Source organism: Herbaspirillum sp. Sphag64 (genome assembly GCF_014192645.1).
In the GTDB taxonomy this organism is placed as follows: domain Bacteria; phylum Pseudomonadota; class Gammaproteobacteria; order Burkholderiales; family Burkholderiaceae_D; genus Herbaspirillum.
Window position 1 is genome coordinate 653,723 of the sequence record NZ_JACHYE010000001.1, and the last position, 57,478, is coordinate 711,200.

Below are 57,478 nucleotides of genomic sequence, written 5' to 3' on the forward strand. Positions count from 1 at the left end.
TGGTGATTATTGTTGCTTCACTGGCAAATATTTTCCTGCAACTGCCCGCATTGCAGCTGACCGTTTCAGTCGTCGCCATTGCTATTTTTTCAGCATACATCCTGTTTGACGTACAGCAAGTCATCAACGGCGGTGAGACAAATTATATTTCTGCCACCCTCAGAATTTACCTCGACGTCTATAACGTATTCGTCAATTTGCTGTCGATTCTTGGCATCTTCGGTGGCAACCGTAACTAAGCAATGGCTTCGCTCAGCGAAGTAAGTACAAAAAAGCCGACACAAAGTCGGCTTTTTCTTTTTGGCAATACAATCGTAGGCTCTACAGCAAATCAAATACGGCAATCGACTCCACGTGCGCCGTGTGCGGAAACATGTTCACCACTCCTGCCATCGTCAGACGGTAACCACCCTGGGTCACCAATTCACCGGCATCTCTTGCCAACGTTGCTGGATTACAGGAAACGTAGACGATCCTGCGGGGCTTCAACTGAGCATGCTCACCAATCAAGCCAGCAATCGCCTTGCACACCTCGAGCGCACCTTCACGCGGAGGATCAATCAACATACGATTAAATTGGCCCAAGGCAACAAAATCTCCCGCAGTCGCCTCAAATAAATTACGACAATAAAAAACAGTTTTATCGCTGACGCCATTGACGGCGGCGTTTTCGGCGGCGCGCTCTGTCAGCGCAGTACTACCTTCGATACCCACCACTTCGCGTGCCATTGTCGCAATAGGCAGCGTAAAATTTCCGAGGCCACAGAACAAATCCGCCACCCGGTCGCCTTCCTGAACATCCAGCAAACGCAATGCGCGTGCGACCAGTACACGATTGATCTGGTGGTTGACCTGAGTAAAATCGGTCGGTTTGAACGGCATGCGAACACCGAACTCCGGTAACGTGTAATGCAGTTCGGATTGCGCCGGATAGAAAGGCTTGGCCGTATCCGGCCCTTTGGTTTGCAACCACCATTCGACGCCATATTGATCAGCAAATGCCTTCAGCTTTGCCTCATCATCCTGAGTCGGCGTGTCCATCACGCGCAACACCATGGCAGTCACCTGCTTGCCACCATCACCCTCTCCGATTGCCAACTCTATCTGCGGCACCTTATCAATCAACGACAAGGATGCAATCAAGCCTCGCAGCGGCACTAGCATGGCCGAGACATGCGGTGGAAGAATTTCACACGTCTTCATGTCACTGACAAAGGGAGATTTCTTTTCGTGAAATCCCACCAGTACGGTGCCCTTTTTTACGACATTTTTGACTGAAATACGCGCCCGATAACGATATCCCCAAGTCGGCCCATAGATCGGACGCAGCATCGTCCCTGCCTTGAGTTTGCTGAGATGCCAAAGATTGTCTTCAAGCACCCGCTGCTTCATTGCCACCTGCGCTGCAGGCTCTAAATGCTGCATTGCGCAGCCACCACAAATACCGAAATAAGCACATTGCGGCTTCACCCGCAATGACGACTCACGGTGCAACGCTGTCATGGTCGCCGCCTCCCATTTGGGCTTCTTGCGATATGACTGGAAGCTGACCTGCTCGCCAGGTAACGCGCCCTCGACAAAAATCACCTTGCCTTGGGTACCGTCTTCATTGGCCAGATGACCAACGCCTCGCCCGTCCATATCGAGGGCTTTGATATCAATGGTATTTTGCTGCATAGAAACAAATAAAAGAGGCCACCGTAGCAGCCTGAAAATACAAAAGCACTATTGTCCGCGATCGCGGCACCGGTGGGAAGTTAAAACAACGCGTCCCTGCTGACGCCACGCGCAACGAGCGTACGCTTGAGCTTGATCAAGGCTTCTTGTTGCACCTGACGCACGCGCTCGCGGGTAATCCCCATTTCGAGCGCCAATTGTTCCAGTGTAGAAGGGTCGTCATTATCCAAGCCAAAGCGCCGAGTGATCACAATACGCTGCTTGTCCGGTAAATTTCTGAGCCAATCACGAATCAACACCGACATTTCGTGACATTCAGCCTGTGCGTCCGGGTTTTCATCAACCGAGCCCGGCAGCAAGTCAATCAGACTTGCTTGCGGATCATTGTCCAGCGGCGTATCGAGAGAGGCTGCATGCTCCGACAAGGTCAGAACGTCCTGCACATCCTCCACCGATCGATCTACCAGATGGGCAATGTCTTCCGCTGTGGCATCACGTCCATCGCGTTGTTGCGCCTCTAGATGATATTTGGCCCGCAGGATTTGATTCAATTCCCGCACCATATGTACGGGAAGGCGCACAGTCCGCGCCTGATTCATGATGGCCCGCTCAATGCTCTGACGGATCCACCATGTCGCATAGGTCGAAAAACGGAATCCTCGCTCAGGTTCAAACTTGTCGATGGCCCGCATCAAACCTAGATTACCTTCTTCAATCAGGTCCAGCAAAGCGACACCACGGTTGATGTAGTGCTTGGCAATCGACACAACCAGACGCAGGTTGTGCTCGATCATGGTCTGACGGGCAGCAAACTCGCCTTGCTTGGCCAAGGTCGCAAAGTGCAATTCTTCGGCGGCAGTCAGCAGTGGCCGCGCCCCGATCTGGTTCAGGTAATGCTGTGTCGTATCCGTCGAGAGCTCTGCGGCCAACACTTTCTTGAGCTCTTCCACCCCCTCGGCAACGACAACAACCTCCGCAGCTCCCTCTCCGGGCTCGCCCTCTTCAATCACTTCCAAACCATCCTCCTGCTCCAGCGACTCCATTGCATCGTCTGGATGGGATTCATCATCGGGCAATTGATTGCGAGGACTTTGGCTCATACGCTAACGTGGCGGCAAATATTTCGATGGATCGACCGGCTTGCCTTGCAGACGGACTTCGAAGTGCAGCTTCACGCTGTCGGTATCCGAATTACCCATTTCTGCAATTTTCTGCCCCTTGGTAACCACTTGCCCTTCTTTGACCAATATTGTCTTGTTGTGCGCATACGCCGACAACAGGTTGTTCGTATGCTTGACGATGACCAAATTACCATAACCGCGAATTCCGCTACCAGCATACATGACTTTACCACCCGCGGCAGCCAGTACTGGCTGACCAGCCTTGCCTGCAATATCAACGCCCTTCTTGGCACCATCAAAGGTGGCGATGACCTTGCCATCAGCCGGCCAGCCCCAGGAAACTGCATCATCTTCCGAGACGGCGGCCACAGGAACTGATTTTTCCGGCTCAGCCCTTGGCGTCGAAGGTGCAGCAGCAGGTTGCGCAGTGACTCCTCCATTATCAGGTTTCTGGAGTTCTGCGAGATTACTGTCTGAATACGCTCGCTTGTCACCACGCGGCCCCGTCTTATTGCTGCCCAGACCCTGCTGCGTAGCACCAGCGGGCGCCAATGGCTTCACTTCAAGACCAGCCGAACCAGTCACAACCGCCGCGGTTTGCGCACCTTCGGGCGGGGCCACACGCAATACCTGATCAACTTTGATGTCGTTGGGATTGGTCAGATTGTTCCAGGCCACGATATCCCGGTAACTTTGCCCTGACTCAAGCGCAATCCGGTATAGCGTATCGCCTTTCTTGACTGTGTAATACCCCTTACCCTCAGGTTTGGGAACAACAGCAGTGCTCCTGGAAGCATCGATGGCAGGTTTGGAAGAAACACTTGAACTACGGTCAATGACCGGGGCCGATGTCTGTGTTGTAGAACACGCAGCCAGCAAGCTGACGACCATTCCCAGGAAAACCAAACGATTTTTATTCATGCTCATTACATTAATTTCTACAACGGTAGCGTTGACTCGCACGTAGCGAGAGAAGTTCATCAGAACAGGCCAGGCAGGATCCTTGGCGCTGTCAGTTGGTGTTGCGTTGCTTTTCTGATTACACAGTGCCGGGCCGCAATGGAACAAAATGGCATTGCTCCAGCGTTTCACTGAGCCATTCGTACTGGCTGACACGCACAATAAGTTGCAACATCTGCTGGCGAGCTCCAACCGGTGCCACCAGGCGACCGCCGATGGCAAGCTGCTCCAGCAGTGCTTGCGGCACTTCCAAGCCTGCTGCCGCCAGAATGATGCCATCGAAAGGTGCTACCTGCGGCAGGCCGAGCATACCATCTCCGTAATGCAGGCGAATATTGGCAATCCGCAACGGCCGCAAGTTGTTTTTGGCAAGTTCATGCAATGGTTTGATACGCTCGATTGAATAGACCTCTTTGGCGACCAGCGACAAGACAGCCGCCTGATAACCGCAACCCGTACCGATCTCTAGCACGCGATCCAGCGTCTTGCCTTTTTGATTATCACGCATGATTTCGATCATGCGCGCCACAATATAGGGCTGCGAAATGGTCTGATGGTGCCCAATCGGCAAGGACGCATCAATGTAAGCCTGACTAGACAAGGCTGGCTCCATGAACAGATGACGCGGTACCGCCTCCATCGCAGCCAGCACTTGTGAATCTCTCACACCCTGCTTGGCGACCCGCGCTACCATTGCCTTGCGTACCGCATCCGAAACCAGTGGTGCTGTGCGTACCGATGCTGCGACAGCCGGATTTGATGCCACAGGACGCGATGCAGTCCGGTTACCTGTCAAGCCCGAAGTCGCACCTGACTGCCCCGGCACAATACTTCCTTTGCTGGCCTGACGACTCTGATTCTGGGCAGCATTGCGGGTGGCGGTCTGCGGTGTGACCACACTACGAGCAGACACATCATTCCGCGTCGACGAGACCGCAGTCCGAGTCGTCGTTGAGCCCGTCTTCTTCTCCACCACCGAAGAAAGGGTCAACGGAAAGCGACTCTGCTTGGCGCTCATGCCAATGCCTTCCTCAATTGCTCAAGTTGGGCAAAGTGCGTCAGGTCAATGCGTAATGGCGTAATGGAGACATGCCCCAGAGCGGTTGCATGAAAGTCAGTGCCGTCTCCGGCATCCCTGACACTGCCAGCCGGTCCGATCCAGAACATGTCTTTGCCGTACGGATCCTGCATCTTGTAGACAGGCTCCGACTGGTGACGCTTACCGAGCCGGGTCGCCACACAGGATCTGATCTCCGAATACGGCAGATTGGGAATATTAACATTCAGCAAAAACGGCTTTTCAAGGGTATCGAACTTGCGCTCCACGACTTCTCGTGCAATCCGGGCAGCGCTATCAAGATGCTGCCATCCCTTGTGCAGCTGGGAAAATGCAATTGCTGGGATGCCAAACAGGAACCCTTCAGTCGCAGCCGCAACCGTCCCCGAATAAAGAGTATCGTCTCCCATGTTTTGCCCTTGATTGATCCCCGACACAATCAGATCAGGACGCTCAGGCAACAAGCCAGTCAAAGCAACGTGCACACAATCTGACGGCGTACCGTTGAGGTAGTAAAAGCCATTGGAAGCGCGCTCGACCCATAGTGGACGATCCAGCGTCAGAGAATTGGAGCTGCCTGAACGATTGCTGTCCGGCGCCACCACCGTTATCTCTGCAATTGCAGACAAAGCATCGGCCAGAGCAGAAATCCCCGGTGCCAGATAGCCGTCGTCGTTACTGATGAGTATTTTCATTTCGCCATTTTAACCGAAGGCCCAAAGCAAATTCGCGGGAAATTCACTCCAGAAAAAGAAGGGCTGACAAGCGCACGGTTGCAGCCCCCCCCACCCGCATACATAGAACGCCATCCAGGTATGTCCGCATCAGCCCGACTGCTTGGATTCGGCCTGCGCCGCCCTTTGCACAAAAAAATCCTCCACCACCGCAATTTCCCTGGTGCGCTTGAATGGCGGCAAACTTTGCCAGATGCGACGACCATACGCTTTGGAAATAAGACGCGGATCACAAATCATCAGTACGCCACGGTCGCTTTCATCCCGAATCAGTCGCCCAGCTCCCTGTTTCAGGTTTATGATTGCCGCCGGCAATTGATGATGGACGAAGCCATTGAGGCCCTTTTTCTCCAATTCAGCAATACGGGCCGACAAGACGGGATCATCCGGCGGAGAAAATGGCAACTTGTCAATAATTACCAAGGACAGCGCCTCGCCACGCACATCCACTCCTTCCCAGAAGCTTTGACTGCCAATGAGCACGCCATTACCCGCTGCGCGAAAGCGATCAAGCAACTCGGTTCGCCCGGCCTCACCTTGTACCATCAAGGGGAATGGCAAGCCTTGCCTCTCAAACTCTTCACGCAAACGTTCGGCCGCCCGATTGACAGCGCGAATGGTAGTACAAAGCAAAAAGGTTTTGCCGCCAGCGGCGATCATTGCCGGTAATGCCGCATCGATGACAGCATCCGTGTATTCAAACGCATTCGGCTGCGGCAGGCTTTGTGGCACATACAACAAACCTTGCTGCTCATAATCGAACGGACTGGGCCAGGATTGAGCGGGCTCATTCCACAGCCCCATCTGCGAGGTGTAGTGATGAAAATCATTTTTCACCGCCAGCGTGGCCGAAGTGAAAATCCATGCGCGCGGTACGCCTTCGCGTTGCTTGTTGAAAATCGGTGCAATCGACAGTGGCGTGCGATGGAGCTGCAGCGAAGAAGTGAAGGCCTCTACCCACAAAACGTAGTTCTGCGCCTTGTCATCTGCGACCTGATCCTCAGGGCCATTCCAACTATCGAGCTGCTGCGATAATTCGAGCGCGCGGGTACGGCACTGCTCAATCGTTTCGGCGCGCTCGGCTTGTTTTTCAAGCACTGCAATCATGTCGTCCATACAGTCACGCAGGGTCTCCAGTGCGGGGAAAAAGACACTGGAAGGTGCAATCTGATTGAGGGCGAGGCGCACGATATCCTCAGGAAATGCCAGGCGCAAATCCCGTGCAGCGCGCTCAACCGGAGCAACTACACGGGCCCAGTCAGCGCCATCACGCGCGTGCGACAAGCCTTCGGCCAACACGTCACGACATAACTCCAGTATCTGAGAAGTCGAGATGGTATCGCCGAAGAACATCGTGGCGGTTTCCGGTAACTGGTGGGCCTCATCGAAGATAACCGTATTGGCGGTTGGGAGCAGCTCGGCAACTCCCGTATCTTTTAGCGCGACATCGGCAAAGAACAGATGATGATTGACCACTACCACATCGGCTTGCTGCGCCTCTTTACGTGCTTTCATCACGAAGCAATCCTGATAGTACTGACATTCAGCACCAAAGCAGGTATCACGCGTAGAAGTTACCAGATTCCAGATCGGCGCAGTCTCCGGCACCTTCGTCAATTCAGCCTTGTCACCGGTGGAAGTGGTCTTGATGAAGCGGGATATCTCCCGCAGGTAACCGACGTCTTCGCGCGACGTCATTCTGCCATTCTGCAAGGTCCGCTCAAAGTGAAAATGGCAAACATAGTTGGCTCGCCCTTTGAGCAGCGCCACCGACACCGGCGCGCCAAGTGCCTTGCGCACGGTGGGAATATCGCGCGAGTAAAGCTGATCCTGCAGGTTCTTGGTACCAGTAGAGACAATGACCTTGCCGCCCCAGAGCAATGCTGGAACCAGGTACGCGAAGGTCTTTCCGGTCCCTGTGCCTGCTTCTGCAATGAGCGTACGTTGACTGGCAATCGCATCAGCAATGGCCTTTGCCATTTCGATCTGCGAGTGGCGCGGACGATAACTACCAACCTGACCACCAAGCGGGCCACCCGCACCAAACAGCTTCTCGACATCAGCGTCATGAATACCATGCGGTGCAGAAGTGACGCTATCTTCGATGGAACTCACTGAGTCATGCCTGTAAAAAAAGAAAACGGAAAATGATTAGCAAACCAGCCAAGATGCCAGCCCAGCCTGCCAGAAGCAAGCAGCCGTATTATGCCTGAAGCCGCTGAAGAGCCCTTCTGATCAGCGCTCTGATTGCTGCTGATCAGACAGGCAGAGAGATAGATAATGACAGAGAAATTTCAGGCGGGAATATCGGGTGTAAGTTGCATTTTCAGCAACACTATATGATCTTTCAATTGCAACTTTCGCTTCTTCAGCCGACGCAGTTGCAGTTCCTCATGACGCGATCCCTGAACCAGAAGATCAATCACGGCGTCCAGATCACGATGCTCGACTTCCAATTCGATAATGCGGCGCTGTATTTCTTCTCGGTGCGTCATGGTCATATTGGCTTCTATTGCAAAATAGTGACTGGTGGCCGCTGAGCCTCTTCCAGGAAAATTCGAGAGACAATGCTGGCGACAGTGTAATCCACCTTCAGCGAGGCAACAATCGCAGCACCCTGCCACCGACCTGGTTACTTCGCCTGACCGCCTGTCAGCGGGGCCGTCTCTGTCGCGTTTTGTGCTGATCCCTGTGCTGCCGCTTGCTGTTTCTTTTCAGCACGCTCTTTATCCTTGGCAGCCTTCTTGGCCTCAACATCCCGACGATGCGCCTCAGCCGCCTTCACTTTATCCTTATAGGCTTGCTCGTTGGCGGCGCGCTGTGGCGCCTTGGCAGCCTCATCTGCCGCTTCTGCCTTCAATTTCGCCTGGTGTGCCCTGACTCGGTCATTTTCATGACCGACGGCCGAGTCTTCACGTGCATCAACTGTTTGCTGCTTGGCAGCACTATCCTTTACCTGGCGTGCAGTCGCGGCGCTCTTGTTTTGCTGATCCCGCAAACGGCGCGCTGCATCCTGATCATCCTTGATACGCTGCTCTTCGAGCGATTTATCACGATCGTCTGCCTTGGACTGACGCTTGTAGCTGTTGGCAACCGCTTCAATTTCACGAATCTGCTTGATCAGAACGCGATGATGCTCCTTGGCGTTTTCCAGACAATAAGCGACAAAAAAATGCTTGTAACAGGCGCGTTGATCATCAATGTACTGATAGTCAAGTGAGGCTCGCTCTTTGGCGGCAACATCCAGTACCTGATCGGCACGCTCGATGGAATTGATGGAGTTTGCCGGATAGCGCTGACTAAAGGGGATCTCCGTCACCGCCAGCTTGTCGGCCTCCTGAGCTATCGCGGGCGTGCAGGTAGCGAGCACCATGAGCGGCAAACCAAGCAGCCCGAGGGCATGTTTCAATATCTTTTTCGAAGCAAAAAGTGAATGCATGTAAGGGTTTTCCATTTCAATCCAGCGTATCAGCTACCAGCCGTCGCTCGGCGTCCATATATTCGCGCGACTGCATTTCAATGATACGTGAAACCGTGCGATGAAACTCATTTGACAAGGTACCTTCGGTATAAAGCTCCTCCGGAGGTACTTCGGCAGACATGATCAGTTTCACCTTGTGATCGTAAAACACATCAATGAGCCACGTAAAGCGACGTGCTTCCGACGACATGGCTACCGACATGCGTGGTATGTCAGACAAAATGACGGTCTGAAAACGACTGGCTATTTCAAGGTAGTCATTTTGCGAGCGCGGTCCGCCACAAAGCGTGGCGAAATCAAACCAGATCGCGCTACCAGCGCGCCGTAGCGCACGGATTTCACGTGCTTCAATATGCAGTTGTGTATCTTCATCTGCGGTTTCTGCCACAGCAGCGAACGCATCGCGCAAGGCACTGTTCGTCTTTGCATTGAGCGGTGTATGGTAAATCTCGACCTGCTCCAGAGCGCGCTTGCGGTAGTCGACACCAGCGTCAATATTCATCACATCCAGACGATCCTTGAGCAACTGGATGGTCGGCAGCATGCGATCGCGGTGCAACCCCTCGGGATAAAGCGTATCAGGAAGGTAATTGGAGGTCATCACGAACGAGACACCATGATCAAACAAGCCCTTGAGCAGATTATAAAGAATCATGGCATCGGCGATATCGGAGACATGAAACTCATCGAAGCAGATCAATCGATACTTCTTGGCAATACGCAGTGCGACTTCATCGAGCGGATTGGCAATCCCCTTCAACTGATCCAGTTGACGATGAACGTCTCGCATGAATTCATGAAAATGAATGCGCGTCTTGCGCACCACCGGCACTACCGAATAAAAACTATCCATGAGAAACGATTTGCCGCGTCCGACACCACCCCACATGTAGACCCCGCGCGGGACATCCGGACGATTGATCAGCCGCTTGAAGGTACTTGAGCGCTGCGACTTGTACGCGACCCACTCATCGTAAGAGCGCTGCAGACGGTCAATGGCACGCCGCTGCGCCTCGTCAGCCTGATAGCCACGTTCGGCCAGCGCGTGATCGTAGAATTCGCAAACATTCATGGTCAATCAATACTTTCAGTAGTGCCATCGGATGGCGTCGGTGACTAGCAATGGCCACCAATGGCCATCCAACAAACGAAACACGATAAAACAAAATGGGCGAGCCAGGCTCGCCCATTGATGATGGTTGCAGTTTACCAGTAACGGCAAACTGCCAGCATCAGAAGTTCAGCGCACGCTTGTCAACTGCCAGCGCGGCTTCCTTGGTCGCTTCCGACAAGGAAGGGTGAGCATGGCAAATACGTGCAATGTCTTCTGCCGAAGCACGGAATTCCATCGCCACCACTGCTTCTGAAATCAGCTCAGAGGCAACCGGTCCGACAATATGGACTCCCAGGATTTCGTCAGTCTTGACATCCGCCAGGAACTTGACCATGCCCGAAGTATCACCCAAGGCACGCGCACGACCATTGGCCAGGAACGGGAAGGTACCAACCTTGTAGGCAACGCCATCGGCCTTCAATTGTTGCTCTGTCTTGCCAACCCAAGCGATTTCCGGCGACGTGTAAATCACCCATGGAATCGTGTTGAAATTGACATGACCGTGTTGACCAGCGATACGCTCAGCCACGGCAACGCCTTCTTCTTCAGCCTTGTGTGCGAGCATCGGGCCGCGCACCACGTCACCGACCGCCCACACGTTCGGCAGATTAGTCTTGCAATCACCGTCAACGGCAACGAAACCACGTTCATCGAGTGCCAGACCAATACCTTCAGCGTTCAGGCCGATGGTGTTAGGCGTACGGCCGATTGAGACGATCAGCTTATCGAAAACAGCCTTTTGGGCGACACCCTTGTCGTCGGTGTATTCCACGCTGACGTCGTTCTTGCCAGCCTTGATCTCGCCAATCTTGACACCCAGATTGATCGACAAACCTTGCTTTGCCAGCAGCTTGTGCGCTTCCTTGGCAATCTGTTCATCGACTGCACCCAGGAAAGTCGGCAAGGCTTCCAGCACGGTCACTTCCGCACCGAGACGACGCCATACCGAACCCATTTCCAGACCGATCACGCCAGCACCGATCACACCAAGCTTCTTCGGCACTTCGGTAATCGCCAGCGCGCCGGTGTTGGACAAAATCAGTTGTTCATCAAACGGTGTGCCTGGCAATGCTCGGGCATTGGAGCCAGTTGCAATGATGACGTGCTTGGCGGTAATCGATTCTTCAGCAGCACCGGCAACCTTGATTTCATAGCCGCTGGCATCGCCCTTGACGAAGCTGCCACGACCATGGAAGAAGCTGACCTTGTTCTTCTTGAACAAGTATAGGATACCGTCGTTGTTTTGCTTCACAACGGTATTCTTGCGACCCAGCATCTGTGCCAGATTCAGACCCAGACCCTTGACTTCGATGCCGTGCTCGGCAAAGCCATGCGCCGCGTGCTCATAATGCTCGGACGATTGCAACAATGCCTTGGAAGGGATGCAACCGACGTTGGTGCAGGTACCGCCCGGTGCCGGACCGCCCTTTTCATTTTTCCACTCATCGATGCAGGCGGTGTTAAAACCCAACTGCGCTGCGCGGATTGCTGCGATATAACCACCAGGGCCGCCACCGATGACGACCACATCAAAATTCTTGCTCATGATTTTTCCTAATTCGTTTTTTCTGCGAACCGCGTCCGCATTCAACATGCAAAAGGCGCAGGACAGTCTGAAGCCATGCTGGCATTCTCGCTGATCCTGCGCCCTTTCAGTCCACTGATCCGTTGGCTATCAGAGATCGAGCAACAGACGTGCAGGATCTTCCAGCGCTTCCTTGATTGCCACCAGGCTCAAGACAGCTTCGCGGCCGTCGATGATACGGTGGTCATAAGACATGGCGAAGTAGTTCATCGGACGAATCACGATCTGACCGTTTTCAACGACAGCACGATCCTTGGTCGCGTGGATACCCAGAATGGCCGATTGCGGTGGGTTGATGATCGGTGTCGACAACATGGAGCCGAAAGTACCACCATTGGACACAGTGAAGGTACCGCCGGTCAGTTCTTCGATCGACAGCTTGCCGTCCTTGGCTTTTTGACCAAATTCACCAATCTTCTTTTCGATGTCAGCGATCGACATCTGATCTGCATCACGCAGCACAGGAACAACCAGACCACGTGGCGAACCGACGGCGACGCCGATGTCGAAATAGCCGTGGTAGACAATATCGTTGCCGTCAACGGAAGCATTGACGATTGGATACTTCTTCAGTGCATGAACCACTGCCTTGACGAAGAAGGACATGAAGCCCAGCTTGACGCCGTGCTCTTTTTCAAACTTGTCCTTGTACTTCGCACGCAGATCCAGCACTGGCTGCATGTTGATTTCGTTGAAAGTGGTCAGAATCGCGTTGGTTGCTTGCGATTGCAACAGACGCTCAGCTACACGCGCACGCAGACGGCTCATTGGTACGCGCTCTTCCGGACGATTTTCCAGGCTGGCCTTGACCGGTGCCGCAACTTGTTGCAATGCAGGCTTGGCAGCCGCTGCTGGTGCAGCAGGTGTTGCCAGGGAAGCCAGCACGTCGCCCTTGGTGACGCGACCATCTTTACCGGTACCAGCAACTTGCGAGGTCGACAGATTGTTGTCAGCCAGCAGCTTGGCTGCGGCAGGCATCGCAACGTCAGCCTTGGAGACCGATGCTGGTGCAGCTGCTGCAACTGGTGCAGCTGCCGCAGCGGCTGGAGCTGGCGCTGCCTTGACTTCAGCAACACCGGCGGCCGACGCATCCGTATCCAGAATAGCGATGACTTCACCAGCAACAACAGTAGAACCATCACCCTTGATGATTTCCGCGATCACACCTGAGTCTGGTGCCGGCAATTCCAGCACAACCTTGTCAGTTTCGACGTCGATCAGGTTTTCGTCGCGTGTGACAGCCTCACCCACTTTTTTATGCCATTGCAGCAGCGTTGCTTCTGCAACAGACTCTGATAATTGTGGGACTTTTACTTCGATTCGTGCCATGTAACTCTCCAATTCGGGTTATTCAATAAACATCAGCGCGCTTCACCTCAGGTGAAGCGCGCTATGTGGATCTGATTTATTTGGTCAGGACAAAGCCCTTGAGCTTCGAAAACGCGGTGTCGATCAATGCCTTTTGTTGCGCATAGTGCTTGTCGTAGTAACCGACAGCTGGGGATGCGCTGGCTGGACGACCTGCGTAAGCAAGCTTTTGACCCTCAGTCAGATTCTCAAAGATGTTGTGCTGGATTTGCAGCCATGCACCTTGGTTTTGCGGTTCATCCTGAGCCCAGACCAATTCCTGGAAGTTCGGGAATTGCTTGAGTTCAGCAGCAAATGCCTTGTGCGGGAATGGATACAACTGCTCCACACGGATGATGGCAGTATCAGTCTGCGCACGCTCCTTACGTGCATTGACCAGGTCGTAGTAAACCTTGCCGGAACAAGCGATAACACGCTTGACCTTTTTGGCATCGATCTTTTCATCCAGCTCGCCAATCACAGTCTGGAAGGAGCCTTTGGCCAACTCGGACAGTGGCGAACCAGCATCCTTGTTACGCAGCAGCGACTTCGGCGTCATGATGATCAGCGGCTTGCGGAACAGACGGATCATCTGACGACGCAGCAGGTGGAAAATCTGTGCAGCAGTCGTTGGCTGCACCACTTGCATATTGTTGTCAGCGCACAGTTGCAGATAGCGCTCCAGGCGTGCTGACGAGTGCTCAGGACCTTGACCTTCGTAGCCGTGTGGCAGCATCAGTACCAGACCGGAGGCACGACCCCACTTGACTTCACCAGAGCTGATGAACTGGTCAATGACAACCTGTGCACCGTTGGCGAAGTCACCGAATTGCGCTTCCCAGATGGTCAGCGTGTTCGGTTCTGCAGTCGAATAGCCGTATTCAAAACCCAGCACTGCTTCTTCCGACAGGACCGAGTCAATTACGGTGTAAGGAGCCTGGTTTTCTGCAACGTTTTGCAGAGGGATATATGTACCAGCATCCCAACGCTCGCGGTTTTGATCATGCAACACTGCGTGACGGTGCACGAAAGTACCGCGACCAGCATCCTGACCGGTCAGACGGATGGAATAACCGGAGGCAACCAGCGAAGCATAGGCCAGATGTTCGCCCATACCCCAGTCCAGATTGAGTTCGCCACGCCCCATGGTTGCACGGTCGTTGATAACCTTTTCAACCAGCGCGTGTGGTTTGAAGCCTTCTGGAATCGTGGTGATGCGTGTTGCCAGACGCTTCAGTTCAGCCAGCGGTACAGCTGTATCGGCAGCGTCAGTCCATTTGCGATTCAGGAATGGCAGCCAGTCAACAGCGTACTTGCTCTTGAAGTTAGTGATGACTGGATCAACGGTGTGCTTGCCGGCATCCATTGCCGCGCGGTAAGCCTTGACCATCTCATCGCCACCATCAGCAGGGATCGTGCCTTGTGCAGCCAGCTTGTCTGCGTACAGCTTACGTGTACCAGGGTGTTGCGCGATCTTCTTGTACATCAGCGGCTGTGTCAGCGCTGGCGTATCTTGCTCGTTATGACCCAGTTTGCGGAAGCAGATGATATCGACCACGATATCCTTCTTGAACTGCATACGGTAGTCAACCGCGATCTGGGTCGCGAAGACAACTGCTTCAGGATCATCACCGTTGACGTGCAACACCGGTGCTTCGATCATCTTGACGACGTCCGAGCAATACAGTGTGGAGCGCGAGTCACGTGGATCGGAGGTAGTGAAGCCGATCTGGTTGTTGATCACGATGTGCACGGTGCCGCCTGTACCGTAGCCACGTGTTTGCGCCAGGTTCAGGGTTTCCATGACCACGCCTTGACCAGCAAATGCGGCGTCACCGTGGACCAGGATTGGCAATACTTGCGAGCCATCCTTGTCGCCACGACGTTCCATACGCGCCTTGACCGAACCTTCAACCACAGGGTTGACGATTTCCAAATGCGATGGGTTGAACGCCAGTGACAGGTGGACCGGACCGCCTGGGGTGCTGATGTCGGAAGAGAAGCCTTGGTGATACTTGACGTCGCCAGCTGGCAGATCATCAGCGTGATGACCTTCAAACTCGGAAAACAGTTCTTGTGGAGTTTTGCCCAGGGTATTGACCAGAACATTGAGACGACCGCGGTGGGCCATACCGATCACGATTTCCTGGACGCCCTTCTCACCGGCGCGCTGAATAGTCTCATCCAAGGAAGCGATGAAGCTTTCGCCACCTTCCAGCGAGAACCGCTTTTGACCAACATACTTGGTGTGGAGATAGCGCTCCAGACCTTCGGCAGCAGTCAGGCGATCAAGAATGTGCTTTTTCTTTTCTGCAGTAAATTTCGGCAGCGCACGGGTTGGTTCCAGACGTTCCTGGATCCAGCGCACTTCAGCCGGGTCACTGATATAGGTGAATTCTGCACCAATCGAACGGGTGTAGGTTTCGCGCAATGCGTTCAACAAATCACGCAACGACGCTGTTTCACCGCCAAAATAGGTGTTGCTGATATTAAAGACGATATCCATGTCCGAGTCGGAGAAGCCGTAAAAGCTTGGCTCTAGCTCGGGGATCGTCGGACGTTCCTGACGTTGCAGCGGATCCAGATTGGCGTAACGCGAACCGAGGTCACGGTAACCGGCAATAAGTTGGGTAGCGGCAACGCGCTTACGACCCATCTCGGCATCGGCGGATGCGACAACAGTGCGAATCGGGCCTTGCTTGGCACGCTCAGCGAACGATGCGATCACTGGTGCATGGGCGACGTCGGGACGATTGGAACCGTCAACTGCAGGTACGTGTTGCACCGCGTCGAAATAGGCACGCCAATTATCTGGTACGGATCCGGGGTTATTGAGGTACGCCTCGTACAATTCTTCCAAGTACGGCGCATTTCCACCAAAGAGGTAGGAGTTGAGGTTGTACTGCTCGTAGAGCTGCGTCATTCTTGCTCACCTTTCTTCGCGTTTCGCGAGATTAGCGGGTTAATCTAACCTTCCGCGACACGGCCTGACCGGTTAGCGGATTGCACATCAAGTTGTGGGGGAAGGACCATGTCTACCTGAACTTTTTTGAGTTATCCAGCCAGCATGGCTCGAATTATATCCGCTTCTTTCCAATAAAAAAGCGAATCCTGAAGATTCGCTTTTTTATTTGTTGCTATTTGTAGCCAAGGCCTCTGGACCGGCTTCTGCTTGACTCTGCCAACATTGCTTAATGACAAAATGATGACATTGACCGTATCATCAGCCTCAGAATGTTTTAGCCACGCTTGTCGATAGTTGGCACGTCGCGCTTGACGGAACCAACAAACAACTGACGTGGGCGACCGATTTTTTGCTCAGGGTCGGAAATCATTTCGTTCCATTGAGCAATCCAGCCCACTGTACGTGCCATTGCAAAGATGCAAGTAAACATCGAAGTCGGGATACCCAGTGCGCGTTGAACGATACCAGAGTAGAAGTCGACGTTCGGATACAGCTTGCGAGAAACAAAGTAGTCGTCTTCCAGAGCGATCTTTTCCAGCTCCATTGCCAGCTTGAACAATGGGTCATCATGCAGACCCAGTTCATTGAGCACTTCGTAGCAGGTTTCACGCATCAGCTTGGCGCGTGGATCGTAGTTCTTGTAGACGCGATGACCGAAGCCCATCAGCTTGACGCCGGAGTTCTTGTCCTTGACCTGCTTGATGAACTCAGGAATCTTGTCGACCGAACCGATTTCTTCGAGCATGCTCAATGCAGCTTCATTGGCACCGCCGTGGGCAGGACCCCACAGGCAAGCGATACCTGCTGCGATACATGCAAAAGGATTGGCACCGGAAGAACCAGCCAGACGAACAGTCGAAGTCGATGCGTTTTGCTCATGATCTGCATGCAGAATCAGGATACGGTCGAGTGCACGAACCAACACTTCGTTGACCTTGTACTCTTCGCACGGATTGGCAAACATCATACGCATGAAGTTGGCGCTGTACGACAGGTCATTACGTGGATACACGAATGGCTGACCAATGCTGTACTTGTAAGCCATGGCGACCAGCGTTGGCAACTTGGCGATCATGCGAATTGCAGAAACGTCACGGTGCACTGGATTGCTGATATCCAGAGAATCATGGTAGAACGCCGACAAGGCACCGACCGAACCAGTCAGCACTGCCATCGGGTGAGCATCGCGACGGAAACCGCGGAAGAAGAAATTCATCTGCTCGTGCACCATTGTGTGCTCAGTGACAGTGCCGACGAATTTTGTCTTTTGCTCTGCAGTCGGCAGCTCGCCGTGCAACAGCAAGTAGCATGTTTCCAGGAAGTCGCAATTGACAGCCAATTGCTCAATCGGGTAACCACGGTACAGCAGCTCGCCCTTGTCGCCATCGATATAGGTGATCGAGGAGTTGCAAGCTGCTGTCGACATGAAGCCCGGATCGTAAGTGAACTTGCCGGTGGCACCGTAGAGTTTGCGGATGTCGATGACGTCCGGACCAATAGTGCCCTTATAGACAGGAAAATCCAGGGATGGCGTACCGTCGGAGAACGACAGGGTCGCTTTGATATCTGAGGTGGGCATAGTTCTTCCTTCAGCTGTGGTAATGAATCGTTAATCAAAAATCGCAAACCAACCGCTCAGAGTCGACAACAAAATGAGGCTGGATAAACGGCGCCCGAAATAAGCACCCTACACGTATCCCAACAAATTCATTGAGTGGCCGCCTCCGCTAGTATCTCGGCTGCTTCTTAAGCAATACAGCCCGAACCTCTCAACAGCGCTCAGGCACTACGCAACTTTTTGAGCAAGGCATGGACATGCGGCAAATCCACAGCTGCTTCCGGCTCCTTGCGTATCAGGAGCAAATCCATCAGATCGTTGTCACTCAAATCCATCAGCCGCGAGAACGCATCAACCTCGTCGTCACTCATTGCTTCCTCGTTAGCATCCAAAAAACGAGTAAGGATCAGATCATTTTCCAGCAAGCCACGGCGAGCGCGCCAACGCAAGCGTGCACGTTTAGCAGGATCGTCTTGATGGTTAAGGGACATGAATACCGTTCACTTCAAATTAATACCGATGAGGATTCTTCCGTCACACAGTCGAACCAACGGAAAAATGACTCAGATGGGAACAACCAGAGCGGGAATTTCCCGCTCTGTAGTGCAAACAACAACTACACGGCGCGACGCACCATCAACTCCTTGATCTTGCCGATTGCCTTGTTGGGGTTGAGCCCCTTAGGGCAAACATCAACGCAGTTCATAATGGAACGGCAACGGAACAGGCGATAAGGATCTTCCAGATCGTCCAAACGTTGCCCTGTCGCCTGATCGCGGCTATCAGCAATGAAGCGATACGCTTGCAACAGGCCGGCAGGACCAACAAACTTGTCTGGATTCCACCAGAACGACGGGCAAGATGTCGAGCAGCATGCGCACAGAATGCACTCATAAACACCATCCAGCTCTTCGCGCTGTTCAGGCGATTGCAGACGCTCTTTCTCAGGCGGAATGCTGTCATTGATCAGGTAAGGCTTGATCGAGTCGTATTGCTTGAAGAAGTTGGTCATATCGACGATCAAATCGCGAATCACCGGCAAACCTGGCAACGGCTTCAACACGATAGGCTCGGTCAGCTCATTAAGATTGGTGGTGCAGGCCAGACCGTTCTTGCCGTTGATGTTCATCGCATCCGAACCACAGACGCCTTCACGACACGAGCGGCGCAGTGCCAGCGAATCATCCACGTCTGCCTTGATACGTTGCAGCGCGTCGAGCAACATCTTGTCAGTTGGCTTGAGTTCGACTGTCAGATCTTGCATGTACGGCTTTTCATCCTTGTCAGGATCGTAGCGGTAAATTTTGAATTTCAGGGTACGTGTCATTTTCTGACCTCTTAGAAAGTACGTGCTTTAGGTTTAAACGTTTCGACGGTCAACGGTTGCAGGTTGACGGGCTTGTAGTCGAGACGATTCCCCTCGGAGAACCACAGCGTATGCTTGAGCCATTCAACGTCATCGCGATGTTCATAATCACGATGTGCGTGAGCACCGCGGGATTCCTTGCGGGCTGCTGCTGAAGTAATGGTTGCCTTGGCGGTTTCGATCAGATTGTCCAGCTCCAGCGCCTCAACACGGGCAGTGTTGAACACCTTGGACTTGTCCTTGAACGAAACATGCTTGCGGCGCTCGTCCAGCTCCATGATCTTGCGAGCACCTTCTTGCAGCAATTCGTCGGTACGGAACACGCCGCAGTAGTGCTGCATAGTCGCACGAATGCTATTGGCGACATCCTGCACGCGCTCGGAACCCTTACTGTTTTCAATCCGTGCCAAACGTTCCAGCGCGTGATCAGCCGCATCAGCCGGCAGATCTTTGTGACTGCGATCCTGCAGCTTGCTGTCAACGATATGGTTACCAGCAGCACGACCAAACACCACCAGATCAAGCAACGAGTTAGTGCCGAGACGATTGGCACCGTGTACGGATACGCAGGCGCATTCGCCGATAGCGTACATACCCTGCACCACTTCCTTGTAGTTGCCATTTTTTGGCACCACAACTTGACCATAGACGTTCGTCGGAATACCACCCATTTGATAGTGGATGGTTGGCACAACAGGGATGGGCTCCTTGGTTGCATCGACGTTGGCGAACTTGTGTGCGATTTCCAGAATCGATGGCAAACGCTTCTGGATTGTTTCCGCGCCGATATGACGCAGGTCCAGCAACACGTGATCCTTGTTTGGACCAACGCCACGGCCTTCCTTGATTTCCTGATCCATCGAACGCGACACGAAGTCACGTGGTGCCAGATCCTTCAAGGTTGGAGCATAACGTTCCATGAAACGCTCGCCATTGCTGTTGATCAGAATGCCGCCTTCGCCGCGCACGCCTTCGGTAATCAACACACCAGCACCAGCAACACCAGTCGGGTGGAACTGCCAGAATTCCATATCCTGCAGTGGCAGGCCAGCACGCGCCGCCATACCCATGCCATCACCGGTATTGATAAATGCATTGGTCGAAGCAGCCCAGATACGACCTGCACCGCCAGTGGCGAACAAGGTGGTCTTGGCTTGCAACATCATGACTTCGCCGGTTTCCATTTCCAGCGCAACGACACCGAGAACAGTACCTTCCTGATCACGGATGATGTCGATCGCCATCCACTCAACAAAAAAATGTGTCTTGGCGCGTACATTGCGCTGATACAGCGTGTGCAACAGCGCATGACCGGTACGGTCAGCGGCAGCACAGGCGCGCTGCACAGGCTTTTCACCCAGATTGGCTGTATGACCGCCGAATGGGCGCTGATAAATCGTGCCGTCCGGATTACGGTCAAACGGCATACCGAAGTGTTCCAGCTCATAAACCGCCTTAGGCGCTTCACGGCACATGAACTCAATGGCATCCTGGTCACCCAGGTAATCCGAACCTTTGACGGTATCGAACATGTGCCAGTACCAATTATCTTCAGACATGTTACCCAACGACGCACCGATACCGCCTTGTGCGGCAACGGTGTGCGAACGCGTTGGAAATACTTTGGACAACACCGCCACGTTCAGACCGGCTTCAGCCAGCTGCAACGAAGCACGCATGCCGGAGCCGCCGGCGCCGACGATTACCGCATCAAAGCGGCGGGTTGGAATTGTGGATTTAATAGCAGCCACGATTACACTCTCCACAGAATCTGCGCCGCCCATCCGGCGCAACCGATCAGCCACAGGATAGTGGCAACTTGCAGTACCAGACGCACTGCGACTGGCTTCACATAGTCCATCCAGATATCACGCACGCCAATCCAGGCGTGAAAAAACAGACAGGCAAGTGCAGCGAAAGTCGCGATCTTGAACCACTGATGCGCAAACAGGCCTGCCCAGCCTTCGTACGTGAAATTGGTCGCGGTCAGGAAAGAGACCAGCAAAATGACCGTGTAAATAGCCATGACAACAGCCGTTGCGCGCTGGGCCAGCCAGTCACGCATACCATAGTGAGCGCCGACAACTAGGCGTTTTGGTCCGATATTATTATTTGCCATTTTTAGAATGCTCCGAACAGTTTCAATGCAACCAAGGCAGCCAGCGCCAGACTAACCACCAGTACACTGGCAGCCGATTTGCGTGCGCTCACTTTGTCCAAACCAATATGATTGTCCATGATCAAGTGGCGAATGCCGGCACAGAAGTGATGCAGATAACCCCAGGACAGGGCCAGAATGACGAGCTTGACGAACCAGTTGGAAGCGAAGCCTTTGAAATATTCGAATGAAATTTCGGAAAGCAGACTGTGATCCAGCAGATACAACACAAAAGGCAATAACAAAAACATCAACAGACCACTGATGCGATGCAAGATGGATACAACACCCGCTAGTGGCAAGCGGTAGCCAACAATTTGGGTAATTTGTATGTTACGAAATTGTGGCCGTGGTGGCTTAGCGGCTTCAGACATAACAAGGTTCTCCTCAGATTTAAAACAATTCTGCAATTTTCGCCTATTTCACGAACCTTCACCAATACTTATTCTGCTTTGCAGCAAATTAAGAGCACCCAACGCCGAGGCAAAATCAGACGGGCACGAGCTGAAGATAACTCAGCTCATCAGCATAATTAACTCAGTTCGCTCTGGTAGTGGTAATTCAACGTCAAATACAAGCCCCGTCGCATCTCCACTGGCTTATCACCATAAGTGAATGACGCTCGCTCAACACTGAGCAGAGGTGTTTGAGGCGCAACCCCTAAAAAAACCGCAGATTCCGGATCTGCTGCAACCGCACGTATTTGTTCTGCTGCGCGAATCATGCGGGTACCAAACTCGGTCTCAAAAAGACCATACAGAGGCCCTTTGTATTCCATCAGGCGCTCAGCTGTAAGGCCTTTGAAAATCAGTCCGGGCAACCAAATATCCTCGAGAATGATTGGCACGCCGTTGAAGGATTTTACCCGTTTAATAAAAATCACGGAGTCCCCCGACTTGATGTCGAGTTGACGCGCCACCTCAGCAGGCGCTCTCACACGTTTGACTTCGATGATTTTATTTTCTGCACGTTGCGGCAATTCAACATCCGGCGTCAAGCGCAGAAAACGAAATTGCGCCTGCGTTTCGTGATGGGTCGCCACGAAAGTCCCCTTACCCTGCCGCCGCACAACCAGATTCTCGGCAGCCAGCTCATCAATCGCCTTACGCACCGTCCCCTGGCTAACCTTGAAACGGCTACCGAGCTCGACTTCACTGGGAATAAGTTCGCCAGGCTTCCACTCACCAGACTCCAGACGCTGGGTGATCAAGGCCTTGATTTGTTGGTACAGAGGACTAAAAGTAGGAGAAGCTCCGGCAACACTAGTGCCCACGCTTGGCGCGTCGCTGTTATTCAGATTGGGCAGGCTGGAGCTCATAGACGCAAATTTGACCACAAAACGCCTGCACCCGTCCAGAAGAAACTACCCAAAAAAGATGTCTTATATAAGATATAAGATAGTGATTGACAGCTCACAAAGGCAAGCCTACACTCGCGAGCATGTTTGGCTAATGATCAATCTAGCTGGCGTGCCGAGCCCATCGAAACACCACCAACTTCATCATCAAGACACCGAACTGAGACACACCCTGCCATCCCAGAGCAGCGCCAGTACGCAAAACAAACTGACGCTAGTCGCTTTCGACGGTATGATTACGGTCTCATGAGAATACGAAGTTACTGTCGAAAAATTACGAATTTCGGCAAGAAGCGAGAAATTGTTGCGTGTATGCGCCCCTTTGTTTATGCAAAGCGCGACGACGACGGACTTCACCGCAGTACTTGATGCTTTCTATCACCACTTTGGAGATTCAACATGGCTAAAGCCCCTAAGCGTGTTGCCGTTACCGGCGCCGCAGGTCAAATCGGTTACTCCCTCCTGTTCCGCATTGCCAACGGCGATCTGCTCGGCAAGGACCAGCCAGTGATTTTGCAGTTGCTGGAAATCCCTGACGAAAAAGCGCAAAAAGCGCTCAAGGGCGTCATCATGGAAATTGATGACTGCGCATTCCCTCTGCTGGCTGGCGTTACCGCTCACAGCGACCCATTGACCGCATTCAAGGATGCTGACGTCGCGTTGCTGGTTGGCGCACGCCCACGTGGTCCAGGCATGGAGCGTAAGGACTTGCTGGAAGCCAACGCCCAGATTTTCACCGTGCAGGGCAAGGCGCTGGACGCTGTTGCTTCGCGTGACGTCAAGGTGCTGGTGGTGGGCAACCCTGCCAATACCAACGCCTACATCGCGATGAAGTCGGCACCGAATCTGCCAGCCAAGAATTTCACAGCGATGCTGCGTCTGGACCACAACCGTGCGCTGTCACAAGTCGCCGCCAAGATTGGTCAACCGGTATCGGCAATCGAAAAGCTGTGCGTCTGGGGCAACCACTCGCCGACCATGTACGCCGACTACCGCTTTGCCACTGCTGATGGCAAGCCAGTCAAGGACCTGATCAATGATCAAGTCTGGAACAAGGATACTTTCCTGCCAACAGTCGGCAAGCGCGGCGCAGCAATCATCGAAGCGCGTGGTCTTTCGTCGGCCGCATCGGCAGCCAATGCGGCGATTGATCACGTCCATGACTGGCTGCTCGGCACCAACGGCAAGTGGACCACAATGGGCATCCCATCGGACGGCTCCTACGGGATCCCTGAAGGCACCATTTTTGGTTTCCCAGTGACCACCGAGAACGGCGAATACAAAATCGTTCAAGGCCTAGAAATTGATGCGTTCTCGCAAGAGCGTATCAACATTACGCTCAAGGAATTGCTGGAAGAGCGCGAAGGCGTCAAGCATCTGGTCGGCTAATTGACCATTGCGCGGCGCGCCAACCCGGTTGGTGCGCCGCGCTTGTAAAACCATTTGGAATTCAGCAGCAATGCATCCCACCCAGGTCTTGTTCCCAGGCACCCGTGAACCGGTATCATTACCGGTGTGCGATCATTACGCCGGCTCAGAAAAGCTGATGCGCAAGTCGATCGCCCTGCAACAAGAGCTCGGCCCGATATTTGATATCACACTGGACTGCGAAGACGGTGCCAGTGCCGGCAATGAAGTCGCACACGCACAGCTAGTGGCAAGCCTGATCGCCAGCGATGACAACCGTTTCGCGCGTATTGGCGCACGCATCCACGATTTGAGCAACGCTCACTTTGCCAGCGATATCGAGATTATTTGTCAGCCAGCCACAGCGACGCGACTGGCGTACCTGATGCTGCCAAAGGTCAACAGCCTGGCTGACGTACAGCGTGCTATCAAGATAGTCAGCAGCCATACCCGCGAACGCGGCGTGCGCATGCCGCCATTACATGTCTTGATTGAAACGCATGGCGCGCTGGCAGAGGTCCATCAAATCGCTGCGCTGCCTGAAATCGAGTCACTATCCTTTGGCGTTATGGATTTTGTATCCGCCCATCATGGCGCCATCCCCGGTTCTGCAATGCGTTCCCCCGGCCAATTCAGCCACCCATTGGTAGCCCGGGCAAAATTGGAAATTTCAGCGGCCTGTCATGCGCACGGCAAAGTACCGTCGCACAATGTCACAACTGAAATTCAGGACACTACTGTTGTAACCGCCGATGCGCAACGCGCCGCAATGGAATTTGGCTACACACGTATGTGGAGCATTCACCCTCTGCAGATACAGGCAATCGTACACAGCATGCGTCCAGCCGATGACGAAGTCGCATTGGCGGCACAAATCCTGCTTAAGGCCCAGCAGGCACAATGGGGCCCAATCCAGCATGAGGGACGCTTGCATGATCGTGCAAGTTATCGCTATTTCTGGAGTATATTGCAGCGCGCGCACGCAGGCGGTGTACAGTTACCATCCCTGACCGAGAGCTGGTTCAAACCCAGCGGAACGTTTTCAACAACCAGTAAATACTGAATCACTGAACTAAGCACGATGAAAAAAATTCTCACCGCCCTGACTCTGGCCAGCGCCCTCCTCGCCACCGTAGCCACACAGGCATTTGCCCAAACCTCGGATGCCTCGGCGACACAGGCAAAAACTGCAAAGAGCAAGAAAACTGCCACAGGCAAGGCACACGCAAAGAGCAAGAAATCTGCAAAAACCAAAGCCCACGGCAAGAAAACCGTCAAGGCCAAGCCACACAGCAATAGCAAGAAAAATGTGAAGAGTACAGCGAAAGCCAAGCCAGCGGCCAACGAAAAGGCACAGGCTGCCGCGCAAAAAAATCTGCGCGACAGACAGGCAAAGGCCGTCCAGACACCACAAAAGATGCCCTTCTCGTCGGCTTCAGACGATGATGATCGTGAGCCGGAACTGAGTGGTACCAAATCAGCAGAATTCAGCTGCGAAATGGGTAACAAGCTGACCATCTATCAAAACGACCAGGACGACAAACACATCGCCATCCGCTGGAACCAGCATGTAAGCCGCCTGACCCGTGTCGCCACCACCACCGGTGCTAATCGCTTTGAAAATCACAAAAACGGTCTGGTCTGGATTGGCATCCCTGCCAAGGGGATTCTGCTTGACTCCAGGAAAGGGCAGCAACTGGCCAACGAATGCAAGAACGCAGCACAGGCAACTGCTGCTGCAGGCGTTCTGGCAGCGCCAAACAGCTGAAGCAACGCTGAGTGATACAGAATAATTGGCAACACAGAGCAGTCTCGTATTTGCAACGAAATTGAATCTTCGTAGCGTTAAAAAACCACTTATACCATTTGCAATCTAAGGAGAAGAGGCCATGTCCCGCAATACATTGAACACCTTGAAGGAATTCAAGATTTCCGGCACCAAGAAGGGCAAGTTCTACTCGCTGCCCGCACTGGAAAAGAAGCTCGGGATCAACATCTCCCGCCTGCCAGTATCGATTCGTGTCGTTCTGGAATCCGTATTGCGTAACTGCGACGGTCAAAAAGTGACCGAAGAACACGTTAAACAACTCGCCAGCTGGGGCGCCAAGGCTGCCCGTGTTGATGAAATCCCTTTCGTGGTTGCTCGCGTCGTACTGCAAGACTTTACGGGCGTGCCACTGCTGGCCGACTTGGCAGCAATGCGCAATGTCGCCAAGAAACTGGGCAAGAATCCTAAAAATATCGAGCCACTGGTTCCAGTCGACCTGGTCGTTGACCACTCGGTTCAGATTGACCACTTCCGTGAGAAGAAGGCACTGGATCTGAACATGAAACTGGAATTCTCGCGTAACAACGAGCGCTATCAGTTCATGAAGTGGGGCATGCAGGCATTTGACACCTTCGGTGTTGTGCCTCCCGGCTTCGGTATCGTTCACCAGGTCAACCTGGAGTATCTGGCACGCGGCGTGCACAACAAGAGCGGCGTCTACTACCCAGACACTCTGGTCGGCACTGACTCGCACACCACCATGATCAACGGTATCGGCGTAGTTGGCTGGGGCGTTGGTGGTATCGAAGCAGAAGCCGGCATGCTGGGCCAACCGGTTTATTTCCTGACACCAGACGTGGTGGGCGTCAACCTGACAGGCGAACTGCGTGAAGGCGTCACTGCAACTGACCTGGTACTGACCATCACTGAACTGCTGCGCAAGACCAAGGTTGTGGGCAAGTTTGTAGAATTCTTCGGCGAAGGCACCAAGTCGCTGTCGCTGACAGACCGCGCTACCATCGCCAATATGGCACCTGAATACGGCGCCACCATGGGCTTCTTCCCAGTCGACGAAGCCACCATTGACTACTTCAAGGGTACTGGCCGCACCAAGGCTGAGATCGACGCATTCGAAGCCTACTTCAAGGCGCAGAATCTGTTCGGCGTGCCGAAGGCTGGCGACATCGACTACACCAACGAAGTATCGCTTGATCTGGGTACCGTCGCTCCTTCGCTGGCTGGTCCAAAGCGTCCGCAAGACCGTATCGAAATCGGCAACGTCAAGTCGACCTTTGCTGATCTGTTCGTCAAGCCAGTGGCAGAGAATGGCTTCAACAAGAAAATCGAAGATCTGACCGCAACCTACGTCAACACGGATGGCGTGAATGTGAAGAATGGCGATGTGCTGATCGCGGCCATCACGTCCTGCACCAACACGTCCAACCCAAGCGTACTGCTTGCCGCTGGTTTGCTGGCCAAGAAGGCCGTGGAAGCCGGTCTGAAAGTAGCGCCGCACATCAAGACGTCGCTGGCACCTGGATCGCGTGTCGTGACCAAGTACCTGGAAGCAGCAGGCTTGCTGCCTTACCTCGAAAAGCTGGGCTTTGGCGTGACTGCATACGGCTGCACCACTTGCATCGGTAATGCAGGCGACCTGACTGCAGCAATGAATGAAGCAATCGTCAAGAACGATATCGTGGCTTCCGCTGTGCTGTCGGGTAACCGTAACTTCGAAGCACGTATTCACCCGAACATTCGCTCGAACTTCCTGGCTTCGCCACCACTGGTCGTGGCATACGCGATTGCCGGTAATGTCAACGTCGACCTGATGACACAACCGGTTGGCAAGGGTAAGGGCGGCAAGGAAATTTTCCTGGGTGACATCTGGCCAACTTCGAAAGAAATCGAGAAATTGCTGAAGTACGCGATGAATGCCAAGACCTTCAAGGAAAACTACGCTGACGTCAAGGGCGCACCAGGCAAGCTGTGGGAAGCCATCAAGGGTGTTGCCAAGGGTGAAGTCTACAACTGGCCAAGCTCAACATACATTGCTGAACCGCCATTCTTTGAAGCATTTACCGAGCAACCAACTGCGGCTGCCACCAGCATCACTGGTGCGCGCGCATTAGGCGTGTTTGGTGACTCAATCACCACCGACCATATCTCGCCAGCAGGCTCGATCAAGGAATCCAGCCCAGCAGGCAAGTGGTTGCAGGAAAATGGCGTGCTCAAGGCCGACTTCAACTCCTACGGCTCGCGTCGTGGCAACCATGAGATCATGATGCGCGGCACTTTTGCCAATGTGCGTATCAAGAACCTGATGGTTCCCGGTGTTGAAGGTGGCGTCACAGTGCACCAGCCAACCGGCAAGCAAATGGCGATCTACGATGCGGCGATGCAGTACATCAAGGATGACGTACCAACCATGGTGTTCGGTGGCGAAGAGTACGGTACCGGTTCGTCGCGTGACTGGGCAGCGAAGGGTACCCAACTGCTGGGCGTGAAGGCAGTGATCACACGTTCCTTCGAACGTATCCACCGCTCCAACCTGGTCGGCATGGGCGTTCTGCCTCTGCAGTTCATCGGCAATGACAGCGTGCAGACACTGGGCATTACCGGCGAAGAAACTTTCGACCTGAAGGGCCTGGACGGTGAAATCAAGCCACAACAGCAAGCAACCCTGGTGATCCATCGCAAGAATGGCGAAACCAAGGAAGTCAAGCTGCTGCTGCGTATCGATACACCGATCGAAGTTGATTACTACAAGCATGGTGGTATCCTGCCATTCGTGTTGCGTCAGTTGCTAGCAGCATAAGCATGGCTGGGTGATCCGCCCTATCGGGCAGGCCAGAAAACGCCGGTTTCGACCGGCGTTTTTTTCGTCTGACCATCACAAATGCATAACAAAGACATTCCTGACAGCAATACCCGAGACCATGTCGAATCAACTACAATAGAATCTCTTATTATTTAATTGTCACTATTTCATCATGCGCCGTCCTGCCAAACGCTCTCCTACCCGGTTGTCTTCAGACAGTCAGCGCCTGATCCATATTGCGCAAGCGGTATCAGGCTCCACCAGCCGCCTGGAAGCCAGGACCTGGGAACGCTCACTCGATCTGCTATTGCACAAACAGCTCAAGAGTCACCATCAGGGAGTGATTGACCATGCACTTGAGCATCTTTTCAAGTCGGATCTTGCGGCTTACGACGTCTTGGTAGAATCCGTAGAGTCCAATAGTGAAGCCTGTGCACTGGAATATGAAGAACAGCTTTACAGCGTGCAATTGCTGGCATTGCCGGTACTTGCCTGGACCCGTTTCAGTATCGCGTCCGGCCAAATCCCAAAAGAGATGTGCGATGGCCTGGCAACGCAACTACGTGCCCATGTGCTGGCTGATGGAGCCTGTTTGTCGCTGGCCCCTAACCTCTATGCAATCGAACAATTACCGCGTCATCATGCAGATGTCTTCACACTGACACAACGCATGGGTCAGGCGGCGCTGACCGCCACCGCCTCCAATCTGTCTATGGAGGCAACACCAACGGCGCCATTTCTAGCGGATACACGCTATCTCATTGCAGCCGTGGCGGTGGCAAATGGCACACCGATTTATCGCTGGCAGATGGATGAGTCTACATCTGCAGTGCAGGAGAAAACCTCCGCACAGGAAACATGGAGCCGCCAGGCAACACCACTACTGGCGCGTTTTCTGCCCGGATGCAACGTCGAACTACTATTGCCCCAGCCATATTATTTTGCTTGCCGCGAAGCCGACAAACGTATCCGGCCAGCAGCTATCCGTGCAGCAGATCACTACCTCACCCATACACTTGGCGTGGTATCGGCCGAACTACACGCCAACATTGGGAGCTTTTGTGAAGACATCAACGGCCAGATTGATGAGTACCGGATTGGCTTTGGCGTTGGCAGTAGCGACAATATTGTGTATGGGATTGTCTGGCCGCTGTATGAGCAGGAAGATGGAGATGAGATAAGAGATCCGACCAGTGCTGACGATACGCCCAAACCCATCGAAGAGGTGCTTCAGGTATTAAGGGAATGTGGCATCGTTCACGTCAAATTGCTCGCAGAACGCTATACCATGGAGTTTTGCGACGATTGTGGCACGCCTCTATTCCCTGCCGCCGATGGCGAACTGGTCCATCCTGAAATGCCTGAGGATACACCGACATCGATCGAGCACTTTCACTGAGCAATTACCAGGGCCACCTAAAGTATTGCTGCGGACAACAAAAAGCCGACACGTTATTGCGTCGGCTTGCTGAGAACAACACGAAAGCAATCACTATGGAGACTATCCTGCGTGGCTGTCGGTGACGCTATTCTACCAAAAACGCATCAGGACGAAACACCGCTCATCAAGCAGCCAGTTTGTCCATCAAACCCATATCGGCGCTCGACATCAACTTGTCGATATCGACAAGAATCAACATGCGTTCGTCCAACGTACCCAACCCGATCAGGTAATCAGAATCAAATGTCGTTCCCATTTCAGGTGCCGGCTTGATTTGCTCCGGATTCAAGGTAATGACGTCAGACACACTATCGACCACCATACCCACCACACGACCGGCGATGTTCAAAATGATTACAACAGTAAACTGGTCATAAGTTGGCTCACCCAACTGGAACTTGATGCGCATGTCCACGATGGGAACAATAATGCCGCGCAGATTGACGACACCTTTGATGAAGTCAGGCGAATTGGCAATCCGTGTCACGGCTTCGTAACCACGGATTTCCTGAACCTTCAGAATATCGATTCCATATTCTTCTTTACCGAGTGTAAAGGCCAGGAATTCGTTTCCATTGCTATCGCCCTTTTCTCCAAAGCCGGAAATATTTTTCGATATGCTATCTGACATGATGATGGTCCTTAAAAAAAATCAGGAAAAAACAGATTCGTCGTTCAGTTGCCGGCTCGACCTTAATAAAGCAGCAACATCCACAATCAGTGCGACGCCTCCGTCACCCAGAATAGTAGCACCGGATATTCCCGCTACTTTACGATAATTTGACTCAAGATTCTTGACAACAATTTGCTGCTGCCCAATCAAGTCATCCACAAAAAGAGCCGCCTTCTTTCCATCCGATTCGAGTATCACCACCAACCCCTGGGAAGGATCCGTAAAGGTCGGCTCGATATTAAAGATCTGATATAGAGGAAGCAATGGCAGATACTCGCCGCGCACCTTGATCACCCGCCCTTGACCGCTGATATCCTTGATATCCTGGGTTGCTGGCTGCAACGATTCAACAACATATCCGAGCGGCAGAATATACACTTCATGGCCGATCCGAATGGACATGCCATCAAGAATCGCCAGCGTCAACGGTAAAGAAATCGAGATCGTTGTTCCGAATCCCTTCACGGAGCGAATATCGACTGCGCCACCCATGGCCAGGATATTGCGCTTAACGACATCCATCCCTACACCACGTCCAGAAACATCGGTCACCTGGTCTGCGGTCGAGAATCCTGGTTCAAAAATCAATTGCCAGACTTCGCTGTCGCTAGCATTGTCAGACGTTGACATGCCCTGCTGTCTTGCTTTCGCCAGAATTTTATCGCGGTTCAATCCACCGCCATCATCCGTCACTTCAATAATGATGTTGCCGCCTTGGTGCTCGGCCGATAAGGATAAGGTGCCATAGTCAGTTTTACCTGCGGCCAGTCGCGTGTCAGGCGTTTCGATACCGTGATCGATACTATTGCGTACCAAATGCGTCAATGGATCGACGATACGCTCGATCAAGCCTTTGTCGAGCTCAGTCGCCGCACCATGCGTCACAAATTCAACACGCTTACCTAGCTTCGCGGCCAAATCGCGAACCATACGGGGAAAGCGCGAGAATACATAGTCCATCGGCATCATGCGGATTGACATGACGGCCTCTTGCAAGTCACGCGTGTTACGCGTTAACTGACTCACGCTGTTAAGCAGATGCTCGTGCAACATCGGATCAAGAACACCAGTACGTTGTTCGATCATTGCCTGAGTGATGACTAACTCGCCCACCAGATTGATTAACTGGTCAACTTTTTCAATTCCGACTCGAATGGACGATGATTCTGGTACCGATGCGGCCGGCTTGTCTCCCTTGGCCTTCTTTTCCGAGGAATGCTCCAGCGCTGACAACGCAGGCGCATCGTCAACATCAATTACCGGTGCACTGGTACGCTTGCTCTGCTCGATGTCCAATGGAACAAACGGCTCAAAAAAGCCGTAACCGCGCTCACGATCAGTCGCATTGACTGGTACGAACGGCTCGAAAAAGCCGTAGCCACGCTCTTCATCGGTCGCATCCTGCGGCACAAACGGTGCAAAAAAGCCGTATCCCTGCTGCTCTTCCTTCGAGGGTATCGGCGCCTGAGAAATCTTCAGATCGCTCGAATTGACGAGGAAAGTGCAGATATCAATAATGCTTTCACTACCCTTGTCTGAATCAACAACAAAGGTACAACTGCCGTCTGCGGCAACGGTTTTCTGCACGGTTCCGATCAAACCGAGCTCTTGCTCAAGCGCTTCGATGTCGCGCTCTGCCAATATTGGCAATTCAACGAGATAACGACTGAGAACACTATTAGCAGAGGTCTTCTGCGGCGCTGTTTCGACCTTGTCTACCGTCCCTTCGGATAGTGATTGGAGCAACATCCTTAGATCGGCGACAGCATCTAGATCAACCGCTGTTCCATGACGATGCCCATCCAGCATCGATTTGAGAATGTCTTTTGCCGCCAAAAAGGCATCAACATGCTGGCTGGTCAATGCCATCTGGCCTTGCCGCACGCGATCCAGCAAAGATTCCAATACGTGGGTAACTTCGGCGATATCGGTCAGACCAAATGTTGCCGAACCACCTTTGATTGAGTGGGCCGCCCGAAAAATGGCATTCAGATCTTCATCATCAGGATCCGACACATTAACAGCCAGCAGCAGCTTTTCCATTTCGGCAAGACCTTCGTCGGCCTCGTCGAAAAATACCTGGAAAAACTGGCTCATATCAATGGTCATGATTGGGCTCCGACATGGCTGCTTGAGGTAGTTTCTTGACGTTGACCATCGATGCTAGCCAATCACCTTTTTGACAACTTCCGTCAACCGCTGTGGATCAAATGGTTTGACCAGCCAGCCGTTAGCGCCTGCGGCTTTACCCTTAGCCTTCATTTCGTCACTGAATTCAGTGGTCAGCATGAGAATCGGAACGCGCTGATAGCTGGTCAACCCGCGCAACGAGCGGATCAGTGTGAGACCATCCATGCGCGGCATGTTCTGATCTGTCAGCACCAGATCAAATGTCTGCAACTTAGCCTTGTCCAGTGCATCTTGCCCGTCAACCGCTTCGGTAACCTGATAACCGGCTGCTTTCAGACTGAAGACGACCATCTGGCGCAAAGACCCTGAATCGTCCACTGCAAGAATTGTTTTAGACATCATTACTCCCTGTTCTACATGTGTGAATACGCTGCACAAGCCATTATGCCGTATCCATTATCAAAAACTACCAACACCCTTAAATTCCCGCGGCATTTGCCTAAGCACCGGCATCCCGGACCAGCGGAACGACTTCGATGCTGACTAGAATAATTCTATATCGCCACTTTCCATTCGCGTCTGCCTGACGGTCTTCCACAGCCCGTTCTCAAGAGCAACCAGTCGGTCCTCCATGGACTCGATGGTGTTCTTGAGCAGTTGCTCAAGTTCTTCAATCGTCTGGGAACTATCTGGAGTGATTTCAAAGCTATTGGCGCTCAATACACCAAGCGCATCCCGCAAACCGATCACTCGGCGCACGATACGCTCCAGCAATTGACTGGTCATATCCTGGAACTGCAATCCGGTCACTGAGGCATTGACGTGGAGTGTGATCTCTTCCTGTATTTCCTGGAGGCGAGCGATATCTTCGGCCGACAAGTTTCCCTTATCGGCAATGATCAGTGCTATTTCCTGTTGCTGTGCCAGCACGGCATTGTGCAACTCCATGAAACTTGAACCAAGCTTCTGAATTGCCTCTCCCAACAGAATATTGGTCTGCACCAGGTCGGTTTCAACCTCCGTGAGCTGCCGGCTTCCGCCACTTGCCGTGTCCAGTAACAAACGTTTGAGCTCTTGACGCATTTTTTGTGAAGCCATTCGAAAGCCCTCCTTCTCAATTGGGCCTGGAGTTTAAAAGCCAGTCAGTTCTTCGCTGGCGCGCTCAAACCGTCTTTGACTTCAGTATCGGTGGATACGTCCATCGTTGAATCATCGCTCTTGTTACCTTCCACCAGATCTTCTGCCTTTTTATTCATGACAATGATACTGATACGTCGATTGATTGGATTGAACGGATCCTCCTTATCCAAAAGAACAGCCGACGACAAACCCACAACCCGCAAAACCTTGGCCTCATCCATACCTCCGGCGATCAACTCGCGACGCGAAGCGTTGGCACGATCGGCAGACAACTCCCAGTTACTGTAACCTTTTTCACCGCTCGAAAACGGCGTGGCATCAGTGTGTCCCGACAGACTGATCTTGTTGGGAACATCATTGAGAGTCTTGCCTATTTCGCGCAAGATTTCACGGGTGTAGGGCTGCAGTTGGGCACTCGCCAAGGCAAACATCGGGCGGTTCTTTTCGTCAACGATCTGAATCCGCAATCCCTCTGAGGTGATATCAATCAGGAGTTGATTTTTGAACTGCTTGAGAGTCGGGCTATTGTCGATCGCCGTTTCAATACGCGTCTTCAGTTCCTGCAAACGCGCCTGCTCGGCCTTTTCCATTTCTGCTCTGGCAGCGCGCACACTGCGCCGGTTGACAACATCGTTTTCACCTTTGCGCAGCTGACCTTCCTGGCGTGTGAGATCCTTACCACCACCGGGGATAACCGTGTTGGCATCGCCACTACCTGAACCACCAGCCATTGCGACTTTGAGCGGCGTTTTGAAATATTCTGCGATACCGTTGAGATCGCCCTTTGCGGTTGATCCAAGCAGCCACATCAGCAGGAAGAACGCCATCATGGCTGTCACGAAGTCAGCATAGGCGATCTTCCATGCACCACCATGGTGGCCACCGCCACCCTTCTTGATGCGTTTTACAATAATGGGACGTAGCCCTTCGTCGGCCATGCCTTACTCCTGCGAATAACGAGTCATATCGGTTTATTTGCCCTTGGCCTGCTTGACATGCTCTTCCAGCTCTTGGAAAGAAGGACGCTCTGTCGAGAACAAGACTTTACGACCAAACTCGATGGACAGCGCAGGCGCATAGCCATTCAGACTTGCCAGCAAAGTGACCTTGACGCATTGATAAATCTTGGTCGACTCATGCAGCTTTTGCTCCAGCAAACTCGCCAACGGCCCCACAAAGCCATACGCAAGAAGAATACCGAGGAAGGTACCCACGAGCGCGTGAGCAATCAGCATACCGAGCTCTGACGGTGGAATACCAACCGACTCCATCGTGTGTACCACCCCCATCACCGCTGCCACAATACCAAACGCCGGCATACCGTCACCCAGTTTGGCAATGCAGTGTGCAGGAACCTCACCCTCATGGTGATGGGTTTCGATTTCGTTGTCCATGAGGTTTTCGATCTGAAATGCATCCATGTTCCCTGAGACCATCAGGCGCAGGTAGTCAGTCATGAATTCAATCAGATGATGATCGGCGAGTACACCTGGATATTTGCTAAAAATAGGGCTGGATTCAGGGGTTTCGATGTCACCTTCGATGGACATCAAACCTTCTTTACGCGACTTGGTCAGGATCTCAAACATGAGCGACATCAGCTCCATGTAGAGCGCCTTGGTATAGGCAGATCCCTTGAATACCGTCGGCAACGCCTGCAAGGTTGCCTTGATTGCCTTGCCATTGTTACCGACCAGGAAAGCTCCACCAGCAGCACCACCGATCATCAGCAGCTCAATTGGCTGAAACAATGCCCCGAGATGCCCCCCGGCCATGGCAAAGCCCCCGAAAACGGAGGCCATAACGACGACATATCCAATAATAACTAACAAGTTCCTGCTCCCGTCCCAGTGGCTTTCAATTTCTACCAGCCCTCTACCCGCGCAATATAAAAATGATCAAGACGCACGACCCGGCGAGGGCTATCCTGTTCAATAACGACACCAAGGACAAAAACTTGATAACGTGAAGAGAATGTAACACAGCTGATTTGTGTTTCACATATGCCAGCCATACAAAGCCGGACCCTCTGTACGAGGGTACACAACGATATCCGGCACAACGCCTTCAATGAGAAATTCATAACTCAGCAATAAACTCCCCGTTTGCATCTCCTGCCTCGCCTTGAACCACAATGCTGTCATGGCGGCTGGCGACAGGTAAGCAAAAATGACGTCGTAATCAGCGAAGCTGAGCTGCGTATAATCCCCCCGGACAAAATGCCCTGCACTGCCGAACAAGCGTGCACGCAGAGAGCTGACCAGCCACGGCAAGGGAGCAAGCTCTATGCCAGTGAAACTGCTATCGGGACGCACGCGCGCCAAGTACATAATCGCCCCCCCAAGTCCGCTACCGATATCAATAACCCGCAGGGCACGCCCCTCCGGCAACAAAGCCTCCACGGCATTCCACACCGGAAGGCCCGATGGATAAAACGGGACCTGGCTGCGAAAAGTAGACCAAAACAACAACATCAGGAACAAAAAAATGCCCAGAAAAAGCGCTGGCGGTAGCTGCAGAGAATTGACCAAAACAGCAGCAGGAGGAAAACAGAAGAGTATCGGTACCCACCACGCGGCCATACGGCGAAGGTAAGCGATTGTTGCTGCGATGACACCATGCAAGACAGCGAAAACGAATGGCGTCAGTGTCAGCCCGAACGGCCGCAGCAAGAATTGGCGAATCAGCACTACCACCAGCAAGGCACTGCATAGGATAAAAAGGGCATGTATTGCGGGTGCCTGCAGAACTGATCTGCGTTGACCCGACTTCATATCGGCCTCCACCACGTCAACTACGGCCGATTATTTTTTGATACGGCACATCAAACAACGACGGCAACCGCGGAGACAGTCTCGATCAATGGCGTAACCAAGGCGTCCTTGGCTTTTTTGGTCTTACCTGCACGAGATGGCATATGACATAGACCACACAGATAATCCTGATTCAAATCCAGCCGATGCACCACAAAATGCCCATGGCATTTGCAGCAGGCCGTGGTGGTCAACATTTTGCTTTCAAAAAATCTAACCAGGGTCCACGCACGCGTCAGCGACAAGACGGGCTCATCGCCATCGGCAACCTGACCAGCTTGCTCCAGATACAGTTTATATGCCTTCATCACGGCTTCGATACCCGAGATTTTGGCGTATTCAATGAGATATTTATGGATGTTGACGAACAGCGACGAATGGATGTTGGGCTGCCAGGTAATAAACCAGTCAGTCGAAAATGGCAGCATTCCCTTCGGAGGCGATACACCCTTGAGCTCTTTGTAAAGCTTCAGCAGGCGTTCACGGGACAGCGATGTCTCAGACTCCAGCAATTGAAGTCGCGCGCCCAGATTAATTAACTCAATGGCTAGCTGGATCTCCTGCGCTTCCGTGATCACGCTTTTTTTAGCCATGAATACCCCCTGATATTTTCATTACTGCCATTCGCTCCAGATATTGCTCCCGGCACAACGCAACACCAATGCTTTCGGTTGACCTAGTCCACCGAAAGACAAGTGAATCATCAGGAAATTTGCTCAATGGGCTGGCAAGCCATCAGAATGGCAGCATGGGACTGCGCCAGGCCTTTGTCTTTGTTATAGTTGGTAAGCATACCCAGCACAGCACCATCATCAAAGCGAAAGCGTGTGAGCATCATATTGTTGCTTGCCAGCTTCAAGATTTGTGCGTTGCTCAATCCTTGAAGCATGTCTGCAATCTCATCACTGATTCCAAGGCGAAATATGGCAGTAGCTTTGTCTGCTCGAATCATTTGCTGAGCGAGCATCAGGTAGCTAAGATTTGCATCTCGAATCTCAGCCATCATATCCTTGGTATCCATTTGCACCTCGCCTCAAATCAATTTACAACAAGTTACTTTTTCTCACCATTAGCCGGATTCTGCTGGCCCGCCGACCAGTGAGTAAGCAGTAAAAATCTGTTTTTCTCAAGAGAAATTGAATCGTATTGCTATAGGCTTTTGTCTTACATTAACAGATATTGATTTCGAAGCCAAAGGGAATTCAGGCCATTGAATGCGCTTTATAAGATATTGATATTTAACAACACAATAAATAATTCCCCTTGAAAAGCACAAAGAAAATTAAATCCCTACCAATATTTACGATTACAAAACCTGTGTTTATTTTAATTTTGTTGTATGTATACAACTAAAATAACGGAACTCAGCCTCCCCTATCAGGAGAAATATCTACTTAGGTCGCCGCATTCATAGCAAGCAAGCCTTGCTCAATGTCAGCAATCAAATCCACCGCAGACTCCAGGCCGATGTTGAAACGCACCAATTCACCCTGATGGCCCCATGACTGGCGCATGGATTGCATCCGATAAGGCACACATAAACTATGTGCTCCACCCCAGCTGAAGCCTATCTTGAATAACGTCAGAGCATCGACGAAACGATCAATCTGCGCCTCGCTGAAGCGAGGATCGAAAATGACCGAAAACAATCCACCTGCACCAGTGAAATCACGCTGCCAGATCTCGTGACCCGGACAATCAGGCAAGGCTGGGTGCAACACCTTGGCAATTTCGGGGCGCTGCTTCAACCAGCTTGCAATCTCACGTGCAGCAGCATCGTGTGCATCAAACCGCAATCGCATCGAGGGCAAACTGCGCAGTACCATGTAGACATCATCCATGCCGACACCGAAACCAAGACGCATGTGAGCCAGCTCAATTCTGTGATTAAGCTCGTCGTCACGAGTGATCACCGCCCCCATCAGCACGTCCGATCCACCAGAGTGATACTTGGTCAATGCCTGCATGACGATATCAATACCATGATCGAAGGCAGCAAACGCGAGACCAGCTGACCAGGTGTTATCCAGTGCCACTACCACACCACGTACTTTGGCTGCAGCGCAGATTGCGGGAACATCAGACACTTCCATCGAGACTGATCCAGGCGCCTCAGTCCAGATCAGACGGGTATTGTCCTGAATCAGCTCCGCTATTCCAGCACCGATCAGTGGATCATAAAACCGTGCAGTGATACCAAAATCACGCTCAAGCCACATGGCCTGTTCGCGATTGGGGCCATAGACGTTGTCAGGGAGAAGAACGTCATCACCGGTCTTGAGCATGGCCAGATTGACCATCGTGATGGCAGCCAAGCCGCTGGGTACGACACGACAATGCCGCCCACCTTCGATCTGCGCCAACCGGGCTTCGAGGGTAAAGGTGGTCGGGGTGCCGTGCAATCCATAGGTATAACCACTCTTTTCCTTCCAGTTACGCGCGCGCATCGCCGCAACAGTTGGAAACAATACCGTTGATGCATGATGAATGCCAACGGGAAAAGCATCAAACCCATCGGGAGCACGGTAATCACTATGTACCAATGCGGTTTGTGGAGAATTTTTTTTCGTCATGAATACACTGAATAAGCTGTCAGCTGCGCATCAAGGTGCTGTCAGGTTGAGTACAAACGGCTTGCTCACCGCACCATCAAGCGCAGACCAGGTCCCGCTGAGCACGCCATTTTTGAATTCTCCGGCCCATTCACCGGAAACGTCCTTGCCGTTATGGGACTCCTCCATGACCAAATCATCATGATCGGCTTCACCTGCAAGCAGAATTTGCGCACCTTGACCAAAAATGAAATAGGTACCAGCAAGGCCATCCTCATCCTGTTTCGGATGCAAGGTCATCTGCACCTGCTCACCGCCCAGCGTTCCGCGCAGCACCAATGTCTTATGCGCCAGATCCTGGAAACTCGTTGTGGATTGAGCATTTGCATGGCAAACAGCTGCAGCGAACAGAAAACCTAATGCCAGCTTACGCAGGAACACCATCATTGTGCTGCAGCCCACAAGTCATGCGCATCGGCGGCAGTTACAACAACGTCCACGAACTGACCAACCACGAGCTTCTTATGCGGCTCAAATGGCGGTTTGACATAGACCACTCCGTCGATTTCAGGCGCATCTGCGTAGGAACGCCCGACACCACCATTACGGTCGACCGCGTCAATCAACACACGCAAGGTTTTTCCGACCTTCGCCTGCAGGCGCTTACGGGAAATTTCCTCCTGCAATTGCATGACACGCGCACGACGCTCTTCGCGCACTTCTTCAGGCACAGGATTATCAAGCAAATTAGCAGTCGCACCTTCCACTGGGGAATAGGCAAAACAACCCAGGCGATCGATCTCGGCCTCCTTGAGGAAATCCAGAAGGTAAGCGAATTCAGACTCAGTCTCGCCAGGGAAGCCGGCAATGAAGGTAGAACGAATCGTCAAATCCGGGCACATTGCACGCCACGCCTGAATCCGCTCGATGTTCTTTTCACCGCTGGCAGGACGCTTCATGCGTTTGAGTACATCAGGATGTGCGTGCTGCAGCGGCACGTCGAGGTAAGGCAACACCTTGCCAGCAGCCATCATCGGAATGATTTGGTCAACGTGGGGATAAGGATAGACATAATGTAAGCGCACCCAGGCTCCATATTGCGATGCCAATTCACCCAGCGCCTCGACCAGTTGCGTCATGTGTGTCTTGACTGGCTTGCCATTCCAGAAGCCGGTGCGAAATTTGACATCAACGCCGTACGCACTGGTGTCCTGCGAGATGACCAACAGTTCCTTGACACCTGCCTTGAATAGATTTTCAGCTTCCAGCATGACGTCAGCGATAGGCCGCGACACCAGATCACCCCGCATGGAAGGGATGATACAAAAACTGCAACGATGGTTACAGCCTTCAGAAATCTTCAGATACGCAAAATGTTTCGGCGTCAACTTGACGCCCTGGGCTGGTACCAGATCAATGAACGGTTCATGTGGCTTCGGCAAGTGGCGGTGAACCGCCTGCATGACTTCGCCAACAGCATGAGGACCCGTTACCTCCAGCACCTTGGGATGGATTTTGTGAATGATGTCGTCGCCGTCAGCATCTTTCTTGGCACCGAGACAACCGGTAACAATCACCTTGCCGTTTTCGTTGAGAGCCTCACCGATGGCATCAAGCGACTCTTGCACTGCTGCATCAATGAATCCACAGGTATTGACAATGACCAGATCGGCACCATCGTAGGACTTGGCCGTATCGTAGCCTTCTGCGCGCAACTGGGTCAGAATTTGCTCGGAATCAACCAGGGCTTTGGGACAGCCGAGAGAAACAAAACCGACTTTGGGAGCCACTGCAGGGGCGGCGGAAGGAGGATTGGACATGATAGGAACAGGTGAAAAGAGCAGGATTCGAAACGAAGCCGCTATTGTACCTGTTTGCTAGGAAAACTGGCTCCAAATGGGGGACGCCAGCAGGCGTACACCCCAGTTTCACCAACGTTGTTACTTCTTCGTGGGATCGAGTGGATTGCCTGCCGCAAACGGAAAAGTGCCGAACATATTCTTGGTCTGGCTCTGCATCTGCTCCTGCATCTGGATGAACAGACTCTTGCTCTGCTCAATGTAATTGCTCATCATGCCCTGCATCATTGGCCCCTGGACATTCATGAATTGTGTCCACATTTCCGGACTGAAAGGCTTGCCCTCATAAAAGCCTTTGGAATTTTCAGCCAGCTTGTTCTGAATATCGATAAAGGCCTGAATATTCTTTTCCAGGTAAGAGCCCATCATGCCCTGCATGGCATGGCCATAGTATCGAATGATCTGCGAAAGTGCCGCACTGGAAAACATGGGCATCCCATGAGACTCTTCTTCCAGGATGATCTGGAGCAAAATACTGCGCGTCAGATCGTCACCATTTTTTGCATCCACCACAGCAAATTCTTCATCATCCAACACTAACTGCTTAACGTCAGTCAGCGTGATGTATGAACTCGTTTGCGTATCGTACAGACGGCGATTAGGATATTTTTTAATTAACCGCTCTGCAGAGTTTTTTGCACTTGTCATCTGAAATTCCAGTCTGTTTTCAGCAATTCGTTGAGCGTTGCCACATCCGGCAGAACTCGCCCTTCAAGAAAACGCATTATAGGCAGGAAACTACACACAAATACAAGTGTGCAGTATTCCTTAAAATTACAACACACCAAAGTCCAAATGGAAGAATCAGCGGCCTCCATACTGATCTTCCCCGATCGTCGTGAGACGATCATTAGCCCATATGCAGGCCACCGTTGAGCGAAAAATCCGAACCTGTCGCATAACCACCTTCATTCGATGCAATCCAGGCAACAATCGACGCGATTTCCTCAGGCTCAGCGAGACGCTTGACAGGGATACCAGCAACGATTTTCTCGAGCACTTCAGGACGGATAGCACGCACCATATCGGTGCCAACATAGCCTGGAGAGACGGTATTGACAGTCACGCCCTTCGTTGCAAGTTCCTGCGCCAGCGCCATGGTAAAGCCATGGATACCAGCCTTTGCGGTTGAATAATTGGTCTGGCCGAACTGCCCTTTTTGGCCGTTTACCGAGGAAATATTAACGATACGCCCCCAACCACGGTCAGCCATCCCATCGATGACTTGCTTGGTAACGTTGAACAGGGAATTCAGATTCGTGTCGATCACGGCGTCCCAATCACCCTTGGTCATTTTGCGGAACTGACCGTCACGTGTGATACCAGCGTTATTGACCAGAATATCTACCTCACCGATCTCCGCCCTGACCTTCTCGAAAGCCGCCTTGGTCGAATCCCAGTCGGCCACGTTGCCTTCGGAAGCATGGATATCAAACCCCTGCTCACGCATCGATGCCAACCATTTATCCTTGCGTGCCGAATTTGGACCACAACCGGCAACCACGGTGTAGCCTTCCTTGCAGAGACGACTACAAATGGCGGTGCCGATTCCGCCCATTCCTCCGGTCACATATGCGATACGCTTTGCCATGTCCTGCCTCCTAGTGTGGTAAGTAATTACTTCACATGCCGACGATCTGCGTTCCCGAGTAGTCTGGCGCAAATACTAATGACGGATCATGCACTTCTTGCTGCTCTGATGCCCTGTGCGAATAACCTGTGGTCACTGCTCAGTCTGTTCATTCGGCGCATTTTGATTTACTACTCAGCCTTGACCTTGACGTACCGTCCTGGAGCCGGCTCAATGGCCGGGTAATTCTTATGTCCAGCCTTGCGCGGCGCAGCAACCTGCTTGCCCGCGTGGGTAGCTAAAAATTCGGACCACTCTGTCCACCAACTGCCGGGATGCTCTTCAGCGGCGGCAAACCAGGCTACGGGGTCAGCGACGATATGGTCATTGGCCCAGTAACTGCGCTTCTTCTTGGCCGGCGGGTTAATCACGCCGGCAATATGTCCCGATGCTCCCAGTACGAAGCGATTTTTGCCAGGATTCCGTTGATTGAGAATGGCAGTCGACGCGTAAGCTGATGCCCAAGGAACGATGTGATCTTCACGCGAGGCATAGATGAATGCCGGAGCATCAATGCGCCGCAGGTCGATCTTCTCTCCTGCAATGGTCAGCTTACCTGGCTCCTTCAATGCATTCTCAAGATACATGTGACGTAGGTAATAGCAAAACATCGGCCCTGGCAAATTGGTGCTGTCCGCATTCCAATAAAGCAAATCAAACGCCTGCGGCACCTCGCCCTTGAGATAATTTGATTCGACATAGTTCCACAGCAGATCATTCGGTCGCAGACTAGAGAATGCCGAGGAAAAATCGCGCCCGGCCATCAAGCCGCGCTGCCCAATCAATTGCTCCCGCAGCTTGATCTGCATGTCATCGATGTAGACATCAATGGCGCCGGTATCAAGAAAATTCAGGAATGAAGTCAGCAACGTCAGACTGGCGACGGGGTTTTCGCCGCGCGCAGCAAGCACCGCCAATGCGCATGACAAGAGCGTTCCACCAACGCAAAATCCGAGCGCATTAATCTGCTCCTCATCACTGATTTCCTGCACCGCATGGATTGCGCGGATCACGGCTTCTTCCACGTACTGATCCCAGGTTGCAGTATCTAGCGAGGCATCTGCATTGCGCCACGAAATCAGGAAGACGCTATGTCCCTGCTCAACCGCATAACGCACCAGGGAATTTTGCGGCTGCAAATCCAGGATATAAAACTTGTTGATGCAAGGTGGCACGATCAACAAAGGTCTGGCGTAGACAGTCTTGGTCAGTGGTTTGTACTGAATCAACTGAAAGAAGGCATTTTCGAACACCACAGCACCTTCAGTTGTGGCCACATCCTTGCCAACCTCAAATGCTGTTTCGTCAGTCTGCGACACGCGCCCTTTCTGCAAATCTGCAAATAACTGAGCGATGCCTCTAGTCAGGCTTTCACCATTGGTATCCAGAATTTTCTGCTGCGCTTCGGGGTTCGTCGCCAGAAAATTAGCCGGTGACAAGGCATCAATCATCTGCTGCACCGCAAAACGCAATCTCTGCTTGATCTTCTCATTAGCCTGTACAGCATCGACCAAAGCATTCAGAAAGCGTGCATTGAGTTGATAGGTCGCCGCCTGAAAGGCGAAAAATGGATTGGCCTGCCAGGCCGGAGCAGAAAGACGACGATCGGTAACAGCAGGGAGCTTGGCACTGATCATATCTTGCCATAGCGCACCAAACTGCTCGGCGTAATCTTTTTGCAGTCGCGCCATATCCGCAGGTTCGATGGCTGCTCCCAGACCACTGAGCTGCTCCTGTAAAACATTCAGGTCAAGCGCTTTACCGTTTGGTATCTGCGCCGACATTGACTGCCATGTTTGAGGATCAGTCAACTTCTCTAGCTGGCTTAACCATGCGGAAAATACAGGAGGAATGTGCTGCTGATTCGGAGGGGTCTGCGGGGTCTGCTTATCCATGCTCGCTTCTACAATTTTCGCGTATCGTTATGATTTGTCGCTCAACCTGTAATACCAACCTGACACCAACCCGACACCATGTACATCGTTGCCATTGCCTGGCTTTATGTCGTCTTCATGATGTCGATCACCGAAGAGTCCATCGTCGCAGCAATACTGACGTTTTTGCTGTATGGAGCATTTCCGTTGATAATTGTTTTATACCTGATCGGCACACCGCAACGCAAGCGGAATCGTGCGTTGGAAGCGCGGAAAAAAATCTCTGCGAGCGAGCAAGTCTCCTCGGCAGACGACGTAACCAGGAGGAGCGCAAGAGAGCACGAGAAGTAACGAGACTCAACGGCAAGCACTAGCTATCGGGACAGCAGAACTTTTTGCACTGCACAAAATGTACGTATCAACGCCACCCTTGTATCGATAAATGCAGGCCAAGGAATAGCACGCCGAGAAAAAAACAGCGCCGAAATAGTTGCACTCAAATACGTGCTCGCAAGAACTGCCCCAGGAACATCCCCAGTAGGGACGGCAATACCGCCAGCAACGACAGACCGCCAGTTGCCACCCCCACCATACCTCCCTGCAGCAAGACCGCTCCCATGGCAAAAGTAGAGACCGTGAAGGACCAACCCATAGCCTGAATCAGCTCATCCTTTTCCAGACGCAGTGCCTGCAAAAAAGGCACGGCCGGAATGACAAAGACTGCCGTCACCGAGGATATCAATCCAGTCACCAGACCAATCCACCAGGACAACATACGCACATGAACTGAGGGTATCTTGCATGTTACGGTCGCCAGTCCCAGCGCTGCGTAACACATCAGCGCGATCCCCAAAGCGAGCGTTGCGCGAACATTCTCGCCTGACATCCCGCTCATCGCCCCCAATACAGTCCCGACCACAATCCCAACCAGCATCGGCCACAGGCGCCGTAACAACGTCAGGAGTTGACCACCTGCCAGTAACTGCCAGACATTCGTCACCAGCGATGGCATCAGCAGCAGAGCCGCTGCCTGCATCGGCAACATGAATAATCCAAGCAATCCTACCGCAACGGTTGGCAACCCTAACCCGACTACCCCCTTGACCAACCCAGCCAAGAGAAATACCGCCATCACGACAAACAGAAGACTGCCGTGCATGGCATCAAGCGACAATTCGGTATACATGATTTCTCCTATCGAATGCACGTCAGTCTGTCAGCGCTCGTCGGCATTGAAAATCTGGAATACACTAAGCCAGCCTTCGCTATCGCCGAAGGCTGATGCTTTTGTGCTCTGATCTCTTTCATCGATGCCCCAATAGCGACCTACTCGCCATCATGTACACCCGTCTTGAGCTCAGTGACTTACGCTTGTTTCAGCACATTGCAGAGGCAGGCAGTATCACAGGAGGGGCGCAACGTTCCCATCTGGCATTGGCGTCCGCCAGCGCACGCGCGAAGGCAATGGAAGATGCTCTAGGTGTGTTGCTGCTTACACGTCAACGGCATGGAGTGCAGTTGACGGATGCGGGTCGTGCCCTACTCCACCACGCACGCACAGTACAGCGACAACTCGAACATCTGCGTGACGAGATGAGTAGTTATGCCAGTGGACTGAAGGCGCATATTCGACTACTGGCCAATACCGCTGGGGCAAGTGAGTTCCTGCCAGAGGCGTTAAGCCGTTTTTTGCGCGACAACCCCGACATCGACATTGATCTGGAAGAGCGTACCAGCGTTGACATCGTGCAACGCATCGTTGATGGCATGGCAGATCTCGGGATCGTTGCGGACTCGCTCGATACTGGGCCATTGCAGACCCTGCCATTGCGACGTGATGATCTGGTGGTAGTGGTGGCGCGCAACCATGTATTGGCGCGCCGCAGAAAGATCAACTTCGCGGAAATTGTCGATCAGGATTTCATTGGCATGAGTGACAACAGCGCACTACAGGAACATCTTGCAGGTCATGCAGCAAGACTGGGAAAGCGCATACATACCCGCGTCCGTCTCCGCAGTTTTGATGGCATTTGCAGCATGGTGGAACAACGGGCAGGTATCGGCATCATTCCGGTCACTGCAGCCTTACGCTGTCAGCAAACCATGAGCATCAAATCAATCCCATTGAGCGATACATGGGCACAAAGGCGACTACTAATTTGCACCAGAAACCAGGACGAATTGCCCTTGCATACCAAACAATTGCTCCAGCAACTGCTGAATGGCGCTATTTAAGCCAGATCAGGGAAGCCATGCGCCCGGTCTGCCGGTCGCGTCGATAGGAGTAAAAGCGTGGATCGCTCACCGTACAGAGACCACCACCACTGACGCGATGAACTCCAATCCGTGCCAACTTTTGGCGCGCAAGTTGGTAGATGTCGGCAAGAAATTTATTATCACTTCCAATAATCGGATCAAACGCCGTTCGGCTGGCCTCGTCCAATGCAAGAAAAGCATGCAGCACCTCCTGCCCAACCTCGAATTGCCGGGGTCCAATCGCCGGCCCCAGCCAGGCCATCATCTCGCCCGCGCCGCGCGCACGCATGGCAGCTACCGTATTTTCCAATATCCCTGCAGCCAAACCGCGCCAACCTGCGTGAGCGGCACCCACAACGCAACCATCGACATCGCAAAAGAGCACAGGCAAACAGTCCGCGGTCATCATCACGCACACCACGCCTGCCTGGGTACTGATACTGGCATCCGCATCGACGACACCCGCAACAGTGCTGGCATCAACCACATTCGTTCCATGCACCTGATTCAACCAGACTGGCTCGGTCGGCAAGATACTACGCAATAACTGCCGATTGCCTGCAACGTTGCGGGGATCATCCTGCACATGAGCCCCCAGATTGAACCCACCTTGACCGCTACCATCATCGTAGGGCGCCGGGCTATAACCACCTTGCCGCAGAGTAGAAAATGCCCCGACATTGCCGGGGACACCCTGCCACTGAGGGATTAACAACTCCATGTTTCAGACATCCTCGGCTTGCGCCGTGATTGTTTGCACATCAATGCCAGCACGCGCCAGCAGATCGGCGAAGTCTTGTGGCAAGTCGACGTCCCACTCCACCTGCTTGCCGCTGACCGGGTGAACCAGGCCCAAACGCCATGCCTGCAGCGCCTGGCGAGGGAAGAACGGCATCAGATGGGTTTTGCCATACAAAGCATCCCCGACCAAGGCAAAACCGATCGATTGCATGTGCACACGAATCTGGTGCGTGCGCCCAGTTTCCAGCTGGCAATATACAAGACTAACCGCGCGCCCATCCAGAGCGCCGGTTGCCAGGCGACGATAGTGGGTTACCGCTGGTTTGGCAGTCATGCTTTCGGAGACCGCCATCTTGATGCGGTCGCGCGGGTGACGTGCCATCGGTGCATCGACAGTGCCAGACAACTGCGGCGTTCCCCATACCAGCGCCAGATAGCGCCGGCGTACCGTGCGTGCCTGCAGCTGTCGCACCAGATCAGTCTGCGCCGCCAGCGTCTTGGCCACCACCATCAAGCCACTGGTATCCTTGTCCAGCCGATGGACGATACCTGCCCGCGGGACCCCAGACAGAGCAGGACAATGGTGCAACAACCCATTGAGCAACGTACCTGACCAATTGCCAGCGGCCGGATGGACTACCAGCCCGGCTGGCTTGTCAATTACCATCAGGGCCTTGTCTTCATGCACGATCTTCAGTGCCATGGATTCTGGCTGGAAAGCCTTTTCCTCTGGTGCAGCCTGTGGGTTCAACACCACCGTTTCATCGCCCAGCACGGTCATCTTGGTACGTCCGGGCTTGCCATCCACACTCACATGACCAGCCTCAATCCATTGCTGGATGCGGCTGCGCGAATACCGCGGAACAAGACCTGAGAGCACTTTATCGAGCCGATGGCCACAATCGGCATCGGTTAATCTGAGCGTGATTGGCGCCGAATCTGCCTCGTTTGAGTCGTGCTCGGCATCGAGCAGCTCATCGGCAATATCATCGAACGAGTCATCACCCTCGCCTGCTTCGGTTGGAGAGTTTGCAAATCCTTTTGCAAGCTTAGGGGGAGTGGTACGTGACATCAGCTATAATCGAAAAATTACCGGAAATTGACATTCTGTTTTTTCTGCACTCGCTTAAACCGCTCAAACGTCATGCAAAAAATCTTATTGAAGTTGCTCACCATCGCATTCATCCTGTCTTTGTCAGCGTGCGGCTTGTTGCCTGAACAAAAAGACGAGACGATAGGCTGGTCTGCTGGCAAATTATACTCGGAAGCCAAAAATGAAATGAGTGAAGGAGGCTACGAGAAGGCGATCAAGTACTTCGAGAAGCTGGAATCCCGCTATCCTTTTGGCACTTATGCACAGCAGGCGCAGATGGATATTGCCTACGGTTACTACCGCCTTAATGACCAGCAACAGGGTGTCGCCGCTGCGGACCGCTTCATCAAGCTACATCCGAATCATCCTAATGTCGACTATATGTACTACCTGCGCGGGCTGATCAACTTCAATGATCACACCAGCATCTTTGATACCGTCGCCGACCAGGACAATACCGAACGTGACCCAAAGGCAATGCGTGACGCCTTTGACTCGTTCAAGTTGCTCGCAGAGCGCTTCCCGAACAGCCAGTACACACCTGATGCCTTGCTGCGCATGAAGTATCTGGTCAATTCCATGGCACAGTACGATGTACACGTAGCGCGTTACTATTACCGCCGTGGCGCCTACGTATCGGCAGCCAACCGTGCACAGTCAGCCGTGAAGGAATATCCGGATGCGCCTGCCGTCGAGGAAGCGCTGTTCATCATGATGCGTTCGTACGACGCGATGGGTCAGAAGCAGCTACGTGATGATACAGAACGCGTGATCCAGGCAACTTATCCCAACAGCCCGTTCTACAAGGATGGTCCAGTCCAGAAAAAAGCCCCATGGTGGAAGATCTGGCAGTAAGTCAAGCTGTTCCCTGCCATACTAAAAAGGCTTCGCAATATTGTTTGCGAGGCCTTTTTATTTTGCGGGTGGAGCAATTCAGTCAGCGACCCTTCTACGGAAAACCCAGGACGTCTCGGTCGAAACAGACGCATCCCAGGCATAGCCCTCTGCATCAAAATTCTTGAGTTTCTCAGGAGTGGTAATGCCTTTGAGAGCTGCATACCTGGCCATCAGACCGCGCGCCCTTTTGGCATAGAAGGAAATAATCTTGTACTTGCCCCCCTTCCAGTCCTCAAATACGGGGGAAATGATTTTTGCGTCCAGCACCTTGGGTTTGACGACCTTGAAATATTCTTCAGATGCCAGATTCAGCAACACTTTTGACTTCTGTGCAGCCAATACGGTATTGAGCGCATGTGTGACCTCATCACCCCAAAACGCATACAAATCCTTGCCATGGGAGTTGGGAAGCTTGGTGCCCATTTCAAGCCGGTAAGGCTGCATCAGATCCAGTGGACGCAGGGCACCATATAAACCTGACAGGATACGCAGGTGCGACTGCAGGTAGTCAAGCTGCTTTGCATTCAAGGTAGGGGCATCCAGGCCCTCATACACATCTCCATTGAACGCCAGGACCGCTTGCTTGCTGTTTCGACTGGTGAATCGGGTCGACCAGCTTGCATAGCGCTCAACATTGAGCTGGGCCAACTGGTCCGATATTCCCATCAAACTCGCAATCTGCGCAGGCGACTTCTCCCGTAGTACGTCTATGAGTTCGGCCGAGCGGGCTACAAAATCTGGCTTGGTATGCAAGTCAGTGGTGGGAGCGGTGGTGTAGTCGAGTGATTTGGCGGGGGATAAAACAATCAGCATGGCAAGTTCCGTTTCAATTTTTCGACATGATACCGAAACCCTTGGCAGACGTCCGATCGACCAGAATAAAGTGCGCCAGAAATGGTCATCCAAAAGGAGATTGTTGTTAAGCAAAACTGAGCAACTTCGGCTAGTATCTGAATATGCGCCAGTCCGTGATAATCGGCGTAGGTTGAAATCTGCAGAGGCTCGAAGAATGACCGTCACAGACAACAACCGCAGCCAGGAGCAGTTTCCCGGCCACGGAAGCCGGATAAAACTCTGAGCAAACATGAGGAGGACCTATGAAGCGTGACAAAGCCTTGATGGCAGACATCCTGAAAACGCTCGCGTCGTTTGGTACCAGCTACGGTGACATAGAGAAAATCCAGCAAGGACTGGAAACAAAAAATACGCCGCCAGAACTGATCCAGCATCATCTGCGGCTGCTGCATGACCGTGCTTTGGTTGCGGTTGACATACATCAGTTCTGGCGTGTTACTGACCATGGCTACGACGTTCTGGAAGCTGAAGATGACCTCAACTCGTGTGCAGTTCAGATAGAAAGTAACAAAACACGTGGTTTCGACAATTAATACAAACACAATAACAACAGCAACTGCGGCAACTACCACAGCTGTAGCAGCAATGACGGCAACAACATTTTCAGATTCAGCAAAAACCAGAGTGGTACTCGACACCAACGTTTGCCTGGATCTTTTTGTGTTCAGGGATCCACGCTGGATGGATTTGCTTGATGCCTTGCGCAGTCGCCGGATCGAGGCGGTCACCCGGGAAGATTGCCGCATGGAGTGGCTTATCGTACTTGACTACCCCCACCTGCCAGTCAAGGATGAGGATAAACTTGCCATCCGTGCAGCGTTTGATGATCTCATCACTTGTCTACCCAACGCCAGCGTCAATACGTTTGGCTTGCCGATCTGCTCCGATCCGGACGACCAGAAATTTCTTGAACTGGCATTGCAGTCCGGAGCACAAACCTTGCTGACCAAAGACAAAGCCTTGTTGAAGCTGGCAAAAAAGACAGCACGTCGCGACATGTTTGCCATCATGACACCGCAAACTTGGCATGCGCAAAACAAGGCTGCAGAAGCAACGACAAACTAAGCCACCGGAAGAGATTGCCGGTGCTGGTTTAAATCGGGCTAGAATAGCTTTTCTTGATTTTTTGCAAACTTCCGCAAACAGATCCCTCTGCCAATTCAATTCACACTTGTGCAATGAGCCAGCTCACTCAAATCACCTCCAAACTACCCAAGGTAGGGACCACGATTTTCACTGTTATGTCAGCGCTTGCCAGCGAAAAGGCAGCCGTCAATCTGGGACAGGGCTTCCCCGACTTCGATTGCGATCCAGCGCTGATTGATGCCGTAAGCGCAGCGATGAAGGCTGGGCTGAACCAGTATCCACCGATGACTGGCGTACCTGCGCTACGCACCGCCATTGCAGAGAAAATTAAAGCATTGCATGGGTATCAGTATGATGCGACGACGGAAATCACCATTACCGCTGGTGCCACGCAAGGCATCTTGACCTCGCTCCTGTGCGCTGTGCATGCGGGGGATGAAGTGATCGTGATAGAACCTGCCTATGACTCGTATGTGCCGGCCATCGAACTTGCAGGCGGTACTCCTGTGTTCGTCCAGATGCAGGTGGACACACAGGGATACAGCGTACCGTGGGATAAGGTTGCGGCCGCAGTCACACCGAAAACCCGCCTGATCATGGTCAATACCCCGCACAACCCAACTGGAACCATCTTCCAGCAGGCTGATATCGATGCACTAGCGAACATCGTCCGTGGTACCGAGATGTTGATCCTTGCCGACGAAGTGTATGAACACATGGTCTACGACGGCCAGCAGCATCTGTCTCTATGCCGTCATCCAGAGCTTGCCAAGCGTACCTTCGTCAATTCAAGTTTCGGCAAGACCTATCATGTCACTGGCTGGAAAGTCGGCTTCGTTGCCGCTCCGGCGGCGTTGATGGCGGAGTTCCGCAAGGTGCATCAGTTCAATGTCTTCACCGTCAACACGCCCGTCCAACACGGGCTGGCTGAGTACATGAAGCACCAATCAGCATATATCGACCTTCCCAGGTTCTATCAACGCAAACGCGATCTGTTCCAGAATGGCCTGAAAAACACCCGCTTCAAGCTGCTGCCTTCGGAGGGCACCTACTTCCAGTGCGTTGATTACAGTGCGATCTCAAGCCTGCCAGAAGCGGAGTTTGCCAAATGGCTGACCAGCGAAATCGGCGTTGCTGCGATCCCAGTATCAGCCTTTTACAATACGCCGCGTGAATCCGGCATTGTGCGTTTCTGCTTTGCCAAAAAGGATGAAACCCTTGCGCTGGCACTGGAACGACTGGCTAAAATCTGACCTGCAAACCCAGACGGAATCGTCGCCACTAACCTACAATCGACTTCGATGCCATGACAGCAGAACTCAACGCCACGCGCAACGAATCAACATTGATACTCACCATCAGTAATCCGGGACAGCACAATGCAGTCGATGGTGATCTGCTCGCTGCCATACTGGAAACCCTGACCAAAATTGAGCGTGACGACAGCATTGGCAATGTGATTCTCACCGGCGCAGATGGCAGCTTCTGCAGCGGCATTCAGCACAGCAAGGATGCAGCCGTACAAGTTCGCAGTCTGGACAATCTACATAATCTGATTGATACGATGCGCAGCTTTCCCAAACCAGTCATAGCGGCAGTCGAGGGGGCGGCCGTGGATGCAGGATTTTCTCTGGCGCTTGCCTGCGATCTGGTTGTTGCCAGTACCGACGCTGGTTTTGGCATCTCGCCAGCTCAGGCAGGTTCCTGGGCTATTGGCGGCGCCGCATGGATGCTCTCAAGAACGATTCCCGCTCAGTGGCTCACCGAAATATTGCTCGGCACCAGCCCCATATCTGCTGCACGACTGCATGCTGGCGGAGTCATCAATCGCGTCGCGTCCCCTGGTGCCGCCCTTGAACATGCCCTGCAATGGGCTCAACAGTTGCTCAGCACACCCTTGCCAGCCTATGAGCAACTCAAGACCATGCTCAACGAAATTCATACAAGCGCTCTCGCCTCTCATTTTTCGCAAGAAAAACATCGCTTGTTGACTCGGCGTTCTGGACACGGATAAGCAGCCATCCATGGGCATCCGAATAAAAGTATAAATATCCTGATCGGCCCTTCCAACATCGCATGCAATGCCCACATGACCAACACTGATCACGCTCAGTTCACACTCGAACTCATTAACGACGAAGCCGCCTTGTGTGCACTGGTAAACGAATGGCAGATTTTGGCGAATAGTCTGCCATTACAGTCTCCGTTTATCTCCCCCTCCTGGAACATACTCTGGTGGCAGCATATGCGTGCCGACCGCAGACTGATTCATGACCAGTTGCATGTCTTAGTCATGCGCGACCAACAGCAGCAACTACGTGCAGTTGCACCGCTGATTGTGAGTGTACGGGGTGACTTTGGTACTGGCGGCATCAAGGTATTGCAATTTTTTGGGGCAGATCCCAACATCACGGAAATCCGTGGACCGATCTGTCGCCCCGAGGATGCCGAGCAAGCACTCACCGTGACCCGTCGATATCTACAGAAGCACAATACAGCATGGGACTGGATCGAATGGAAAGGCCTTTCGCAGCAACAATACGATCACTTGACGAGCGACGGGGCACAGGCCGCCGATACCCGCGTGATTTGTTACCTGCCTTTACCCGCTGACTGGGAAGCACTCAAGAGCAGTTTGTCGCGCAACATGAAAGAAGCCATCCGCAAATGCTTCAATACACTGCGCCGCAATCAGCACCAGACAGAACTGCGCGTGATCGAAAATGAATCTCATCTTGGTGAGGCGATTGCAACATTTCTGAGGCTGCACAAGCATCGTGCAGCTCATGATGATGGCGTAAGCCATGCTGATGTATTCCGCGACGAAAAGAGTCAGCGTTTTCTAGCTGCCTATCTCCAGGCGGCGGCAAGTGAAGGAAGCCTGCGTCTTTTTCAGCTATACATTGACGGACAGATTGTCGCCACACGCATCGGGTTTCTGAATCAGGGGCAACTCTACCTTTATTACTCCGGATATGACACCTCTTGGGGTGGTTTCAGTGTCATGACGACACTCGTCATTCATGCCATTCGCTGGGCAATCGAACAAGGGTGTGTCGGCGTGAATCTTTCAACCGGCATCGATTATTCCAAGCAGCGCTGGCAACCGCAGGAAATTATTCAGCATGGTGCGGTACAGGTCTCTTCCCATCTGACAGCCAGACTGCGTTTCAACACATATCAGTTCTTGCGTTCGTCCCCGCTGATCAATTTTTTGAAACGCGCCAGATAAGAAATCAGAGGTGCTGATCACTGGCAATTGTCGCAGTCTTCCGAACAGACTGCGACAAGTACGAGTACCAATATGCTGGCAACGGCAGATGTGAACAGTTCCGCTTAGGTCAATAACGGCGCACGATAAACTCGGCGACACACACTGGCTTTTCGCCACGATCAGATTCGATTGTGATCTCCCACACCACCTGTGCACCACCTGGGATGGCTTCCATCGATTGCAGTACGATCAGTGCCCGCACCTGTGCGCCAACTGGCAGGGGTGCCGGAAAGCGAACCCGATTCAAACCATAGTTGAGCAACATGCGTGCATCACCAAGGGAAACACTCTGCCCTAATAATTGGGGCAGCAAAGCCAGCGTCAGAAAACCATGCGCCACCGTACCGCCATAAGGCAATTCACGCTTGCTACGCTCCACATCGACGTGAATCCACTGATGGTCGCCGGTCGCCTCGGCAAATTGATTAACCTGCTCTTGGTTGACTGTGATCCAGTCACTCTGTGCAACCTCCTGCCCCACCAGCGCCTGCAGTTCCTCTACGTTGGCAATTTCACGCATTCCATCAGCTCCTCAATTTTATTCTGTTCAAAAAAAAGCGCCGGCTGATAACTCAACCGACGCTACTACTTTCTTAGACCGACTACACCGCGCTCACATCCAAATCTGCTTCGGTATTAGCCAAGACCTCTTCCTTGCTCACCCCGGTTGCCAGCTCGATGAGCTTCAAGCCAGTCGGCGTGACATCGATCACGCCCAGATCGGTAATGATCCGATTGACCACGCCCACACCAGTCAGCGGCAGATTGCATTGCGGCAAAATCTTTTTCGAGATGCTGCCATCCTTGCCCTTGGCAACATGTTCCATGAGCACCACCACACGCCCCACACCGGCCACCAGATCCATCGCACCACCCATGCCCTTGACCATCTTGCCGGGAATCATCCAGTTCGCCAGATCACCCTGTTGCGATACCTGCATCGCCCCCAGAATCGCAATATTGATCTTGCCACCGCGAATCATCCCGAACGAATCTGCCGAGCTGAAAAACGACGATCCCGCAATCGTAGTCACAGTCTGCTTACCGGCGTTGATCAGATCCGCATCCACCTTGTCCTCGGTCGGAAACGGGCCAATCCCTAATAAACCATTTTCTGACTGCAGCCACACTTCGATGTCAGACGGGACATGATTGGCCACCAGCGTGGGCAAGCCAATCCCCAGATTCACATAAAAACCATCCTGCAATTCCTTGGCTGCTCGCGCTGCCATTTCGTCTCTGGTCCATGCCATTTTTGTTCTCCTTATTTGCTGACAGTGCGCTGTTCGATCCGCTTTTCCGGGGTCGCATTGACCACGATGCGGTGCACGAAAATACCGGGCGTATGAATCTGGTCGGGGTCCAGCGCTCCCACTTCCACCAGTTCTTCGACTTCGACCACAGTGATCTTGCCTGCCATGGCAACATTCGGATTGAAATTACGGGCGGTCTTGTTGTACACCAGATTGCCAGCACGGTCCGCCTTCTGCGCCTTGACCAGCGAGACGTCGGCTACCAGCGAACGCTCCATCACATACTGCGCACCGTCAAACTCACGGATTTCCTTACCTTCGGCAACCAACGTACCGACGCCGGTCTTGGTGAAGAATGCCGGAATGCCAGCACCACCGGCGCGCAGCTTTTCAGCCAGCGTCCCTTGCGGCGTAAATTCCAGCTCCAGCTCGCCCGCCAGATACTGACGCTCGAACTCTTTGTTCTCGCCCACATAGGAAGCGATCATCTTCTTGATCTGGCGCGTCGTCAGTAATTGACCCAGACCAAAGCCATCGATACCGGCATTGTTGGAAATGGCCGTCAGGTTCTGCACATTGGAATCGCGCAGCGCCGCAATCAGCGCCTCCGGAATGCCACACAGGCCGAAGCCGCCTACGGCAATCACCTGGCCGTCATGGACAATCCCGGCTAACGCACTAACGGCGTCTGGATAGACTTTGTTCATGGAATTCCTCTTTCACTGGTTCGGGCAAAAATATGCGCAAAAGTTTACTCCAAGGGCAGACCGGATGGTAACGCTGTCATATGTCCGGACGACGACATGCGCCCAGATATTCATATTGGCATAGGCTTGTTGTTGCCGAGATCAAACCAGCCCTTCAGCAACCGATAGGCCTTCCAGATCCAGGCGAGCGCGCCCAACATCAGCGCCAGCGGAATGCCGATGACGGTCAGGCACAGCAGACCGGCGATAAACAGAGCGAAGAGGTACCACCAGAATGAGCGAATCTGCCAGCGGTGATGACTGTAGACGAAGGTACCAGCAGCTTCGTCACGTTTGAGGTAATTAAGGATCAGGGGTAACCAGGAAAACATGCCCAGCGAGAAAACCAGGCTCAGTCCATGGAAAATATACAACCATGAGGCCAGATCCTTGGCCGACTGCAATCTTGCCTCCAGCACAACTTCCTGATTCAGGACCTGGCTCATGCGGCTCTCCTTATGTTTTTGCCAGTATATGCAAAATCCCATCTAGACCAACAAAGTTCAGCGCCACTGTTGCTTGCGCGCGCACCACAGGCTTCGCACGGAAAGCAACCGACAAACCACTGATGCCCATCATTTTCAGATCGTTGGCACCGTCACCCATGACGATTGCCCGATCAGTCGACACACCCAGATCGGCACACACGCGTTGCACAGTCAGACGTTTTTCTTCGGCGTCGACAATCCCGC

Annotated in this window: 58 protein-coding genes (2 of these 58 cut by a window edge); 15 read left to right on the forward strand and 43 right to left on the reverse strand. The window is 52.8% G+C overall.

The genetic code is table 11. The features are described from left to right. A protein-coding gene (locus tag FHW66_RS02890) for a Bax inhibitor-1/YccA family protein (protein WP_183378188.1) crosses the window boundary here: on the forward strand, positions 1-239 show its 3' portion. It extends 454 nt beyond the left edge of the window; only the last 239 of its 693 coding nucleotides appear in the window; its start codon lies beyond the left edge, outside the window; its stop codon occupies positions 237-239. Positions 240-321: 82 nt separating this feature from the next. Here the strand turns inward: FHW66_RS02890 and rlmD are convergent, their stop codons facing one another. The 7 genes from rlmD to FHW66_RS02925 all read right to left on the reverse strand — a co-directional run bounded on the left by rlmD (position 322) and on the right by FHW66_RS02925 (position 8,005). Further along, positions 322-1,677 (reverse strand): 23S rRNA (uracil(1939)-C(5))-methyltransferase RlmD, encoded by a 1,356-nt coding sequence (gene rlmD, locus FHW66_RS02895; protein ID WP_183378189.1) that lies wholly within the window; start codon positions 1,675-1,677, stop codon positions 322-324. 80 nt (positions 1,678-1,757) lie between these two features. Continuing rightward, positions 1,758-2,720: an RNA polymerase sigma factor RpoS gene (rpoS, locus tag FHW66_RS02900; protein WP_370543400.1), complete on the reverse strand. Its 963-nt coding sequence runs from the start codon at positions 2,718-2,720 to the stop codon at positions 1,758-1,760. A gap of 60 nt (positions 2,721-2,780) precedes the next feature. Further along, entirely contained in the window at positions 2,781-3,719 is a 939-nt protein-coding gene (locus tag FHW66_RS02905; RefSeq protein ID WP_183378191.1) for a peptidoglycan DD-metalloendopeptidase family protein, read from the reverse strand. Between the two features lie 118 nt (positions 3,720-3,837). Further along, complete coding sequence (locus FHW66_RS02910; RefSeq protein ID WP_183378192.1) at positions 3,838-4,776, reverse strand: protein-L-isoaspartate(D-aspartate) O-methyltransferase; 939 nt, start codon at positions 4,774-4,776, stop codon at positions 3,838-3,840. Then, positions 4,773-5,510, reverse strand: a complete 738-nt coding sequence (gene surE / locus FHW66_RS02915; RefSeq protein ID WP_183378193.1) for a 5'/3'-nucleotidase SurE — start codon at positions 5,508-5,510, stop codon at positions 4,773-4,775. The genes FHW66_RS02910 and surE overlap by 4 nt, the downstream gene beginning before the upstream one ends. 129 nt (positions 5,511-5,639) lie before the next feature. Next, the gene (locus FHW66_RS02920) at positions 5,640-7,664 is read right to left on the reverse strand and encodes an ATP-dependent DNA helicase (protein WP_183378194.1); all 2,025 of its coding nucleotides are present in this window, start codon (positions 7,662-7,664) and stop codon (positions 5,640-5,642) included. Between the two features lie 179 nt (positions 7,665-7,843). Further along, complete coding sequence (locus tag FHW66_RS02925; RefSeq protein ID WP_255458823.1) at positions 7,844-8,005, reverse strand: YdcH family protein; 162 nt, start codon at positions 8,003-8,005, stop codon at positions 7,844-7,846. On the opposite strand from FHW66_RS02925, the gene FHW66_RS20835 reads away from it, so the two are divergent. Next, the gene (locus FHW66_RS20835) at positions 7,943-8,089 is read left to right on the forward strand and encodes a hypothetical protein (protein WP_255458829.1); all 147 of its coding nucleotides are present in this window, start codon (positions 7,943-7,945) and stop codon (positions 8,087-8,089) included. The genes FHW66_RS02925 and FHW66_RS20835 overlap by 63 nt on opposite strands. Before the next feature lie 92 nt (positions 8,090-8,181). Here FHW66_RS20835 and FHW66_RS02930 read toward each other — a convergent pair whose 3' ends face one another. The 12 genes from FHW66_RS02930 to FHW66_RS02985 form a co-directional block, all read right to left on the reverse strand. After that, positions 8,182-8,988, reverse strand: a complete 807-nt coding sequence (locus FHW66_RS02930; protein ID WP_183378196.1) for a hypothetical protein — start codon at positions 8,986-8,988, stop codon at positions 8,182-8,184. A 16-nt stretch (positions 8,989-9,004) separates the two neighbouring features. Next, positions 9,005-10,102 carry a cell division protein ZapE gene (gene zapE / locus FHW66_RS02935; RefSeq protein ID WP_183378197.1) on the reverse strand — a complete coding sequence of 366 codons (1,098 nt, stop codon included), beginning with the start codon at positions 10,100-10,102 and terminating at the stop codon, positions 9,005-9,007. Positions 10,103-10,262: 160 nt separating this feature from the next. After that, complete coding sequence (lpdA, locus tag FHW66_RS02940) at positions 10,263-11,690, reverse strand: dihydrolipoyl dehydrogenase (protein WP_183378198.1); 1,428 nt, start codon at positions 11,688-11,690, stop codon at positions 10,263-10,265. A gap of 129 nt (positions 11,691-11,819) precedes the next feature. Then, positions 11,820-13,058: a 2-oxoglutarate dehydrogenase complex dihydrolipoyllysine-residue succinyltransferase gene (gene odhB, locus FHW66_RS02945; protein ID WP_183378199.1), complete on the reverse strand. Its 1,239-nt coding sequence runs from the start codon at positions 13,056-13,058 to the stop codon at positions 11,820-11,822. A 76-nt stretch (positions 13,059-13,134) separates the two neighbouring features. Beyond that, the gene (locus FHW66_RS02950) at positions 13,135-15,999 is read right to left on the reverse strand and encodes a 2-oxoglutarate dehydrogenase E1 component (protein ID WP_183378200.1); all 2,865 of its coding nucleotides are present in this window, start codon (positions 15,997-15,999) and stop codon (positions 13,135-13,137) included. 316 nt (positions 16,000-16,315) lie between these two features. Next, entirely contained in the window at positions 16,316-17,620 is a 1,305-nt protein-coding gene (gltA, locus tag FHW66_RS02955) for a citrate synthase (RefSeq protein WP_183378201.1), read from the reverse strand. A 200-nt stretch (positions 17,621-17,820) separates the two neighbouring features. Continuing rightward, positions 17,821-18,090 (reverse strand): succinate dehydrogenase assembly factor 2, encoded by a 270-nt coding sequence (locus FHW66_RS02960; protein WP_183378202.1) that lies wholly within the window; start codon positions 18,088-18,090, stop codon positions 17,821-17,823. A gap of 125 nt (positions 18,091-18,215) precedes the next feature. Then, positions 18,216-18,926 (reverse strand): succinate dehydrogenase iron-sulfur subunit, encoded by a 711-nt coding sequence (locus tag FHW66_RS02965; protein ID WP_183378203.1) that lies wholly within the window; start codon positions 18,924-18,926, stop codon positions 18,216-18,218. A gap of 11 nt (positions 18,927-18,937) precedes the next feature. Continuing rightward, positions 18,938-20,716 carry a succinate dehydrogenase flavoprotein subunit gene (gene sdhA / locus FHW66_RS02970; RefSeq protein WP_183378204.1) on the reverse strand — a complete coding sequence of 593 codons (1,779 nt, stop codon included), beginning with the start codon at positions 20,714-20,716 and terminating at the stop codon, positions 18,938-18,940. 2 nt (positions 20,717-20,718) lie between these two features. Then, positions 20,719-21,084, reverse strand: coding sequence for a succinate dehydrogenase, hydrophobic membrane anchor protein (sdhD, locus tag FHW66_RS02975; protein ID WP_183378205.1), 366 nt, complete (start codon positions 21,082-21,084; stop codon positions 20,719-20,721). Positions 21,085-21,086: 2 nt separating this feature from the next. After that, positions 21,087-21,497 (reverse strand): succinate dehydrogenase, cytochrome b556 subunit, encoded by a 411-nt coding sequence (gene sdhC, locus FHW66_RS02980; RefSeq protein ID WP_183378206.1) that lies wholly within the window; start codon positions 21,495-21,497, stop codon positions 21,087-21,089. Between the two features lie 158 nt (positions 21,498-21,655). Beyond that, a complete protein-coding gene (locus FHW66_RS02985) occupies positions 21,656-22,441 on the reverse strand; it encodes a GntR family transcriptional regulator (RefSeq protein ID WP_183378207.1) in 786 nt (261 codons plus the stop codon). Between the two features lie 438 nt (positions 22,442-22,879). Here FHW66_RS02985 and FHW66_RS02990 point away from each other — a divergent pair, with 438 nt between their 5' ends. The 5 genes from FHW66_RS02990 to FHW66_RS03010 all read left to right on the forward strand — a co-directional run bounded on the left by FHW66_RS02990 (position 22,880) and on the right by FHW66_RS03010 (position 29,872). Beyond that, complete coding sequence (locus FHW66_RS02990; RefSeq protein WP_183378208.1) at positions 22,880-23,869, forward strand: malate dehydrogenase; 990 nt, start codon at positions 22,880-22,882, stop codon at positions 23,867-23,869. Between the two features lie 70 nt (positions 23,870-23,939). After that, positions 23,940-24,950, forward strand: a complete 1,011-nt coding sequence (locus FHW66_RS02995) for a CoA ester lyase (protein WP_183378209.1) — start codon at positions 23,940-23,942, stop codon at positions 24,948-24,950. Positions 24,951-24,968: 18 nt separating this feature from the next. After that, a complete protein-coding gene (locus FHW66_RS20840; RefSeq protein ID WP_255458783.1) occupies positions 24,969-25,655 on the forward strand; it encodes a hypothetical protein in 687 nt (228 codons plus the stop codon). Between the two features lie 121 nt (positions 25,656-25,776). Continuing rightward, a complete protein-coding gene (gene acnA, locus FHW66_RS03005) occupies positions 25,777-28,470 on the forward strand; it encodes an aconitate hydratase AcnA (protein WP_183378210.1) in 2,694 nt (897 codons plus the stop codon). A 175-nt stretch (positions 28,471-28,645) separates the two neighbouring features. Then, entirely contained in the window at positions 28,646-29,872 is a 1,227-nt protein-coding gene (locus FHW66_RS03010) for a DUF2863 family protein (protein ID WP_183378211.1), read from the forward strand. A gap of 166 nt (positions 29,873-30,038) precedes the next feature. Here FHW66_RS03010 and FHW66_RS03015 read toward each other — a convergent pair whose 3' ends face one another. The 15 genes from FHW66_RS03015 to phaC form a co-directional block, all read right to left on the reverse strand. Then, positions 30,039-30,545 carry a chemotaxis protein CheW gene (locus FHW66_RS03015; protein WP_183378212.1) on the reverse strand — a complete coding sequence of 169 codons (507 nt, stop codon included), beginning with the start codon at positions 30,543-30,545 and terminating at the stop codon, positions 30,039-30,041. A gap of 21 nt (positions 30,546-30,566) precedes the next feature. Next, a complete protein-coding gene (gene cheA, locus FHW66_RS03020; protein WP_183378213.1) occupies positions 30,567-32,696 on the reverse strand; it encodes a chemotaxis protein CheA in 2,130 nt (709 codons plus the stop codon). A gap of 54 nt (positions 32,697-32,750) precedes the next feature. After that, positions 32,751-33,116 carry a response regulator gene (locus FHW66_RS03025; protein ID WP_183378214.1) on the reverse strand — a complete coding sequence of 122 codons (366 nt, stop codon included), beginning with the start codon at positions 33,114-33,116 and terminating at the stop codon, positions 32,751-32,753. 144 nt (positions 33,117-33,260) lie between these two features. Then, positions 33,261-33,815, reverse strand: coding sequence for a chemotaxis protein (locus FHW66_RS03030; protein ID WP_183378215.1), 555 nt, complete (start codon positions 33,813-33,815; stop codon positions 33,261-33,263). Positions 33,816-33,859: 44 nt separating this feature from the next. Then, positions 33,860-34,795, reverse strand: coding sequence for a flagellar motor protein MotB (gene motB, locus FHW66_RS03035; protein ID WP_183378216.1), 936 nt, complete (start codon positions 34,793-34,795; stop codon positions 33,860-33,862). A gap of 33 nt (positions 34,796-34,828) precedes the next feature. Then, positions 34,829-35,689 carry a flagellar motor stator protein MotA gene (gene motA / locus FHW66_RS03040; RefSeq protein ID WP_183378217.1) on the reverse strand — a complete coding sequence of 287 codons (861 nt, stop codon included), beginning with the start codon at positions 35,687-35,689 and terminating at the stop codon, positions 34,829-34,831. Between the two features lie 165 nt (positions 35,690-35,854). Then, on the reverse strand, positions 35,855-36,631 hold the full coding sequence (locus FHW66_RS03045) for a class I SAM-dependent methyltransferase (protein WP_183378218.1): 777 nt from the start codon (positions 36,629-36,631) through the stop codon (positions 35,855-35,857). 50 nt (positions 36,632-36,681) lie between these two features. After that, on the reverse strand, positions 36,682-37,263 hold the full coding sequence (gene flhC, locus FHW66_RS03050) for a flagellar transcriptional regulator FlhC (protein WP_183378219.1): 582 nt from the start codon (positions 37,261-37,263) through the stop codon (positions 36,682-36,684). Positions 37,264-37,373: 110 nt separating this feature from the next. Next, positions 37,374-37,691: a flagellar transcriptional regulator FlhD gene (gene flhD / locus FHW66_RS03055; protein ID WP_183378220.1), complete on the reverse strand. Its 318-nt coding sequence runs from the start codon at positions 37,689-37,691 to the stop codon at positions 37,374-37,376. 373 nt (positions 37,692-38,064) lie between these two features. Continuing rightward, on the reverse strand, positions 38,065-39,243 hold the full coding sequence (locus FHW66_RS03060) for a cystathionine beta-lyase (RefSeq protein ID WP_183378221.1): 1,179 nt from the start codon (positions 39,241-39,243) through the stop codon (positions 38,065-38,067). Between the two features lie 30 nt (positions 39,244-39,273). Next, on the reverse strand, positions 39,274-39,669 hold the full coding sequence (locus FHW66_RS03065) for a hypothetical protein (protein ID WP_183378222.1): 396 nt from the start codon (positions 39,667-39,669) through the stop codon (positions 39,274-39,276). Continuing rightward, on the reverse strand, positions 39,666-41,042 hold the full coding sequence (gene rimO / locus FHW66_RS03070; RefSeq protein ID WP_183378223.1) for a 30S ribosomal protein S12 methylthiotransferase RimO: 1,377 nt from the start codon (positions 41,040-41,042) through the stop codon (positions 39,666-39,668). The genes FHW66_RS03065 and rimO overlap by 4 nt, the downstream gene beginning before the upstream one ends. 120 nt (positions 41,043-41,162) lie before the next feature. Next, entirely contained in the window at positions 41,163-41,729 is a 567-nt protein-coding gene (phaR, locus tag FHW66_RS03075; RefSeq protein ID WP_183378224.1) for a polyhydroxyalkanoate synthesis repressor PhaR, read from the reverse strand. Positions 41,730-41,931: 202 nt separating this feature from the next. Then, positions 41,932-42,672 (reverse strand): 3-ketoacyl-ACP reductase, encoded by a 741-nt coding sequence (locus FHW66_RS03080; RefSeq protein WP_183378225.1) that lies wholly within the window; start codon positions 42,670-42,672, stop codon positions 41,932-41,934. 170 nt (positions 42,673-42,842) lie between these two features. Continuing rightward, the gene (phaC, locus tag FHW66_RS03085; RefSeq protein ID WP_183378226.1) at positions 42,843-44,606 is read right to left on the reverse strand and encodes a class I poly(R)-hydroxyalkanoic acid synthase; all 1,764 of its coding nucleotides are present in this window, start codon (positions 44,604-44,606) and stop codon (positions 42,843-42,845) included. A gap of 78 nt (positions 44,607-44,684) precedes the next feature. Here phaC and FHW66_RS03090 point away from each other — a divergent pair, with 78 nt between their 5' ends. After that, positions 44,685-44,936 (forward strand): hypothetical protein, encoded by a 252-nt coding sequence (locus tag FHW66_RS03090; RefSeq protein WP_183378227.1) that lies wholly within the window; start codon positions 44,685-44,687, stop codon positions 44,934-44,936. Positions 44,937-45,081: 145 nt separating this feature from the next. Here FHW66_RS03090 and FHW66_RS03095 read toward each other — a convergent pair whose 3' ends face one another. Then, positions 45,082-45,771 (reverse strand): sulfite exporter TauE/SafE family protein, encoded by a 690-nt coding sequence (locus tag FHW66_RS03095; protein ID WP_370543391.1) that lies wholly within the window; start codon positions 45,769-45,771, stop codon positions 45,082-45,084. 152 nt (positions 45,772-45,923) lie between these two features. On the opposite strand from FHW66_RS03095, the gene FHW66_RS03100 reads away from it, so the two are divergent. Beyond that, positions 45,924-46,820, forward strand: a complete 897-nt coding sequence (locus FHW66_RS03100; RefSeq protein WP_183378228.1) for a LysR substrate-binding domain-containing protein — start codon at positions 45,924-45,926, stop codon at positions 46,818-46,820. On the opposite strand, the gene pgeF is transcribed toward FHW66_RS03100, so the two are convergent. Further along, positions 46,813-47,562 carry a peptidoglycan editing factor PgeF gene (gene pgeF, locus FHW66_RS03105; RefSeq protein WP_183378229.1) on the reverse strand — a complete coding sequence of 250 codons (750 nt, stop codon included), beginning with the start codon at positions 47,560-47,562 and terminating at the stop codon, positions 46,813-46,815. The two genes, FHW66_RS03100 and pgeF, sit on opposite strands and share 8 nt — an antisense overlap. A 3-nt stretch (positions 47,563-47,565) precedes the next feature. Continuing rightward, positions 47,566-48,654 carry an RluA family pseudouridine synthase gene (locus tag FHW66_RS03110; RefSeq protein WP_183378230.1) on the reverse strand — a complete coding sequence of 363 codons (1,089 nt, stop codon included), beginning with the start codon at positions 48,652-48,654 and terminating at the stop codon, positions 47,566-47,568. Positions 48,655-48,726: 72 nt separating this feature from the next. Between FHW66_RS03110 and FHW66_RS03115 the strand changes: the two genes are divergently transcribed. After that, a complete protein-coding gene (locus FHW66_RS03115; RefSeq protein ID WP_183378231.1) occupies positions 48,727-49,530 on the forward strand; it encodes an outer membrane protein assembly factor BamD in 804 nt (267 codons plus the stop codon). Positions 49,531-49,608: 78 nt separating this feature from the next. Here FHW66_RS03115 and yaaA read toward each other — a convergent pair whose 3' ends face one another. After that, the gene (gene yaaA / locus FHW66_RS03120; RefSeq protein ID WP_183378232.1) at positions 49,609-50,385 is read right to left on the reverse strand and encodes a peroxide stress protein YaaA; all 777 of its coding nucleotides are present in this window, start codon (positions 50,383-50,385) and stop codon (positions 49,609-49,611) included. 284 nt (positions 50,386-50,669) lie between these two features. On the opposite strand from yaaA, the gene FHW66_RS03125 reads away from it, so the two are divergent. The 5 genes from FHW66_RS03125 to FHW66_RS03145 all read left to right on the forward strand — a co-directional run bounded on the left by FHW66_RS03125 (position 50,670) and on the right by FHW66_RS03145 (position 54,745). Beyond that, a complete protein-coding gene (locus FHW66_RS03125) occupies positions 50,670-50,960 on the forward strand; it encodes a hypothetical protein (protein WP_183378233.1) in 291 nt (96 codons plus the stop codon). 52 nt (positions 50,961-51,012) lie between these two features. Then, positions 51,013-51,492 carry a putative toxin-antitoxin system toxin component, PIN family gene (locus tag FHW66_RS03130; protein ID WP_183378234.1) on the forward strand — a complete coding sequence of 160 codons (480 nt, stop codon included), beginning with the start codon at positions 51,013-51,015 and terminating at the stop codon, positions 51,490-51,492. Positions 51,493-51,605: 113 nt separating this feature from the next. Beyond that, positions 51,606-52,766, forward strand: a complete 1,161-nt coding sequence (locus tag FHW66_RS03135; protein ID WP_183378235.1) for a pyridoxal phosphate-dependent aminotransferase — start codon at positions 51,606-51,608, stop codon at positions 52,764-52,766. Positions 52,767-52,819: 53 nt separating this feature from the next. After that, on the forward strand, positions 52,820-53,527 hold the full coding sequence (locus tag FHW66_RS03140; RefSeq protein WP_183378236.1) for an enoyl-CoA hydratase-related protein: 708 nt from the start codon (positions 52,820-52,822) through the stop codon (positions 53,525-53,527). Between the two features lie 75 nt (positions 53,528-53,602). Next, positions 53,603-54,745, forward strand: coding sequence for a GNAT family N-acetyltransferase (locus FHW66_RS03145; protein ID WP_183378237.1), 1,143 nt, complete (start codon positions 53,603-53,605; stop codon positions 54,743-54,745). A 109-nt stretch (positions 54,746-54,854) separates the two neighbouring features. Here the strand turns inward: FHW66_RS03145 and FHW66_RS03150 are convergent, their stop codons facing one another. From FHW66_RS03150 to serB, 5 genes are all read right to left on the reverse strand, one after another. After that, entirely contained in the window at positions 54,855-55,307 is a 453-nt protein-coding gene (locus FHW66_RS03150) for a MaoC family dehydratase (protein ID WP_183378238.1), read from the reverse strand. An 82-nt stretch (positions 55,308-55,389) separates the two neighbouring features. Beyond that, on the reverse strand, positions 55,390-56,040 hold the full coding sequence (locus FHW66_RS03155) for a 3-oxoacid CoA-transferase subunit B (RefSeq protein WP_183378239.1): 651 nt from the start codon (positions 56,038-56,040) through the stop codon (positions 55,390-55,392). A gap of 11 nt (positions 56,041-56,051) precedes the next feature. Continuing rightward, positions 56,052-56,747: a CoA transferase subunit A gene (locus tag FHW66_RS03160; RefSeq protein WP_183378240.1), complete on the reverse strand. Its 696-nt coding sequence runs from the start codon at positions 56,745-56,747 to the stop codon at positions 56,052-56,054. A 110-nt stretch (positions 56,748-56,857) separates the two neighbouring features. Continuing rightward, a complete protein-coding gene (locus tag FHW66_RS03165) occupies positions 56,858-57,220 on the reverse strand; it encodes a hypothetical protein (RefSeq protein WP_183378644.1) in 363 nt (120 codons plus the stop codon). A gap of 22 nt (positions 57,221-57,242) precedes the next feature. Further along, positions 57,243-57,478, reverse strand: the end of a protein-coding gene (serB, locus tag FHW66_RS03170; RefSeq protein ID WP_183378241.1) for a phosphoserine phosphatase SerB. The gene runs 613 nt beyond the window's last position; only the last 236 of its 849 coding nucleotides appear in the window; the start codon falls outside the window, past its right edge — the gene reads right to left on this strand; the stop codon is at positions 57,243-57,245.

What these genes read in the sequence shown, in the direction of transcription:
- rlmD (WP_183378189.1), bottom strand. Translation starts at nt 1,677, where the DNA reads ATGCAGCAAAATACCATTGATATCAAAGCCCTCGATATGGACGGGCGA.
- rpoS (WP_370543400.1), bottom strand. Translation starts at nt 2,720, where the DNA reads ATGGAGTCGCTGGAGCAGGAGGATGGTTTGGAAGTGATTGAAGAGGGC.
- FHW66_RS02905 (WP_183378191.1), bottom strand. Translation starts at nt 3,719, where the DNA reads ATGAATAAAAATCGTTTGGTTTTCCTGGGAATGGTCGTCAGCTTGCTG.
- FHW66_RS02910 (WP_183378192.1), bottom strand. Translation starts at nt 4,776, where the DNA reads ATGAGCGCCAAGCAGAGTCGCTTTCCGTTGACCCTTTCTTCGGTGGTG.
- surE (WP_183378193.1), bottom strand. Translation starts at nt 5,510, where the DNA reads ATGAAAATACTCATCAGTAACGACGACGGCTATCTGGCACCGGGGATT.
- FHW66_RS20835 (WP_255458829.1), top strand. Translation starts at nt 7,943, where the DNA reads ATGACGCGATCCCTGAACCAGAAGATCAATCACGGCGTCCAGATCACG.
- FHW66_RS02930 (WP_183378196.1), bottom strand. Translation starts at nt 8,988, where the DNA reads ATGCATTCACTTTTTGCTTCGAAAAAGATATTGAAACATGCCCTCGGG.
- zapE (WP_183378197.1), bottom strand. Translation starts at nt 10,102, where the DNA reads ATGAATGTTTGCGAATTCTACGATCACGCGCTGGCCGAACGTGGCTAT.
- lpdA (WP_183378198.1), bottom strand. Translation starts at nt 11,690, where the DNA reads ATGAGCAAGAATTTTGATGTGGTCGTCATCGGTGGCGGCCCTGGTGGT.
- odhB (WP_183378199.1), bottom strand. Translation starts at nt 13,058, where the DNA reads ATGGCACGAATCGAAGTAAAAGTCCCACAATTATCAGAGTCTGTTGCA.
- FHW66_RS02950 (WP_183378200.1), bottom strand. Translation starts at nt 15,999, where the DNA reads ATGACGCAGCTCTACGAGCAGTACAACCTCAACTCCTACCTCTTTGGT.
- gltA (WP_183378201.1), bottom strand. Translation starts at nt 17,620, where the DNA reads ATGCCCACCTCAGATATCAAAGCGACCCTGTCGTTCTCCGACGGTACG.
- FHW66_RS02960 (WP_183378202.1), bottom strand. Translation starts at nt 18,090, where the DNA reads ATGTCCCTTAACCATCAAGACGATCCTGCTAAACGTGCACGCTTGCGT.
- FHW66_RS02965 (WP_183378203.1), bottom strand. Translation starts at nt 18,926, where the DNA reads ATGACACGTACCCTGAAATTCAAAATTTACCGCTACGATCCTGACAAG.
- sdhD (WP_183378205.1), bottom strand. Translation starts at nt 21,084, where the DNA reads ATGGCAAATAATAATATCGGACCAAAACGCCTAGTTGTCGGCGCTCAC.
- sdhC (WP_183378206.1), bottom strand. Translation starts at nt 21,497, where the DNA reads ATGTCTGAAGCCGCTAAGCCACCACGGCCACAATTTCGTAACATACAA.
- FHW66_RS02985 (WP_183378207.1), bottom strand. Translation starts at nt 22,441, where the DNA reads ATGAGCTCCAGCCTGCCCAATCTGAATAACAGCGACGCGCCAAGCGTG.
- FHW66_RS02990 (WP_183378208.1), top strand. Translation starts at nt 22,880, where the DNA reads ATGGCTAAAGCCCCTAAGCGTGTTGCCGTTACCGGCGCCGCAGGTCAA.
- FHW66_RS02995 (WP_183378209.1), top strand. Translation starts at nt 23,940, where the DNA reads ATGCATCCCACCCAGGTCTTGTTCCCAGGCACCCGTGAACCGGTATCA.
- FHW66_RS20840 (WP_255458783.1), top strand. Translation starts at nt 24,969, where the DNA reads ATGAAAAAAATTCTCACCGCCCTGACTCTGGCCAGCGCCCTCCTCGCC.
- acnA (WP_183378210.1), top strand. Translation starts at nt 25,777, where the DNA reads ATGTCCCGCAATACATTGAACACCTTGAAGGAATTCAAGATTTCCGGC.
- FHW66_RS03010 (WP_183378211.1), top strand. Translation starts at nt 28,646, where the DNA reads ATGCGCCGTCCTGCCAAACGCTCTCCTACCCGGTTGTCTTCAGACAGT.
- FHW66_RS03015 (WP_183378212.1), bottom strand. Translation starts at nt 30,545, where the DNA reads ATGTCAGATAGCATATCGAAAAATATTTCCGGCTTTGGAGAAAAGGGC.
- cheA (WP_183378213.1), bottom strand. Translation starts at nt 32,696, where the DNA reads ATGACCATTGATATGAGCCAGTTTTTCCAGGTATTTTTCGACGAGGCC.
- FHW66_RS03025 (WP_183378214.1), bottom strand. Translation starts at nt 33,116, where the DNA reads ATGTCTAAAACAATTCTTGCAGTGGACGATTCAGGGTCTTTGCGCCAG.
- FHW66_RS03030 (WP_183378215.1), bottom strand. Translation starts at nt 33,815, where the DNA reads ATGGCTTCACAAAAAATGCGTCAAGAGCTCAAACGTTTGTTACTGGAC.
- motB (WP_183378216.1), bottom strand. Translation starts at nt 34,795, where the DNA reads ATGGCCGACGAAGGGCTACGTCCCATTATTGTAAAACGCATCAAGAAG.
- FHW66_RS03045 (WP_183378218.1), bottom strand. Translation starts at nt 36,631, where the DNA reads ATGAAGTCGGGTCAACGCAGATCAGTTCTGCAGGCACCCGCAATACAT.
- flhC (WP_183378219.1), bottom strand. Translation starts at nt 37,263, where the DNA reads ATGGCTAAAAAAAGCGTGATCACGGAAGCGCAGGAGATCCAGCTAGCC.
- flhD (WP_183378220.1), bottom strand. Translation starts at nt 37,691, where the DNA reads ATGGATACCAAGGATATGATGGCTGAGATTCGAGATGCAAATCTTAGC.
- FHW66_RS03060 (WP_183378221.1), bottom strand. Translation starts at nt 39,243, where the DNA reads ATGACGAAAAAAAATTCTCCACAAACCGCATTGGTACATAGTGATTAC.
- FHW66_RS03065 (WP_183378222.1), bottom strand. Translation starts at nt 39,669, where the DNA reads ATGATGGTGTTCCTGCGTAAGCTGGCATTAGGTTTTCTGTTCGCTGCA.
- rimO (WP_183378223.1), bottom strand. Translation starts at nt 41,042, where the DNA reads ATGTCCAATCCTCCTTCCGCCGCCCCTGCAGTGGCTCCCAAAGTCGGT.
- phaR (WP_183378224.1), bottom strand. Translation starts at nt 41,729, where the DNA reads ATGACAAGTGCAAAAAACTCTGCAGAGCGGTTAATTAAAAAATATCCT.
- FHW66_RS03080 (WP_183378225.1), bottom strand. Translation starts at nt 42,672, where the DNA reads ATGGCAAAGCGTATCGCATATGTGACCGGAGGAATGGGCGGAATCGGC.
- phaC (WP_183378226.1), bottom strand. Translation starts at nt 44,606, where the DNA reads ATGGATAAGCAGACCCCGCAGACCCCTCCGAATCAGCAGCACATTCCT.
- FHW66_RS03090 (WP_183378227.1), top strand. Translation starts at nt 44,685, where the DNA reads ATGTACATCGTTGCCATTGCCTGGCTTTATGTCGTCTTCATGATGTCG.
- FHW66_RS03095 (WP_370543391.1), bottom strand. Translation starts at nt 45,771, where the DNA reads ATGTATACCGAATTGTCGCTTGATGCCATGCACGGCAGTCTTCTGTTT.
- FHW66_RS03100 (WP_183378228.1), top strand. Translation starts at nt 45,924, where the DNA reads ATGTACACCCGTCTTGAGCTCAGTGACTTACGCTTGTTTCAGCACATT.
- pgeF (WP_183378229.1), bottom strand. Translation starts at nt 47,562, where the DNA reads ATGGAGTTGTTAATCCCTCAGTGGCAGGGTGTCCCCGGCAATGTCGGG.
- FHW66_RS03110 (WP_183378230.1), bottom strand. Translation starts at nt 48,654, where the DNA reads ATGTCACGTACCACTCCCCCTAAGCTTGCAAAAGGATTTGCAAACTCT.
- FHW66_RS03115 (WP_183378231.1), top strand. Translation starts at nt 48,727, where the DNA reads ATGCAAAAAATCTTATTGAAGTTGCTCACCATCGCATTCATCCTGTCT.
- yaaA (WP_183378232.1), bottom strand. Translation starts at nt 50,385, where the DNA reads ATGCTGATTGTTTTATCCCCCGCCAAATCACTCGACTACACCACCGCT.
- FHW66_RS03125 (WP_183378233.1), top strand. Translation starts at nt 50,670, where the DNA reads ATGAAGCGTGACAAAGCCTTGATGGCAGACATCCTGAAAACGCTCGCG.
- FHW66_RS03130 (WP_183378234.1), top strand. Translation starts at nt 51,013, where the DNA reads ATGACGGCAACAACATTTTCAGATTCAGCAAAAACCAGAGTGGTACTC.
- FHW66_RS03135 (WP_183378235.1), top strand. Translation starts at nt 51,606, where the DNA reads ATGAGCCAGCTCACTCAAATCACCTCCAAACTACCCAAGGTAGGGACC.
- FHW66_RS03140 (WP_183378236.1), top strand. Translation starts at nt 52,820, where the DNA reads ATGACAGCAGAACTCAACGCCACGCGCAACGAATCAACATTGATACTC.
- FHW66_RS03145 (WP_183378237.1), top strand. Translation starts at nt 53,603, where the DNA reads ATGACCAACACTGATCACGCTCAGTTCACACTCGAACTCATTAACGAC.
- FHW66_RS03150 (WP_183378238.1), bottom strand. Translation starts at nt 55,307, where the DNA reads ATGCGTGAAATTGCCAACGTAGAGGAACTGCAGGCGCTGGTGGGGCAG.
- FHW66_RS03155 (WP_183378239.1), bottom strand. Translation starts at nt 56,040, where the DNA reads ATGGCATGGACCAGAGACGAAATGGCAGCGCGAGCAGCCAAGGAATTG.
- FHW66_RS03160 (WP_183378240.1), bottom strand. Translation starts at nt 56,747, where the DNA reads ATGAACAAAGTCTATCCAGACGCCGTTAGTGCGTTAGCCGGGATTGTC.